The organism is Novosphingobium album (ex Liu et al. 2023), from assembly GCF_029076845.1.
In the GTDB taxonomy this organism is placed as follows: Bacteria; Pseudomonadota; Alphaproteobacteria; order Sphingomonadales; family Sphingomonadaceae; genus Novosphingobium.
The window spans coordinates 1-55,485 of sequence record NZ_JARESE010000076.1 but is presented as its reverse complement, the minus strand read 5'-3'; the positions used below and the strand labels follow the sequence as shown (position 1 = coordinate 55,485).

Below are 55,485 nucleotides of genomic sequence, written 5' to 3'. Positions count from 1 at the left end.
GCTGGCGAAAGGCGAAGATTTTACCCTCGCGCTTCCACTTGTTGGGCTGTGCGCTCGCATTTCGACCGCTGAAGCCAGCAAGTTCCGAAAGCTGCGCGGCGGTCAGCCATTCGGCCGAACTGAGCACCTCGGTCCGTGCCTCGGCATTCATCCGCGCCTCAGCGACAACATGCTGGGGAGGCGGCACCTGTGGCACGAGCGCATCGATGAGCTTGTCGAGCGTCTCCTGGTCGCGTCGGACGAGCCGCGCGAGAATGAGCGGGGTGATAAGCGTGACGGCCTGAGCGAGCGCCTGCCGGAGCTTTGGAGTGCCGTGTTCCAGAGTGAGCGCGACAACCTGGTCATCGCCAGCCGACCCAAGCTTCTTGCGCACCTCGGCGGCCGTGCCAGAGAGGGTTTCGAACGCGACCGCGCCTGCCTCGTCGGGATAAGTCGTTGCCATGAGTCGATCCAATCAGATATGTTGGATATGGATATAGCACGATATCCTAAATAATCCATCTCGATCATGCACGATGGCTGTTGCAGGGGGCGAAAATTGACGATCGAAATCGTACCGGCGACCGAGGCGACGATGGCCGAGGTCGAAGCATGGCTCGATGCCGAGGAGGCCGCTCACGTCGCCGCGAATAAGGCCTGGGAAAGCGATTATTCCGTCGAGGTCCCGCAACGCGGTTTCCGCTGTAATTGGGACGAAACGAAGCGCCGCTGGCGGGACGACGAAGCACCGGTGGCCATTCTGATCGTCGGCGGCGAAGCCGTCGGATTTCAGGGGCAAGGACTGTTCGAAATACGGCCCGACCTGCGCCGCAAGGGGTATGGGCGCATCCTCGCCGAGCACATGATCGCTTCCACAATCAGCGAGGGCGGCTCGGTCATCGAAATCGGTATCGCCCCTATGACCGCGCAGCCCTTCTGGGAGAGCATCGGGTTCACGCGCGTTCCAGGGAAAAGTCATCACGGCTCTGGCGCCTACGCCTATAGGATGCTGCCGCGGACATTCGAGCTGACCAACGGAGTGCGGGTCCCGTACCGGATCTCATTCTTCTCCGCCGAGGAACGATATCGCGATTGTCCCAAGGCCTATGCGGTATGCGAAGGGTCAGCTGAACGCCTTTCGAACGGCAGCCTGCAATTGCCCCAGCGAGCGATTTGCTTCGATCCCGAAGAAAGGCGGCCGAGCGATACCTTTGTCCGGATCGAGGTCGCCGGCGAGGAAGTCCACTTCGACAAGGCCAAGTACGCCAACAGCGAAGCACTGGGGGTGAAGCGCGACCGGGATGGACGATACTACCTCGATCGCATCGAACCTGCGCCCGAGTGAACTCCGGCAGCGTCAGCGCCGATACCGTTTCGCCCCCATAGCTGCGTCCGATAAATGCGATTCTCGGACATAATATACATGTCACCACAGATGTGTATGGAAGTGTCTAAAGCGACATGCTATATCAATCTCGACATCAATCCGGGAGCGTGTCATGACCGCATATAAAGGCCGTGTTGTTTCAGGGGGCCGGCTGCAGATCCCCGCCGACGTCCGCAAGGAACTCGGCCTGGCCGATGGTGATGATGTCCGGCTGGAGGTGGTCGACGGTGAACTGCGAGTGCGTTCATTGAAGTCTGCGCTCACGCGCATCCGGGCGATGGTTCGCGAGCATGTGCCGCCGGGTGTCAGCCTGGCCAAGGAACTGATTGCCGATCGTCGCGCGGAAGCCGCGCGTGACTGACTATGTCCTCGACGCTTCAGCCGTGCTGGCGGTCATTCAGGAAGAGCCAGGCTCTGATCGGGTCGAACCGCATCTACGAACAGGGATAATCAGCGCGGTCAATCTCGCCGAAATCGTCAGCAAGCTCCAGGAGCGCAATTTCAGCGACGCCGAGATCGACGAAGTCCTGCAACTGCTCGTGCTCGACGTCCACTCTTTCGATGAGCAGGCTGCAATCGCGGCGGGAAAGCTACGCACGGCGACGCGCGACGCGGGATTGTCGCTCGGTGACCGGGCCTGCCTGGCGCTTGCGGCCGAGAGCAACGCCACGGCGCTCACCACGGATCGCGCCTGGGAAAAGTTGAAAGTACCGATCGCCATCGAACTTGCACGCTAAACCATGATGACCAGCCCTGTTCCTATTCGTTCGTAGGTCCTGCGGTTTCGGTGATCAGCTGAAGCGGAAGCTGGTCGCCCCTACCCTCCTCTCCCGGCATAAAATTCTTGAAACTTTCATTCTTTGGAAGTATCGGGAATTTTATGAGCGCCCTCGCCTCTGCCCTGTCCGATGGAAAGCTCGCCGGCCGCGTGTTCGATGAACGCCAGCTTGGCGAAGCGGTCGGCGGCGGCGCCGCGCGCCGCTATGCGCTCGTCAACCGCGCGCTCAAGGATGGTTCGCTCGTACGGCTGAAGCGCGGAACCTATCTCCTCGCCCAGCCCTCGCGAGCGGAGGCGATCCATCCTTTCGCCGTGGCGCAGACTCTCGTTCCCGGCAGCTATGTCTCGTTCGAGACCGCCCTCGCCCATCATGGCTGGATCCCCGAGGCGGTCTATACCACCGCGAGCGTGACACCGGGGCGCAAGTCGCTGGAGTTCGACACGCCGGTCATGGGCCGGTTCACCTTCCATCCGCTCGCCATCCACGACTATCAATTCCTGGTTGGCGTCGAGCGGCAAAGGTTCGGCGCCCTCACCGCCTTCGTCGCGAGCCCATTGCGCGCGCTTCTCGATCTGGCCGCGCTGCGCAAGCAGCGCTGGACGGGGCTTGACTGGCTCACGCACGGGCTGCGTATCGACGAGCATCATCTTGTCTCGCTCAAGCGCAAGGCGCTGGCGAAGATGAAACCCGTCTACAAGCACAAGCTGGCCGGTGACTTCCTTCGCGCGCTCGAGCTTGCCGTGCAGGCAGGCGGATCGCCCTCGCCCGCGGGTCGGTCCGATGATTGACATGCTCCAGAAGAAGCTCCGCGACTATGGCGCGACCAATGCGCTCGAGGAGGAGAACGCAATCAAGGAGATCCTTCAGGAGATCGCGCTCTATGCGCTCTGGCGCGCGGATTTCTTCGAGGTCGCCCTGTTCCAGGGCGGCACGAGCCTGCGCATCCTGCATGCCCTTCCCCGGTTCTCCGAGGATCTCGACTTTTTGTTGCGCGTGCCCGATCCTGATTTCCAATGGGCGCGCTACCTTGCCGCGCTCGTCGACATCTTCGGCCAGTTCGGGTTGAAGCTCGATGCCCAGCCCAAAGACAAGATGGACCGGGTCATCCGCGAAGCGATCCTAAAGGACGACTCGATTGCGAACCAGCTCAACCTCAGTTTCGCGGGGTCAGGCCGGGCCAGGACGATCAGAATCAAGCTCGAGATCGACACCAACCCGCCGGCGGGCTCCGGTGAAGCGACGACCTTCCTCGACTTCCCCGCCGACTACGAGGTGCGTCACCAGGATCTCGCGTCCAATTTCGCGCTCAAGATCCATGCCTTGCTTTGCCGACCCTATCTGAAAGGCCGCGACTGGTTCGACTTCTCCTGGTACGTTGCCAATGGCGCCTATCCCAACCTTGAGCTCCTTGCCGCAGCGCTGCTGCAGACGGGTCCATGGCAAGGCCAGCGCGAGTTGCAGGTCGACGGCGCGTGGCTGATCGCCGCGCTGCACGCGAAGATCGCGGCCATCGACTGGAACGCGGCCGCCGCCGATGTGAGCCGCTTCCTGCGACCGGCCGAGGCGAAGTCGCTCAGCCTGTGGAGCGAACGTTTCTTCGGCGCCAAGCTCGACCAACTCGCCAAGGGCGCGGCGCAATGACGTCTGCGCGCACCGCCCTTGCCGGCCCAAGCACCGCGCCGCGTGCCGGCAACAGGGCGGGCAAGGCCGACCGCCCCCGAGATGCTGCAGGAAAGGACGGCTGATGGGCGGTGGACGGCTTGCGGTTTCGACCGATCTGCCCGCCGATCTTCTCGCCGAGATCGAAAGCGCTCGCGATACGCTGGCGGCCGCCAAGGCCGCTTCGACACGCAAAGCCTATCAATCGGACTGGGATCGCTTCTGCGACTTCTGCGACGCGCGCAATATCGAGGCCCTCCCCGCGCATCCGGACATCGTGGCGCTGTTCGCTCACATCGAGGCCGAGACGGGTATCGCGCCGGTGACGATCGGGCGCCGTGTGGCAGCCATCAATCACCATCACAGGGAAGCTGGCCTCGCGTGCCCCACCGCGCGCGACGGCGCCGGCGTCATTGCGCAGATGCTGGCAGGGGTTCGCCGCAAATATGCACGGCAGAAGGAGCAGAAGGCCCCGGCGCAAGCAGAGGTTCTCAAGGCGATGCTGGCGACGATTGCAGGCTCGGGCCTGCGCGCCAGGCGCGACCGGGCAATCCTGGCGATTGGGATGGCCGGAGCGTTTCGCCGATCGGAGATCGCCGGCATGCGGCTGCCGGACCTCCTATTCGTGGCAAACGGTGTGCGGATCACCGTTCCCAAGTCCAAGCGCGATCAGAACGCGGAAGGTCAGACTATCGTCATCCCCGAGGGGCGGTTCATCCGACCCGTGACCCTGCTGAACGACTGGCTCGCGGCCGCCGATCTGAGCGGGCCGGATCCGCTGACCGGCAAAGCCCGCCAAGGCCCGGTGTTCCGCCGTCTGACGCGCGGCGATGCCGTGACCGACGATCCGATCACCGACAAGACGGTGGTGCGTCTGGTGAAGGCCTGCGCGGCCGCGGCAGGCCTAGACCCATCGGTCTATTCGGGCCATTCGCTCCGCGCCGGGTTCCTCACCGAGGCGGCGTCGAAGCGGGCGAACCTGTTCAAGATGAAAGATCATTCGCGGCACAAATCGCTCGACACCGTCGCCGACTATGTGCGGGACGCGGCGATGTTCGATGATCATGCCGGTGATCAATTCCTCTGATATCCCATTGTCATCGGTTCGCTGCGATATTCAGGGGATTTGCGCAACCTGCTGATAGAGCCGCTGGATGTCGCTTGGCCTGGCGAGATCGTGTCCCGGGCCGATGACGGCAGCGGCACCGGCGGCAATTCCGAAACGGAACGCTTCGGACAGATCCCAGCCAATCGTGATCGCAAAGAGCATGGCCGAGAGGAAGCTGTCACCGGCACCAACCGCGCTCCTCGCCTCGATGGGGGCGGCCGGCAGAAAATACTGTCCCGCGGAATTGGCGAGGAGCGCCCCGTCATGCCCCATGGTTACCGCGACATGGGCGGCTTGCCCTGACTGGACGATGGCCATCGCGGCGTCGGCGATCTCGTCGGGGTCGGTGAGGCCCAGTCCGGTGAACTGACGCAGTTCGCCGATGCTCGGTTTGACGAGGAATACTCCGCCCTCGCCGAGACCGCCGTTCAGGCCGGGGCCCGAGCTGTCGAGAACGACCGGAATCCCCCTGCGCCGCATCAAGGCCACGACCCGACCGTAGAAGTCGCCGGGCATGCCCGGCGGCAGCGAACCGCTGAGGACCAGGAATTTGCATTGCACATGTTCGAGTTGGTCGAGGCAGGCCTGCCATTCGGCCGGTTTGATCGTCGGTCCGGGCGGGGTGAAGCGGTACTCTTTACCGGTTTCCAGATCGAGCACGGCGGATGCGACGCGGGTGTGGCCCTCGATCGGGATCCGGTTACGGACGAGTTGGTGAAGGTCAAGCAGCCCGTCGAGCGCATCGCCGGTAGCACCGCCTGCGAGATAATAGCTGCGCGCGTTGCCGCCGAGACGAACGAAGACCCGGGCAACGTTGATACCGCCGCCGCCTGGGCTGTAGAATTCGGATTTCGTGCGCATCTTGCGCGTGTGGTACAGGCGCTCGACCTCGTAGGCGACATCGAGCGTTGGGTTCAGGGTCAGGGTTGCGATATTCGTCATGGCGCCATTGAGCGGCTGCAACACCCATCTGGTCTATCCGCAATATCCCAAATCGCCATGCGGGCGTCAGAAAGCGAATACCGGCGCGGCCGCCGCTTCGCGTGATCAGCCAGCGCGCTGGAAACGATATCCTCGTTCGGCGAGATATTCGGCAAGGACCACTGCTTGATTGGCGTGCTCGTCATGGGCGCCGTAGAGCAGCGTCACATCGCCTTTTCCAGCCAGCGCGCAAATTTCGGCTACCGCGTCCGGCTGTGCTTCAAGCTCCCGGCGGTAGCGATCTCGAAACTCGGCATAACGGGACGGATCGTGACCGAACCATTTCCGCAGCTCGGTGGAGGGCGCGATCTCCTTGAGCCAGAGATCGAGCGCGGCGGCTTCGCGGGTCACGCCCCTGGGCCAGATCCTGTCGACCAGAACACGCTGGCCGTCATTCCTGGCGGGAGGCTCATAGATCCGCTTGATGCGAAGAGCGCCCTTCATCTGCCGTCTCCAATTCTGCCGCCGATCCAGGCCGGTGGATCGCTCGCCGGAAAGGATTCGATCGAGGCTTCGTCGATCTTGTCGATGAGGTCGCCGCTGGCGATCTCTATCCGCACCTGCCGACAGATTTCGAGAATGAGGCTGGAACGGATCGCGCCGTCCAGGCGGCCCGGGTCTCCTTCTGCCAGGCAACTCGAGAAGCGCTGATCGACGACCTCGCCGACAAGATCTTCGAGCGGGCGGTCGTCCGCGTGGAGGCGCCGGGCGATGGAGCGCACCGTATCGAGGAGCTGCTCCGGATCGATGCGATCGTCATAGTCATGGGTCATGAGACGGCTCCGGTTCTGTCAGGAGAAAGGCGATATCGGCGCCGACACGCAGATCGTCCTCGGTTCCGAACGCCTGTTTGCGCAGTCGCCCATGACGGTCGATCAGGATGAGCGAGGGCGTCCCCTGCATCGCATAGGCCGCCATGGTCTGGGGGATGGGGCCGGGAGTGCCTGGGCGATCCACGCCGATCGGAAAGGTCAGGCGATACTCGCGAATAAAGACCGCGAGAGCCTCCGGAGGCATCACCTCATGATGCTCGAACACCGTGTGAAGCCCGATGACGGCGAGGTGTTTCGGATCGAAGGCGCGCGCGATCCGCTGTGCCTGGGGGAGGCCGCTCGCGACGCAGCCCGGACAGAGCATCTGGAAGGCGTGAAGGGCGACGACCTTGCCGCGCAGGGCCTGCAGGGTTGGCGGGGTATCGGCGTTGAACCACCGCTCGACGTGCCAGTCGGGTGCGGGAGAGGCGGTGGTTCCATCCATTCTGACACCTCCTTCGGCGGTGAACGATCATCCTCTAGGCAGCGTGGAACAGCGTGAACATTCCGCCAATGGCAATACCGAATACCATCAGCATGACGCCGGCGATGCGCAGGATATAGGTGATGGGATCGACTTCACCGTCCGCGGGCGCGATCGAGGAAACAGGCGGCGACCGTCCGATCAGGCGTCGAACCGTCGATTGGCGAAACGCCATGGTGAACCCTGCGAAGGCGAGGATCGCGGCGAAGACATCGGCGATCAGCACATATCCTGGCATGCGTTCGCTCCTCTACTGGTCGGTCGGCCCTGCTCGATCAGCTGCGGCATGCCGCGAGCCCTTCTTCGAGACCGGCGATCAGATCCTGTTCCGCCTCGAGGCCCACCGAGAGCCGTAGCAGACTGTCCCTGATGCCCGCCGCGGCGCGGGCCTCCTCGCCCATGTCGGCATGGGTCATCGTCGCTGGATGCGCGACCAGGCTTTCGACACCGCCGAGCGATTCGGCCAAGGTGAAGAAGCGCACCGCGCCGATGAATTGGCGGACGGCGTCAACGCCGCCGAGAAGCTCGAAGCTGAGCATGGCGCCAAAGCCGCGCTGCTGCCGCGCTGCGATGGCGTGGCCGGGATGTGACGACAGCCCCGGGTAGTGGACTTTCGCCACGGCGGGATGACTATCGAGAAATTGGGCGACGCGCATGGCGTTGATCTGCTGTTGCTCCATGCGCGGGAACAGCGTGCGCAGTCCGCGCAAGGTCAGCCAGGAATCGAACGGAGCCCCGGCGCTCCCGACGACGTTTGCCCAGTGGCGCAGTTCCTCGACTTGAGCGGGGTCGGCCGCGACGACAGCGCCGCCGATAACATCGGAATGGCCGTTGAGATATTTGGTGGTCGAATGGACGACATAGTCGGCGCCGAGTTCGATCGGCCGCTGGATCGCGGGCGACAGGAAGGTGTTGTCGACCGCGACGGCGGCGCTTGCGGCTCGCGCCTGCGCGGCGAGTGCGGCGATATCGACGACCCGCATCAAAGGGTTGCTCGGTGTCTCGACCAGGACGAGCGAGGGCTGGTCCTCGAGCGCCGCTGCGAACGCCGGCCCGCTCGATTGGTCGACGAACCGCACGCTGCAATGCCCGCGCTCGGCGCGCGCCTTCAAGAGACGCATGGTCCCGCCGTAGCAGTCGTGCGGCGCGAGGATGAGATCGTCCGGGCGGAGCCGGCTGACGAGGAGGTCGAGGGCGGCCATTCCGCTCGACGTGATGACCCCTCCTGCGCCGCGCTCGAGTTTCGCCAGGGCATCGGCGAGCAGTTCCCGGGTCGGATTGCCCGCCCGGCCATAGTCATAGATCCGCGGTTCGTCGAAACCGGCGAACTCGTAGGTGCTCGACAGGTAAAGCGGCGGCGCGACCGCCCCGAAAGCCGGATCGCTGGCAACCCCGTAAGCGGCCGTGATCGTCTGTGGCCGCGGCAGATCATCGCGTGGATCAGTCATTGAACAAACGCCCTTCGGTCACTTCGCGCACGATGCCGGCGCGAATTGTAAAGTCCCCGAAATGCTCGCCAGGTTCCCGTTCGCGCGCATAGCGGCCGAGAGTGTCCGCCAGGATCTCGAGAATCACGGCTTCGCCGACATTCTCCCTGATCATGCGGTTCAGGCGCTCGCCGTGAAAGCCGCCCCCAAGATAGAGATTATATTTGCCCGGTGCGCGCCCCGTCAGTCCGATTTCGGCGATATAGGGGCGTGAGCAGCCATTCGGGCAACCGCTCATCCTGACCGTGATCGGCTCTTCGGAAAGACCGTTTTCGGCCAGGATCGCCTCGATCCTGTCGAGCAGCGTGGGCAGATAGCGTTCGCTCTCCGCCATGGCGAGGCCGCACGTCGGCAAGGCGACGCAGGCGATCGCGTTGCGCCGCAGGATGGAGAAGTGGTCGATGTCCGGGAAATGCTCGGCGAGGATCGCGTCGATCGCCGGCCGATCCTCCGTCCGGACGCCGGCGACGATCAGGTTCTGATTGGCTGTCAGCCTGAAAGCACCCCGGTGGACGCGGGCGAGGTCGCGCAGGGCATCGAGCAGCTTGAGATCGAGGCGCCCGTTCTCGATGATGAGGGTGCGGTGGTGGCGGCCATCGGGCGTGGTATTCCAGCCATAGCTGTCGCCATTGGACGTGAAGGCGAACGGCCTTGCCTCACCGAGGGGCCCCCCCATCCGCCGCTCGATCTCGGCCTTGATCCAGTCGAGGCCCTTGTCGTCGATCGTGTATTTGAAGCGCGCGTGCTGGCGGTCCTTGCGATCGCCATAGTCGCGCTGGACCGCCATCACCGCTTCGGCGCACGCGATCACCCGATCGACAGGCACGAAACCGATGAGGCTGGCGAGGCGCGGATAGGTTTCGGGGGCCTGGTCGGTGCGGCCCATGCCGCCGCCGATCACGACGTTGAATCCCTCGAGGCCACCCTCCTCGCCGATCGCGATGAAGCCGAGGTCCTGGGCGTAGACATCGATGTCGTTCGATGGCGGCAGTGCGAAGCCGATCTTGAATTTTCGCGGCATGTAGGTGCGGCCATAGAAGGGCTCTTCAGGCTCGGAGCCGCCAACCCGTTCGCTGCCGTACCAGATCTCATGATAGGCGCGGGTCTTCGGGATCACGTGGTCGCTGACCCGCTTCGCCATGGCGGCGACTTCGGCATGGAAACGCGAGCTCTGCGGGTCGACGGTGCACATCACGCCGCGGCTGTCGTCACCGCAAGCCGCCACCGTGTCGAGCAGCGTGTCGTGCAGTCCCTGGATGATGGGACGCAGACTGTCCTTGAGCACCCAGTGGAACTGGAAGGTCTGGCGCGTGGTGATCCGCAGCGTTTCGCCGCCATGCGCGCGTGCCAGCTCGTCGAGTTTCAACCACTGGGCGGGCGTGCAGACGCCGCCGGGCAGGCGTACCCGGATCATGAACTGATATGCAGGCTCCAGCTTCTGGCGCCGGCGTTCATCGCGCAGGTCACGGTCGTCCTGTTGGTAGATGCCGTGAAATTTCATGAGCTTCACGTCGTCCTGGTCCGGAACGGCCCCCGTGATCCGGTCAAGCAGCCCTTCGGAGATCGTGCCGCGCAGATAGTCGCTGCGATCCTTCATGCTTTCATCAGGACCGAGCCGGTCGAGCGGCTGCGACAGATCCCGGCTCCGATCGAGAACAGTGGTTTCGGTCATGTCATGCCCCTTCAATAGACATCGCGCTGATAGCGGTGGTCGGCCTGGAGCGAGCGGACATAGTCCTCCGCCGCCTCGCGGCCGGTTCGGGCTTCGTGGGCAACGATATCGATCAGCGCCTCGTGGACATCGGGCGCCAGATTGGCCGCGTCGCCGCAGACATAGACATGCGCGCCCTCCTCCAGCCAGGCGAAGATGTCGCGCGCCTGCTCCTTCATACGGTGCTGGACGTAGATCTTGTCGGCCCGGTCCCGCGAAAAGGCGACATCCATGCGCGTGAGCGTGCCGTCTTTGAGCCAGCTTTGCCATTCGGTCTGGTAGAGGAAATCGGTGCGGAAGTTGCGTTCGCCGAAGAACAGCCAGCTCCTGGCCGAAATGCCTCTCGCCTCGCGTTCTTGCAGAAACGCGCGATAGGGTGCGATCCCGGTCCCGGCGCCGATCATCAGGATGGGGGCATCGGTGGCGGGCAGCCTGAAGTGCTGGTTGCTCTGGACATAGACCGGCAGAACCGTGTCGATTTCCGCGCGGTCGGCGAGGAGGCCCGAGGCGACCCCGCTGCGCGGGGCACCGTGGAGGCTGTAGCGCACCGGGGCGACCGTGAGATGGGCTTCGCCCGGCGTCGCTGACAGGCTCGAGGCCAGCGAATAGAGGCGCGGCTGGAGCGGCCGCAGCGCCGAGATGAAACCCTGGGGCATCACGTTTTGCACGGGGAAACGGCGCACGATGTCGACGATGTGGTGGGTGCGCAGGAAGACCGAGCGTTCGCCGGCGCGGTCCTCCTCCTGCAATTGCCTGAGGAGAGCTGCTTCGCTGAGCAGCGCCCAGTAATCGAGGAAGCGCGGCGTGGCGGCGGTGATCTCGAAGCGGTGCGCCAGGGCCTCGCCGATCGTGGAGGTCTGGCCCTTGAGCTCGAATGTCGCCTCCGGCGCCAGGTCCAGCGCTGACAGCAGGTCACTGACGACCGTGGGATCGTTCGATGCAGCGATCCCGAGCGCATCGCCCGGCTCGTAGACAAGGCCCGAGCCCGCGAGCGAGAATTCGATGTGGCGGGTTTCTTTGCTGGATCCGCGCCCGACGATCGCGATGTTCTCGATGATGGGCGCCGGGAAGGGATTGCGTTTGTCATATGCGGATTGGGGTGCGGCCAATGCGGCGTGCTGGACAGTGCCGGAAGGCCGCACAGCCGGTGCCTCGCTCGCGAGCTGGTCGGAGATAGCGGCGGTCCAGGCCGCGGCGGGATCCTCATAGTCGACATCGCAATCGACCCGATCGGCGAGGCGTTGCCCCCCGAGTTCCTCGAGGCGCTGGTCGAGGCGCTTGCCGGCCTGGCAATAATATTCGTAAGTGGAATCCCCTAGCGCGAGCACGGCGAAGCGCGTGCCGGCGAGCTTCGGGGCCTTGCGGCTCTCGGTAAATTCAAAGAAGCCGGTGGCGGGTTGCGGTGGATCGCCTTCGCCATAGGTGCTGACAATGATCAGCACATCCTGTTCCTGGCCCAGCTGACGGACCTTGTAGTCGGCCATATCGTACAGGGTGGCGGTCAACCCTTTGTCCGCGAGGGCTGTCGCGAGCGTCCGGGCGAGTTCGGCGGCGTTGCCTGTCTCGGTGCCATAGAGAATGGTCAGGCGGCGCGCCGCAACAAGCGACGCCGGCTGCGACTGGGGCTGTCGCAAACCGGCGTCCAGGCCGGCAAAATAGCCGCTGAGCCAGCGCACCTGCATCGGATCGAGCGACCGGGTCAGTCCTTCGACCTGTCGCCACTGGTCCAGGGTCAGGGGGTTCCCTGGGAGTTCCGGTGCAATCATGCGTTTCGTCCTCGGCGTCCAGCTCCTTCCCGTGCTCCGGCCTGAATGATCAGGATCCTCTCTCCCGGGCACCGCTGTGATGAAGCATCTTTCACTCAGGCGCCGAAATTGCGGGTTCTCGATCCATAAGACAAACGACTATTATTGTTATTTCAGCGCAAATATATTGAACTTAAATTGCGCAGGCCAGACCCGTGCCTCGCCTGCTCGCTATGGGAAATCTCGCATGGCGGTCGCACGGGCTGGAGCTAGGGGTGCGTCCCCGGTCGAAGCAGGCTGGAGGATATGCGCGTCATGCGCTTGCGCTCCTATACCCCCCTGTTCGATCAGCAGGCGCCGCAATGTACCGGGAGAGGTGGGGTAAATGGCAATCCGGTGATATCCCTAGAGACCTGCACGCCGGCGGCCGTTAAGCTCGTATCCCAGGGCGGACATGTGCGTTTCGCTCAGAGTGAGATGATGATATGCATCGCTTCATGAACCGGCTTCCGGCTTTTCGGCGCTACCAGCTCCATGGCGGTTGCCTGATGACACGCCTGAATCCCTCGGAGCGACGCGCCCGCCAATCCGGGATCCCGCATCGCAGCCGAGGATGATCACCGGACCAGGATGAACCCTGGCCCTCCCAATTCCTTGCTGGCAGGCCGTTCGGCAGCGATGCTCATGCTTTCTGCGGCCCCGGAGAGTTAGAATGAACACTTCCTCCCTAAGCGACGTTTCCACCGAACTGCTGCGCGCGCGCCGGCAGGACATAGCGGCGGCCATGGCACGATATCTCGCGGAGCCGGATGCAATCGAGCCATCGGCCGAGGACAACCAGGCTGCCAACTCGCTGGTCGATGCCATGATCGCGTCGTTCAGCGATCCCGACGCGGCGGCCAAGCTCCTGGCGGCTCATCCGGTCTCGCGGCCCTACTACGCGCAGTTCGGGGACGGCCTGACCCCCATCCTGCGGGACGTCATGGGCGAAGCGGCCGACCCGTCTTTCCTTTCCCGGTCCGTGGACGGTTACTGGCGTGCGGTTCGAAGCCTGCCCGCCTAGCGGCAAGCTCGTCTGGGTAACCCGGACTGCTCCCTATAACAGGATGACGGGGCGACATGTCCGCAGCGCGGGCTATAGTCCGCTGCTGGAGCCTGCGTTGCGGATAGTTCCGGCTGCGGTGGCAAAACCCGTTGCCGTTCCGGATGCCTTGGTGTTCACGAGCTTGCATGGGGTCAGGGTGCATCGGTTTTTCCCGTCCCTTGCATCGCTTCCGGTTTTTGCGGTGGGTGACCACACCGCCCGTTTTGCGCGGCTGCGCGGCTATCGAGACGTGTATTCGGCAGCAGGGAACGTGCATGATCCTCGCAAGTTGATAGGGCAGACCATGCGGCCGGGCTCGGACATCCTCCATCTGAGCGCGGCGCAGCCGGCAGGAGACCTGCTCGCGATATTGCGGACCGATGGTTTCGCCGCGCGCCGGCTCTGCGTTTACGAGGCGATCGAAGCCAATCCCCTGGACCTTGAATGGGTCGCGGGAAGCCTCGTCGAGGTCGATGCGATCCTTGTCCACTCGCCACGGGCAGGTCGGCATATTGCGGGCTGGCTTTCCCAGCAGCGGATTGGCTGGAACGGCAACGTTGTCTGCATATCGCCGGCGGCGGCCAAGCCGTTCCACGATCTCGGCTACGGGCGCGTGACGATCGCCGCAAGGCCGACCGAAGCCGCCCTGATCGACGTGCTTCAGGATATTCGCGATGATGATTGCCGCTGAATTCCTCCAATAATCTTGCTGCAATCCAGAGAAAAGATGATCTTTGTTGCTGGCAGTGGGAATGATAGGCCGGTCCTGGAAGAGACGATCCGCCGCCTTGTCGTGACGAAAGGCCGTGGGGGCTTGGTCGTATCGGCGCGGGTAGTTGCATCCGCTACGGTTCCCTGATCTGCATCGTCTCCGCATCGTGCGAGGAGACGACGATGGCTGGTGCCGCCGCAGCAAGCGAGTTCCGTGGGCCAGCTCAAGCGGCGCACGATCGGCACGATGACAAGCCGGCTTTCTTCCAGCGCTGGTTCATGTCCACCAATCACAAGGACATCGGGACTCTTTACCTGATCTTTTCGATCGTCGCGGGCATTCTGGGTGGGGCGATCTCCGGATTGATGCGCCTCGAGCTGGCCGCGCCGGGCATCCAATATCTGCCTCTCTGGCTCGGAAGCGGCGACTTTTCACAGGCGCTGCATCTTTGGAACGTGCTGGTCACGGCCCATGGGCTCATCATGATCTTCTTCGTCATCATGCCGGCGATGGTGGGCGGGTTCGGAAACTGGTTCGTGCCGCTGATGATCGGCGCGCCCGACATGGCCTTTCCGCGGATGAACAATGTCAGTTTCTGGCTTCTGGCCGCGGCCTTCCCGCTTTTTCTCGCCTCGGCCTTCGTTCCCGGCGGCTCAGGCAATGGCGCGGGAACCGGCTGGACGCTCTATGCGCCGCTCGCGACCAGCGGATCTCCCGGACCGGCCGTCGACATGGTCATTTTCTCGATGCATCTGGCGGGCATTTCCTCGATCCTCGGCGCGATCAATTTCATCACGACCATCTTCAACATGCGCGCGCCGGGCATGACGCTGCACAAGATGCCCCTCTTCTGCTGGGCGATGCTGGTAACGGCGTTCATGCTGCTTTTCGCCCTGCCCGTCCTCGCTTCCGCGATCACGATGCTGCTGACCGACCGCAATTTCGGCACGACATTCTTCGATCCGGCCGGCGGGGGCGATCCGCTGCTCTACCAGCATCTGTTCTGGTTTTTCGGACACCCGGAGGTCTACATCATGATCATTCCGGGGTTCGGCATCATCAGCCAGGTCACGTCGACCTTCAGCCGCAAACCGGTCTTCGGCTATCTCGGCATGGCCTATGCGATGGTCGCGATCGCGATCATCGGTTTCGTCGTCTGGGCCCACCACATGTTCACTGTCGGTCTGTCGGTCAACGTGAAGATGTATTTTACGGCGGCATCGATGGTCATCGCCGTGCCGACGGGGATCAAGGTCTTCTCATGGCTGGCGACGCTGTGGGGCGGATCGCTAACGTTCCAAACGCCGCTGCTCTGGGCGCTGGGCTTCATCTTCATGTTCACCATCGGCGGGGTCACGGGGGTGGTGCTGGCCAATGGCGGCATCGACGATGTGCTGCAGGACACCTATTATGTCATCGCCCATTTTCATTATGTTCTGTCACTGGGCGCCGTCTTCTCGCTGTTTGCCGGCTTCTATTACTGGTTCCCTAAGATGACCGGACGGATGTACAGCGAAGTGCTGGGCAAGCTGCACTTCTGGATATTCTTCATCGGCGTCAATATCCTGTTCTTCCCCATGCATTTCCTGGGGCTCGAGGGGATGCCGCGGCGATATCCCGACTATCCCGACGCCTTCGCCTATTGGAACCATATCGCGTCGATCGGCTATATCGTGATGGCCATCGGCATGGTTTTTTTCTTCGTCAATATCGTCTGGTCTTTCATCTGGGGCGAGCGTGCCGCCGACAATCCCTGGGGCGAAGGCGCCAAGACGCTTGAATGGACGCTCTCGAGCCCCCCACCCTATCATCAGTTCGAGACGCTTCCCGTGATCGCCTGACAGGTCCTGCACGGATCCCGCCGCCTGCGCGGCCACGGGCGCCATAGCCTCGCGATCGGGAAGCCCCGGGAGCGGCCGCGCCCGTCCGGTGCGGCATGACAAAGAGAGACAAAAACCACTGCGTCTGTTAATGGCCGCCCGTGGCTTCGATCTTGTCCTGGAAGCGGCCCGAAATCGCGATTGATTTCGGAACCGCGAATGTGCGCGTCATGCGGCGTGAGGAAGGTATCGTCTTCGACGAGCCATCGCTGTGCTGCTTTTCCCGGCGCGATGGCATGTCGGATCTCGTCGCGGTGGGCACCGAAGCACACGCGATGATCGATCGCACGCCGGCCAACCTCAGTGTCAAACGCCCGCTGTGCCGGGGCGTTCTGCAGGATATCGATGCTGCCACCGGTCTCCTGCGCTACGCCTTGTCGCGGTCGATCGGGGGCAAACGGATGCGCGCGCCCAATGCGCTGATCGGCGTCCCGGCCGATGCCACCCAAGCCGAGCGCAGTGCAATGCTGACGGCCGCCAACGATGCTGGGTTCGGCCATGTGACCCTTGTCTCCGAACCCCTGGCCGCGGCCTTTGGCGCGGGTCTCCCGGTCGAGCAGGCGGCAGGGTCGATGGTCATCGAATGCGGAGCCGGAACGACCGAGGTCGCGGTCTTCTCGCTTGGCGGGATATGCGCGACGGGAACTGTCCGCATCGGCGGGGTGGCGCTCGACAAGGCGATCGCCGACCAGCTGCACCTGCGCCATAAATTCCTCGTCGGCGAGCTTTCCGCCGAACGCCTGAAGCTGGAATATGTCGCAAGGCGGCAAGACGGGAACGGTGAGCGGTCGGACGTCATCGCGGTCCGGGGGCGCTGCCTCAGGGAAGGCCTGCCTAAATCCATGGACGTCGCGATCCGGGACGTGGACCAGGTCGTCGAGAAACATGTCGAGCAGATCGTGCAGGTGGTCCGCGACGTGCTCGGACGGACGGCCCCGGAACTGAGCCAGGATATTCATGACCGCGGGGTGACTCTCACGGGTGGCGGCGCTCTGATGCCCTTGATGGGCAGCATGATCGCCGATGCGACGGGTCTTGAGGTCAAGGTTGCCGAAGCGCCGTCGATCTGCGTGGCGAACGGGCTTCACCGGATGCTGTGCGCCTAGCAGGGCTGGCGAGCAGCGCTTCGATACGCTTCAGGACGGATGCCGTATGGGTGCGGGTTGCCCGGGACGGAATCGGACGCCGGCACCGGCCGAGGCATCGCCGATTAGTTCGATTCCGGCCGCGTCGAAGGCGGCGAGCAGGCGTTCCTCGGTGGTGCGCTGCAGCGAATGGATCTCACCTTCGAAATCGCGGATGGTGCTGCGGGAGACCGCGGCGCGATTGGCGAGATCTTCCTGCCGCCAGTTGAGCAAGCCGCGCGCCGCGCGGCACTGTGACGACAACAAACGCATCGATAGTCCTTGCACCTGCTGCTCAATTTCAACCATAAAGGCTGAAAATCCTCAAGAGCCTTTCATCAAGCAGGAGCTGATCACCGCCGATGTTGGAGGCGCGCTACCTTCTCATCATTCTTGCGCTTCCCTTCCTGGGCAGTTTCGTTTCGGCGTTCCTGCCGACCCGGGCCAGGACCTTGGCTGCCGCGCTTTCCGGTGGAGTGACCCTCGCCGCGGCTGGCCTGCTCGTCCGCTTCTATTCCGCGCTCGGCGATGGCGCGGCCGTGCGCCACACGGCACCCTGGCTGCCGTCGCTTGGTCTCGATCTGTCCCTTCGCCTCAACGGCTTCTCCTGGCTCTTTTCGTTGCTCATCCTGGGCATCGGTGCGCTGGTCGTGCTTTACGCGCGCTACTACATGTCGGCCGAGGATCCGGTACCGCGCTTCTTCAGCTTCCTCCTCGCGTTCATGGGGTCGATGCTCGGCCTCGTCCTGTCGGGCAACCTCGTCCAGATCGCCTTCTTCTGGGAGCTGACCAGTCTCTTTTCCTTCCTCCTGATCGGCTACTGGCATCATAATCAGAGCGCCCGCGACGGCGCGCGAATGGCGCTGATCATAACCGCGTCGGGCGGCGTATGCCTGCTGATCGGGTTCCTCCTGATCGGCCACATCGCCGGCAGCTACGATGTCGATCGCGTGCTGGCGGCCGGGGCCGCGATCCGCGCCGATCCCCTCTATCTTCCCGCGCTGATCCTGGTCCTGATCGGAGCCTTCACCAAGAGCGCGCAATTCCCGTTTCATTTCTGGCTGCCGCACGCGATGGCGGCGCCGACCCCGGTTTCGGCCTACCTCCATTCCGCGACCATGGTGAAGGCGGGGATCTACGTCCTGATCCTGCTCTGGCCGGCCCTTTCGGGCACTGAGAGCTGGTATCTGATCGTCTCGACGGCGGGCCTTGCAACATTGCTGATCGGCGCCTGGGCGGCGATCTTCCAACAGGATCTGAAGGGGCTTCTCGCCTATTCGACGATCAGCCATCTCGGACTGATCACCTTGCTGCTGGGACTTGGCAGTCCGCTGGCCGCGGTTGCCGCCATATTCCACACGGTGAACCACGCGACGTTCAAGGCCTCGCTGTTCATGGCGGCGGGCATCATCGACCACGAGACCGGCACGCGCGACCTGCGCAAGCTGAGCGGCCTCGCTCGTTTCATGCCGATCACGGCTACCCTGGCCATGGTCGCGGCCGCCGCGATGGCCGGGGTTCCCCTCCTCAACGGCTTCCTCTCGAAGGAAATGTTCCTCGCCGAAGCGCTCGAGGCGCACAGCGGCACCGTCCTCGATCGCATCCTGCCCGTGCTGGCGACCGTGGCCAGCACGTTCAGCGTGCTCTATTCGCTTCGCTTCATCCACCAGGCGTTCTTCGGGCCACCGCCGGTCGGATTGCCGCGCGAGCCACACGAAGCGCCGCACTGGATGCGGCTGCCGATCGAGATCCTGGTCCTGCTATGCCTGCTGGTGGGGATCATTCCGGCCCTGACGATCGGGCCGCTGCTGGCGACCGCGGTCAGTTCGGTCCTGGGCGAGCGGACGCCTGCCTACAGTCTCGCCATCTGGCACGGCTTCAACCTTCCGCTCCTGATGAGCGCCATCGCGCTCGTCGGCGGCGTGCTGCTCTACCTGATTTTCGGCGACCGGCTGAACGCCATGAAGAGTTCGCCGGTGATTGGACGACTGAAAGGGCGGCGCACGTTTGAACTGGTGCTGTCCGCGATCATCGATGGAGCCAGAGGGCTGCGCCGGCTCGTCGGAACAAGGCGGCAGCAGGTGCAGCTTCGTCTGCTGGTGCTGACCACGTTCCTTGCCGCGGGCCTGCCGCTGGCGAGGCTTGGCTATGCCGCCGGCCCTTCGGCGCGAACGCTGATCGATCCGGTGTTCGCGATCCTCTGGATCGTTGGCGCGGTGAGCGCGATCACCGCGGCCTGGCAGGCCAAGTACCACCGCCTGGCCGCGCTGGTCATGGTGGGCGTGGCGGGACTGTCGACGTGCATCAGCTTCATCTGGCTCTCGGCGCCGGACCTCGGCCTCACCCAGCTGCTCGTGGAGACTGTGACGCTGGTGCTCCTTTTGCTGGGATTGCGCTGGCTGCCCCAGCGTCGTCCGGACTTCTGGCCTGGCTCCGGCACGCCGCTCTCGGTGCGCTACAGGCGCGGTGCGGACCTGCTGATCGCGCTCGTCGGCGGGGCGGGCGTTGCCGCCTTTGCCTACGCGATCATGACCCGGCCGGCGCCGGAAGGGATCTCGCGCTACTTCATGGAGCAGGCATATCCCGGCGGCGGCGGCACGAATGTCGTCAATGTCATTCTCGTCGATTTCCGCGGCTTCGATACGCTCGGCGAGATCACCGTCCTCTCGATCGTCGCCCTGACGGTGTTCACGCTGCTGCGGCGCTTCCGCCCGGCGGCGGAGAGCGTTGAGATGCCCGAGCAACAGCGGACCCAGAACGCTTTCGACGATGCCCGCGAGGGCAGCAAGCGCGGCGATACCGCGCGGCACTATCTCCTGGTGCCACGGGTAACCATGGAATGGTTGTTCCCGGTTGTGTTGACCCTGGCACTCTACCTGCTGGTTCGCGGCCATGATCTGCCTGGCGGCGGCTTCGCGGCGGGGCTGACCGCCTCGATCGGGATCATACTCCTCTACATGGCGAACGGCACCAAAGCCGTCGAGGCACGCCTGCATGTTCAGCCGGTCCGGTGGATCAGTGCGGGGCTTTTGTGCGCGACGGCGACCGGCGGGGCTGCCTGGTTCTTCGGGTATCCCTTCCTCTCGAGCCATTTCAGCTATCTCGACGTTCCGCTGATCGGCCCGGTTCCGATCGCCAGCGCGCTGCTGTTCGATATCGGCGTCTTTGCCGTGGTGGTCGGGACGACGGTGCTCATCCTCATCGCATTGGCCCATCAATCGATCCGGACTCCCCGGGCGAGCCGTTCGGGAGAGCTCGACGCGTCCGAGGCGGCGGCCAGCGAGGGGGAGGGCTGATGGAGGCGGTCCTGGCGCTGGCGATCGGCACATTGACCGCGTCAGGTCTGTGGCTGTTGTTCCGCCCACGAACCTTTCAGGTCGTGCTGGGCCTGTGCCTTCTATCCTATGCGGTCAACCTCTTCATCGTCGCCGCCGGCCGCTTGCGCACCGACGCCCCGCCGATCGTCGGCAAGGTGGCGGTCGACCCGGCCCAATATGTCGATCCGGTGCCGCAGGCCCTCGTCCTGACCGCCATCGTCATCTCCTTTGCAACCACGGCGCTCCTCCTGGTCGTGCTCCTCGCGTCGCGCGGGCTGACCGGAACCGATCATGTCGACGGCGAGGAGGACGATCAGTGAACGGCTGGATCCACCATCTGGTCATAGCGCCGATCGTCCTGCCGATGATGGTCTGCGCGGTGCTGCTGGCGTTCAACGAGCGGCGGCGGACGCTGAAGCGCGTTCTGAGCCTCGGGACGGCGGCGGCGCTTGTCGCCATATCCGTCGCGCTCATCTGGGAGGTCGATAGCGGCCGGCAAACATTGCCCGGCACGCCGCACGTCTACCTGCTGGGCAATTGGCCAGCACCGTTCGGGATCGTGCTCGTCGCCGACCGTCTCTCGATCCTGATGGTGCTTCTCTCGAGCGTGCTCGGCTTCACGGCGCTCTTCTACGCGATTGCCCGGTGGGATCGCTCTGGACCGCGTTTCCACGTGCTCTTCCTGCTTCTCCTGGCCGGCGTCAACGGCGCGTTCCTCACCGGCGACGTCTTCAACCTGTTCGTTTTCTTCGAGGTGCTGCTCGCTGCGTCCTACGGGTTGATCCTGCACGGCGCGGGCGAGGAGCGGACCAAGGCGAGCCTGCAATACATCACGATCAACATCGCGACCTCGCTGCTGTTCCTGATCGGCGTGGCGATGATCTACGCGGTGACGGGTACGCTCAATATGGCGGATCTGGCGACGCGGGTCTCCCGGGTGCCTCAGGAGGATCTGATGCTGCTGGAGGCAGGCGCCGCCATCCTGGGGATTGCCTTCCTCGTGAAAGCGGGAATCTGGCCGCTCAGCTTTTGGCTGCCAAGAACTTACGCCGCCGCTGCGCCCCCCGTCGGCGCAGTCTTCGCGATCATGACAAAGGTCGGCGTCTACGTCATCCTCAGGTTGTCCTCGCTTCTTTTCGGTGCGAATTCTGGGGAGGCGGCCGGTTTTGCGAACAACTGGCTGATCTGGTCGGGCTTCGCGACAATGGCCTATGGCACGCTCGGGATCCTTGCGACGCGCAAGCTGACGGGAGTTGCCGGCCATTATGTGATGGTCTCGTCGGGCACACTGCTCGCTGCGATCGGGATGGGCGGCGGGTCCCTCACGGCGGCGCTGCTCTTCTACCTCGCGAGCTCGACGCTTGCGGTCGGAGCCCTCTACCTCATCATCGAACCCGTCGAGCGCAACGCCGGCGAGGACGACATGATCGCCGGCATCGCAGAGCCCGTGTTCGACGACGAATATACTGGCGCCCTCGCGGAAGAGGAGAACGAGACTGGGGTCGTCATTCCGGGCACCATTGCGGTTCTGGGCGGCGGTTTCATCTTCTGCAGTCTGCTCCTGGCCGGCCTGCCGCCCTTGTCCGGCTTCATCGCCAAATTCGCGATCATCGATGCGCTGTTCGGCGGCGAGGCGATCACGCCGGCCGCCTGGATATTGATCGCGCTGATCATCCTTTCAGGACTTGCGACATTGATTTCCATGACGCGCGCGGGGATCGATCTGCTCTGGACCCCGAGCGAGGATTCGCCGCCAAGCCTCAGCGTGATCGAGGTCGCGCCGATTGGCTTGCTCCTGGCCGCCTGTCTCGCATTGATGATCTTCGCAGGTCCGGCCTATGTCTACATGGAAGGCACAGCCGCGGCGCTATCCGATCGATCGGTCTACATCGAGGCGGTTCGCAGCGTATCCCGGGCTGGTGAGGCGCGGCCATGACGCGGCTCTTCCCCTTTCCGCTCATGTCGGCCGTACTTTTCGCAATGTGGGTGCTGTTGACCGGTTTTTCGCCCGGGCATGTCGTCCTGGCCGGGCTTGTCGCCCTGATCGTTCCGCGTGTCATGCTGGTGCTGGACGTCGAGAAGCCGCGGATCCGCATCGGGTGGTCGATGCTGAAGCTCGTGGGCCTCGTGCTCGCCGATATCGTGCGATCCAACATCGCCGTCGCCAGGATCGTCCTGTTCAGACCGGCCAACCGGCGCTCGGGCTTCATCCGCCTACCGGTCGAGCTCGAAAGCCGCTATGCGCTCGCGGTCCTGGCGGTGATCATTACCGCGACGCCGGGAACGCTGTGGCTCCAGCACGATGCCCGCCGGCATATCATCCTCATCCATGTTCTCGATCTCGTCGATGAGGACGCATGGATCGCGCTCATCAAGGACCGTTACGAGAGATTGCTGATGGACATCTTCGAATGACCATGCTTGTCCTCGCGCTGGCGATCACCACGGCGCAGATCCTGCTGGGGTTGGCGTTGGGCTGCGCTGCCTATCGGGCGCTGCGCGGCCCCCGCGCGCAGGACAGGGTCCTCGGCCTCGATGCTCTTTATCTTGCGGGGATGCTGCTTCTCCTGACCTACGGCATCCAGACGGGTCGGACGATCTTCTTCGAAGCCGCCCTCATCATCGCCGTGCTGGGGTTCGCGGGAACCGTTGCGCTGGCCAAGTTTCTCATGCGCGGCGAGGTGATCGAATGATTCAGGCGCCCGATTTGCCGCTCTGGGCCGCGCTCATCGTCGGGCTCTTCGTCCTGCTCGGCGCTGCGATCACACTTGTCGGGGCCGTTGGGCTCATTCGCATGGAAAGTTTCTACGAGCGCGTCCATCCACCGACGCTCGGGATGACCCTTGGCACCGGTTTCATCCTCATCGCCTCGATCATCTGCTTTTCGGTGATGCAGTCCCGGCCTGTCATGCATGAGGTGCTTATCGCGGTTTTCGTCACAATAACGACCCCGATCACGTTGATGCTGCTGGCGCGGGCCGCCCTATACCGCGACCGCAGCGAGGGAGCACAGGATGTTCCGCGCGATCTGGGCGATGCGGAAAACGGCGGACCCGAAGATTAAGCGGTCCGCCGCCGATACCCTGAACTGATCACGACAGATCAAATCGGACAAACGAATGCACCGCGCTTCCACCTTGCGGTTAGTGCGCACTCCAGATAGATAGTAATAGATTACTTTCTTTTGCGAGTGCGGCTATGAGTGGGCATCCCAAACATCTTCCCGCTGACGAGCGACGCGCGGCAACCGTGGAGGCGGTGGTCGATCTGGCCGCGGAACAGAACCCAAGTGACATCACAACGACGGCCATCGCGCAGAAAATGGGCCTGACCCAGGGGGCGCTGTTCCGCCATTTCCCGACGAAAGACGCCATCCTGGAGGCGGTGATGGCCTGGGTGACCGACCGCTTGCTCGCCCGCGTCGACAAGGCCGCGGAAGGGGCCGCGTCTCCGAAGGCCGCCCTTGAAGCGGTCTTCATGACGCATATCGATTTCGTGTCGGATCACCCCGGTGTCCCGCGAATGCTTTTCGGGGAGATGCAGCGGCCGGGTGAGACTCTTCCAAAGCGCATGGCCCAGACGCTGATCCGGCACTATGGAGTGCGGCTTCGTGGCTTGCTTGAGGCGGGAAAGGCGCGAGGCGAGTTGCGTGTTGACCTCGATCCGGATGCCGCGACCACCCTGTTTATCGGCACGATCCAGGGGCTCGTCATGCAATCGATGCTGGCGGGCGATGTAACCCATATTCGTCGCGATGCTCCCGGCGTGTTCGCGATCTATCTGCGCGGAATCGGAGCAGTGCAATGAAGCGCATCCGCCTGCCCGGCATTCCCAAGCGGGTCTTCATTGTTGTCGCTGTCGTCGCGATAATCGGGGTCGGGTGGATCTGGATGCAACGCGGCGGCCACGACGGCGAAGCACTGCGCCTGTATGGCAATGTCGACATTCGGGAGGTTCAACTGGCCTTCCGGCAACCCGGTCGTGTGGCACAGATGCACTTCGATGAAGGAGATCACGTCGAAGCGGGTGCGCGCATGGCTATCCTCGACGCGCAGCCGTTCGAGGAAGGTCTTGCTGCGGCCGATGCGTCCGTGGGTGTTGCTCAGGCGGACCTCGACAAATTGCTCCGCGGCCTGCGCCCGCAGGAGATCGTCCAGGCGCGCGAGGCACTCAATCAGGCTTCGGCTGTCGCCAGAGATGCGGAGCGCAATTTCGATCGTCAGAGCCAGTTGCTCGCCTCAGGCGCCGCCAGTCAAAAAACGGTCGATGCGGCCCGCGCCGCGCGTGACCAGGCCGTCGCCGGCGCCAATGCGGCCCGGGCCGCCTATTCACAAGCCACAGAAGGTTTCCGCAAGGAAGATGTCGCGGCGGGGCAAGCCCGCTTCGCCGCCGCACAGGCGGCACGAGCACAAGCCGCCACTGCTCTTGCCGATACAGTGCTGCTTGCGCCAGGCACCGGCACGGTGATTGCACGGGTGCGCGAACCCGGCAGCATGGTTGTCAGCCAGAGCCCGATCTATAGTGTCAGCCTTGATACCCCGGTTTATGTGCGCGCCTACATCGGTGAACCGGATCTGGGGCGCATCGCGCCCGGGATGCGGGTACGCGTCCATAGCGACTCATCCGACAAGGCCTATCAAGGCCAGATCGGGTTCATTTCACCGCGCGCCGAGTTCACGCCAAAAACGGTAGAGACCACGGATCTGCGGACGGATCTGGTCTATCGCCTGCGGATCGTGGTCACCAATGCGGATGCCGCGCTGCGTCAGGGCATGCCGGTGACCATCGACGTCGATGCCGGGCAAGTGTCCAGCGCGCAGGCCAAAGGCCGCTGACATGGCGTCCGGTAGCGCAACATCGGACCCGCCAAATCACCCGAACAATGATGTCGCGGTCGTCATCAACGGGGTGAGCAAGCATTTCGGCAGCGTGCAGGCATTGCAGGGCCTGAACGCGCAGATCCGGTTCGGCCGCCTGACCGGGCTGGTTGGACCGGACGGCGCGGGCAAGACCACCCTGATGCGCATTCTGACAGGTCTGCTGGCGCCGAACAGCGGCCACGCCACGGTGGCGGGCTTTGACGTGGTGGACGACAATGACGCCATCCATGCCGCGACAGGCTACATGCCGCAGCGCTTTGGCCTCTACGAAGACTTGTCGGTCATGGAGAATATGCGGCTCTATGCGCAATTGCGCGGCATGGATGCAGACCGGAACGCCGAATTGTTTGCGGAATTGCTCGACTTCACGCGCCTTGCGCCCTTTACCGGGCGTCTGGCGGGCAAGCTGTCCGGCGGCATGAAACAGAAACTGGGTCTGGCCTGCGCCCTGATGGCGCGGCCTGCCGTCCTGCTCCTGGATGAGCCAAGTGTCGGCGTCGATCCCGTCAGCCGTCAGGATTTGTGGCGCATGGTGCAGGCGTTGACCGACGAAGGCATGGCCGTGGTCTGGTCGACCGCCTATCTCGATGAGGCCGAGCGCTGCGACAGCGTGTTGCTGCTTAACGAGGGGCAGCTTGCCTATGACGGACCGCCCGGAGAACTGACGGGACGTCTCACGGGCCGGAGCTTCCGTCTGGAACAGGTTGGCGATCAGCGCCGGGCCGTGCTGGCCGAGGCGCTGGATCTGGACAGTGTCGGCGATGGCGTGATCCAGGGCGCCGGTGTCCGCATGGTGTTGCGCCCCCACGCGGGAACCGAACAGATAAGCGCCCTCGCCGATCGGGTCGATGCGCAGCTAAGGGCGGCGCCCGCCCGTTTCGAGGACGCTTTCATCGATCTGCTTGGCGGCGGCCCGGGCGGAACATCGGCCCTCGCCGAGGGGCTCCCGCCTGTCCAGCTTGAGTCGGACATCGCCGTTTCCTGCCGGGATCTGACCAAACGCTTCGGCGATTTCACGGCCACCGACAATGTCAGCTTCGAGGTACGCAAGGGCGAAATTTTCGGCCTGCTCGGCCCGAACGGCGCCGGTAAATCAACGACCTTCAAGATGCTGTGCGGCCTGCTCAAACCCACCAGCGGCGAAGCGCATGTGGTGGGGCTTGATCTGCGCCGCGCGACCGGCGCGGTCAAAGGCCAGCTTGGCTATATGGCGCAGAAATTCTCGCTCTATGGTTTGCTGTCTGTGCGGCAGAATCTGGAGTTCTCCGCTGGCGTCTATGGCCTGGAAGGCTCTGTGCGGCGGGCGCGGATCGAGGAAATGGTCGAAATCTTCGGCTTGCAGCCCTGGCTGTCGGCCGCGCCGGACTCCCTGCCGCTGGGGTACAAGCAACGTCTGGCGCTGGCCTGCGCGGTGATGCATCGCCCGCCTGTCCTGTTTCTGGATGAGCCGACTTCGGGTGTCGACCCCATCACAAGGCGCGAATTCTGGACCCACATCAACGGCCTTGCCCGCAAGGGCGTGACGGTGATGGTCACCACCCATTTCATGGACGAGGCGGAATATTGCGACCGGGTGGCGATGCTCTATCGCGCCCGGCTGATCGCGCTGGACACGCCGGACGCTCTCAAACGCGGTGCCGCCAGCGATGCGCGGCCGGACCCGACCATGGAAGACGCTTTCATTCATCTGGTCGAAGCCGAAGATCTCGCCGACGAAGCCCGTAGCAAGGCCGCCGCATGAACGGCGCGGATGGATCACGCCGGATGCCGCCGGAGGCCATGCGCCGCTTCGACCCGAAACGCCTTTGGGCGCTGGTGGTCAAGGAAAGCCTGCAAGCGGTCCGCGATCCGTCCACGCTGCTGATCGCCTTTGTCCTTCCGGTGGTCCTGCTGCTTCTGTTTTCCTATGCGGTGTCGCTGGACGTGCGCGCGGTGCGCATCGGCGTCGTGCAGGAATCCGAATCCGCCTCGGCGCAGTCACTGGCCGCCGCATTCGCCGGCACCCGCTATCTGAATGTCACTTTCGCCCATGATCGGCGCGAGGTGTCCGAGCGGGTTGTTTCAGGCGAATTGCGCGGATTTGTGGTCATCCCGCAGGATTTCGAGCAGCGTCTGGCCGATCGCGGCGCGCGGCCTCTCGTGCAGATCATCGCCGATGGCTCGCAGCCCAATACCGCCAACTATGTCACCAACTACGCACAGGGCGTCGTCCAGACCTGGCGGGGCGGCCTCGGTATCGAAGCATCCCCGGCCGGCGTGACACTGGAGCCGCGATACTGGTTCAACGCCGAACTGGAGAGCCGCCGTTCGCTCGTCCCGGGCGCCATCGCCATCGTCATGACCATCATCGGCACCATGCTGACCGCGCTGGTCGTCGCGCGCGAATGGGAACGCGGCACGATGGAGGCGGTGCTCTCCACGCCCGCATCGGTCGCGGAAATCCTGATCGGCAAGCTTCTGCCCTATTTCGCGCTCGGGATGCTGGCCACGCTCGGGGCCACGGCGCTGGCGGTTTTTATATTCGACGTGCCGCTGCGCGGGTCGCTGGCCGCGCTCCTGCTGCTTTCGGCCACCTTCATGGTGCCTGCGCTGGGTCAGGGACTGCTGATTTCCTCTGTCACCCGCAATCAGTTTCTGGCCGCGCAGATTGCCTTGTTCTCAGGCTTTCTGCCCGCATTCATGCTGTCGGGCTTTCTGTATGAAATCGACGCCATGCCGGCGCCGATCCGGGCCATCACCTGGTTTATCCCGGCGCGCTATTTCGTTTCTTCCTTGAAGACCGTGTTTCTGGCCGGGGACATCTGGGCGGTCTTTGTGCCGAACCTGCTGGCGATGGCCGGGATCGGAATCCTGTTTTTCGTCCTGGCGAAACGCGCCACGCGCAAGAATCTGGAGTGAGGAGCCATGGCGCAGCACAATAGCCATTTCGCTTTCACCCGACTGCGAGCGCAGTTCATCAAGGAAGTGCTGAGCATCCTGCGCGACCCGCGCAGCCGCATGGTGGTGCTTGTGCCGCCGCTATTGCAACTGCTGGTGTTCGCCTTCGCCGCGACGCTGGAAGTGCGCAATGTCGATATCGCCGTTCACAATCAGGATTCGGGGCGCTGGTCCTATGAACTGATCACGCGGCTCGACCGGGCCGACTTCATTACGCAGGTCTATCGCGTGAACGACGGCCAGGAAATGCGCGATCTTATCGACCAGGGCAAGGTGATCGCGGCGCTCGATATCCAGCCGGACTTTTCGCGCACCATCGCCGCCGGCGACAATGGTCGCGTTCAGATGCTGATCGATGGCCGGCGCAGCAATTCAGGGCAGATCACCGCTTCTTATCTCTCCGCCATCGCTACCGAGGTTGGCGCGGAAGCAAACGCCGGCAGTGCGCCCGCAGCGGCGGTGGCGGTGCGCAACTGGTTCAATCCCAACCTGACCTATCGCTGGTTCATCGTGCCCGGCCTCTCCGGTATCCTGGCGTTCTTCAGTGCCCTGCTCATCACCTCGCTGTCGATCGCGCGGGAGCGCGAACTGGGAACATTCGACCAGTTGCTGGTGTCACCAACCTCCACGCCGGAAATCATTATATCCAAATCCCTGCCCGCTCTGGTCATCGGCACCACGCTCGGCCTTCTGATGATGGCGGCCGCCGCGGGACCGTTCCAGATTCCGTTCAACGGCTCGTTTGGGCTGCTGTTCGTCAGCCTGGTTCTGTTCATCCTGTCGGTGGTGGGCATCGGCCTGATGATATCCGCGATCAGCGCGACCCAGCAGCAGGCCATCCTTGGCGCCTTCGCCATCGGCGTGCCATCCGTTCTGATGTCGGGCTTCGCTACCCCGGTCGAGAATATGCCCACGCTTCTGCAATGGCTGGCTCAGGCGATCCCCCTCACCCATTTTCTGATCATCGTGGAAGGCAGCTTTCTGAAAGCAATGTCGCCCGGCGATATTATTGCGAGCCTTTGGCCATTGGCGCTGATCGCCCTGGTGTCGCTCACCACGGCCACCATCTTCGTTCGAGGACGTCTGCAATGATATTTCCCCCTCATCGACAGTTGCGTCTTGCGGTGGTGCTATTCAGCTGCATTTCGTTGACCGCCTGTGTCGTCGGCCCCTACTATCACGCGCCGCCTTCCGTGGACACGGGCAGCGGCTGGACCCAGGCAGCGGCGGGGGCGTCCGCCCCTGCCGACCTTGTCCGCTGGTGGTCAACGCTGGGCGACCCTGAACTGGAGAGACTGGTCGATACTGCACTGGCGCAGAATCTCGATATCCGTCAGGCAGCGGCGCGGATCGATGAAGCGCGCGCTCTGCGCGATCGGGCCGCTGGTCAGCAACTGCCCGCTGTTTCCGCAGGCGCCAGCGTGAACCGTCGTCGGCAAAGCGAGAATGGCCCGCTGCCGATCCGCTCCATGCCCGGACTAGAAGCCTCTCAAACAATCTACGATGCCGGCTTCGACGCAGCCTGGGAAGTCGACCTGTTTGGCGCCAATCGCCGGGCGCTGGAAGGCGCCGGCGCGCGGTTGCAGGCGACGCAAGCCGAAGTGCAGGGCGTACGCATGCGGATCGCGGCGGAGGTCGCCCGCACATGGTTCGAGGCAACGGGTGCCAGGGAAGAATTGCTTACGCAGCAGGCGATGGTCGCGACGTTGCAACAGACGCTGGACCTCATGCGCAGCCGTGCCGTTCTCGGCGATGTTTCCCGCGCCGATGTGGACGCAGCCTATGAGCGGTGGGCTGCCGCCAATGCCATGCTACCGGGCATTGCGGCGCGTCAGCGCGGAGCCGTGCTCGGTCTTGGCGTCCTGCTCGGCGCACCCCCGGAACGGGAACTGAAGCTGCTCGATACCGCCGCGCCGACGCGCGTCCTGCCGGCACTGCCCGTAGGGGAACGCGCCGACATATTGCGTCGCCGCCCCGATGTTCTGGCTGCTGAACGGCGCCTCGCTGCCAGCACCGCCGATATCGGCGTCGCCACCGCGGAGCTGTTTCCCAAGCTGTCCATTGGTGCCGGCGGCGGCTTCCAGGCGCTCAGCCCGGGCGACTGGTTCGATTCGTCCAGCACCCGCTACTCCATCCTGCCGCTCATCTCTTGGCGATTGTTCGACGGCGGCCGTGTGCGCGCGGAGATACGTGCCCGGGAGGCTGCCCAGCAGCAGGCCGCGCTGGGTTATGAACAGGCCGTGCTGGCGGCACTGGGAGATGCAGAGCGCGCCTTGGGCGATTATAATGCAGGCTTGGATACACTGACACGTCGTCAAGCGGCGCTGGATGCCTCGCGTCGCAGCTTTGGCCATGCTGAAGCGCGCTTTGCCGCAGGCGATATCACGCGAATTGAGCTGCTTGCGGCCCAGCGCCTCCTGCACGAGGCCGAAACCGCAGATCTGCGCGCGCGGACGACAGCCGCTGTGCAAATGGTCGCGTTATACAAGGCGATCGGAGGGGGTTGGAACCTGGCCGATACAGCTTTCGCTACCCCCGGTTCGTGATCCTGAAACGCCAGCATAGGGAATTTTGGGCGCCCATACCGCGGCCAGGCCAACGAGAAGTAGCTCAAGGCGCAGGGGCGGGTCAGCCGCACGATCGGCATCAAACGCGCCGAGGCCAAGATCACGCTGGCCAATCTGGCCTACAACATGAACCGCCTGATCTTCCACGAACGACGGGGCGCGACAGGATAGCTGTGCCCGGCACTCAGGAAAACGAATGAAATACGGCGATAGCCGCATAGCCACCGCCGGCCTTCAGGCCCTCGACGCCGCTGGCTGCCGCAAATCGCTGAGTCCACCAAGTTGATGGAGGTGCCCAGCTTCGAGATATATCGGATGCAAACCCGTCGCGGCAGGTGAGCAACGTCGGAGGGTCATGATTTCATGACGGGCAGATCGGCGAGAGCCTGTTTCAGGCGCAGCATGTCCCACGGCAAATGCTCGGCGATGGCCAGGCCAACCATATCCGCCGCAGCGCCTGCGTCGTTCAACAGCCGAACGACCTGCTCAAGCCGCATCGTACCCTGCACGATCCCGTCGAAACTCCCCGCTGGCACATCCGGCCTGTTGAACAGCAGCGGTGAAAAATGCGCCGGATCGAGAACGTCGAGATCAAAATGCACGGCAAGATGCGTAATCCCCTCCGTTTCGATCCAGTCGAGGATGGGCTGGCTGTCGCGGGCGAGATCAGCGGCAGGCACATGCCGGAGGCCCAGGCCCTTCAGAATTGCGCCTTCGGCGTCGGTCCATGCGCTCATCCCGGCGATCATTACTCGTGAGACGGTCAGCTTTTTCGGTACTTCGGCCGTGAACGCTTCGTCGCCCCGACCCAGCAACATCCCAAGCACATGGGCATGGGCATGCGAAAACTCCGCAGCGCTCATCACATCGGGATGCGCGTCGATCCAGAGCACGCCCAGCGCGGGATATTTACGATTGAGATAGGCCATGGGGGCCAGATCAACCAGGCAATCACCGCCAAGCGTGACGATACGGTCAGGATCGTGGCGTTCGATGGCCGCGCGTGCTGCACGCGCCTGCGACAGCAGAACAGTCCGTGCCTTGATACCATGGTCAATCTCTGGTGCGCGACCGTTCGGTTCGGGAACGAAGACCGTTTCTTCCGGGCCATCGTGTTCCGGGGCCAGCCAGCGTAGCAATTCGGCGCCAAAGCGATAGGCGGGTTCGTCACCACCCTGCCATTGCGGCATGTTCAGCCTCAGCGTTCTGGAAGCCATCGAAATCATCCTTCATCGAAAATGCAGCATATCGATATGCGTATCGGCTTTTGCCAATGCGTGCATGAATCTTGGCTCTACTACGCCTGAACGAGGCCCGGTTTTGAGTGTCATGACTAGATCGTCACCGGTGCCCTCGCCAATCATGGGTTGGGCTAACTCGGTGAGCGGTGAACATCATCACGGTGTTTTCTCCTCGTCGGCCGCCCAGATGCTGTGCGAGTCGATTTCGAGCCTGAGTAACGCCCGGTTCGCTTCGGAGCGGGCATCGATCTCCATGCGGCGCGCGTCATTGGTCTGCCGCTGCGCATAAAGGAGATCGGCCAGATCGATCTGGCCAAGTTGATAGCCGCGAGCGGTCCTTGCGGCGGCATCGCCGGCGCTGCGGGCGGACGCTTCGGCGTTGGACCAGGCATTGAACCGGGTGCGTGCGTTGGAAAGACCAGCATTGGCCATCGCCTCGACGGTGCGTGTCACGGTCGCCAGTTCCATGCGCGCGGCATTGGCCTCGGCCGAGGCCTGATCGGCCGCCGCACGGCGATAGCCGCCGCCCAACGGGATCGAGGCGACGACCCCCGCCCCTGTTTCCGTACCACCGCGTTCGCTGAACAGGCGGACGCCGAAGGAAGGATCGGCGACACGGTCGGCGCGGACCCGGTGTGCGGTGACATCCAGGCGTTGCGCCTCCTTATCGGCGGCGCCGATTTCGTGGCTGCGTTCGATCACCAGATCGCGCATGGCTTCCAGCCCATCGGCAGGCAGCAGGGGTATCGCGAGTTCCGGCGGCTCGGGCGGAAGTGGAATGTCCGGAAAGGTCGCAGCCAGCGTCAAGCGCGCCTGTTCGCGTGAGGCAAGCGACGAGGCCGCCTGCGCGCGTGCCTGTGCAAGCGCGGCGGCAGCCTGATCGAGGTCAAGCTGCGCGGCATCCCGCAGCGCTACGCGCCGCGCTATGGCCGCCACCGATGCCTCCAGCCCCCGGATGGTATCGAGATCGTTGCGATAATGGCCCCCGGCGGTCAGCCAGTCATGCCACAGGGCGGACAGGATGAGCGCCGTCTGGTGGCGGACATCCTCCATCTGGTTCTGGGCCACCTCAACGCCCAGCGCGCCCGCCTCACGATCGAGCGCCGCCTTGCCGGGCAGGCGGAAGGGACGGCTGATCGTCGTGTCGAACTCATTGAACGCGCCTTCGCGATCGACGGTGCGGCGAACATAGCTGCCGCTGACAGTCACCTCATGCGGTCCTCTGCGCAGCATGTCGCCCCGTGCCCGCGCGGCCTCGACGCGGGCGGCGGCTGCGGCAACGCTGGGATGATTGTCCAACGCCTCGTTCACCCTGTCGGAGGGCGGCAGATCGCTGCGCTGTGCCAGGGCTGGCGATGCGGCGAGCAGCAGGCCGCAGGCGAGGAGCATGGCCCGCATCAGGCGATCCTTCCATGATCGAGCAGGCAGGTGGTTCGCCAGCGGACCGGCAGGTCGCGCCGGGCTTCCTCCACGGCCTGAAGAAGATCGGGCATCCTGTCCGCGCCGACGATCAGTTCGAGCGTAGTCCGCTTGAGCTCGCCGGACACTTTTTCCGCCGTTCCGGCATCGCCATAGTCCTGGCCGCGGACCGATTCCGCGCGGATGTGGATGGGTGCCGGGGATATGGTGCGGATTGCGCCCAGCAACGCTTCGGTGTCGCGGACGGCGCAATGGAGGGTGAACAGAAGGTCAGACATTTGCGATTTCCTCAGCGCTTTCGCCGAAGCGCTCGAACAGGATCGGCAGCAGGATCAGCGTCAGCAAAGTGGAGGTGATGAGGCCGCCGATCACCACGATCGCCAGCGGCTGCTGAATTTCGGATCCCGGTCCGCTGGCGAACAGCAAGGGTACGAGGCCGAAAGCCGTGATGCTCGCGGTCATCAGCACGGGCCGCAGCCGCCGCTGCGCACCCAGCCTTACCGTCTCGGCCATGCTCAGCCCTTCGGCGCGGAGCTGACGAAAATAAGAGACCAGCACCAGCCCGTTGAGCACGGCGATGCCGAGCAGCGCGATGAACCCCACCGATGCGGGAACGGAGAGATATTGACCCGACAGCCAGAGCGAGAGCAGCCCGCCGACCATCGCGAACGGGATATTCGCGAGGATCAGGAGCGATGCCCTGAGCGAGCGGAGCGTTGCCAGCAGGACGAGGAAGATCAGCGCCAACGCGATCGGGATCACCAGCATCAGCCGCGCCGACGCGCGCTGCTGGTTCTCGAACTGGCCGCCCCAGACGATGCTGTAACCCGCCGGGAGCCTGACCTTGGCGGCGACGGCCGCCTTCGCCTCATCGACATAGCCGACCAGGTCGCGTCCCGAGACGAACGCCTGCACCAGAGCGAAGCGCGAGCCGTTCTCATGGTCGAGTTTCACCGGCCCCTGCGTCCGCTCCACCCGCGCCATGTCACTGACGCGCGCCAGCGTGCCGCCCGGCGTGCGCAGTTGCAGATCGGCGAAGCGGGCCGGGTCATTGCGGATGCTGTCATCGCCGCGGATCACGATAGGCACGCGCTTCTGCCCATCGGCGACGATCCCTGCGTGAACACCCTCGACCTGCGCACGCAGCGCATCCTGCATCTGGTCGACCGGCATTCCGAACCGTCCCGCCGCCGCGCGATCGATTTCGAGCTGGAGATAATCCACGCTGTCATTGGCGACCGTCAGCACTTCCGATGCGCCCTGGATGCCGGACAGCGTGTGCTGGACCTGGCCCGCCAGATCGGCGAGCATCTGCGAATCGGGACCAAATATCTTCACCGCGAGATCGCCGCGCGCGCCGGTCAGCATCTCCGAGACGCGCATTTCGATCGGTTGGGTGAAGCTGGCCTCGATGCCGGGCAATCCCTCGAGCGCCTTACGGATTTCCTCGACTACGAAGTCCTTGTTGCCCCGCCACTCAGATCGCGGCTTCAACTGGACGAAGCTGTCGGTCTCATTAAGGCCCATGGGGTCGAGACCGATCTCGTCGGAACCAACGCGGGCGATCACATCCTCGACTTCCGGCACGGTGAGGAGCGCGCGCTGCACGGCCATGTCACCGGCGACCGACCGATCGAGGTTGATCGACGGCAGCTTGGTGAGCTGGACGATCACCGAACCCTCGTCCATCGTCGGCATGAACGTCTTGCCGACCGCGCCATAAGCCAGACCCGCCAGCACCAGCCCGGCGGCGGACAGGCCATAGACCAGACGCTTGCGCGCAAACGCGCCGTCCAGCAGCGCGCGATAGCGCGGGCCAAGCTGGCGCATGATCCACGGATTGCCATGATGGCCGCTCCTGAGGCCGAAAGTGGCGAGCACCGGCACAAGCGTCAGCGCGAGCAGCAAAGAGCCGAGCAGGGCAAAGACGATAGTGAGCGCGACCGGCGCGAACAGCTTGCCCTCCAGCCCCTGCAACGACAGCAGCGGCAGGAACACCAGCGCGATGATCACGATGCCCGCCGACACCGGCACGATCACCTCGCTGGTCGCGCGGAACACAAGGTGCAGCCGGGGCGTATCCTCGCCATGCGCGTGCCCCAGCCGCTCGACGACATTCTCGACCACGACCACCGCGCCATCGACCAGCAGGCCGATCGCGATGGCGAGGCCGCCCAGGCTCATCAGATTGGCGGACAGCCCCATGCCGCGCATGAACAGGAAGGTGATGAGCGCCGCCATCGGCAAGGTCACCGCGACGATCGCGGCGGCGCGCCAGTCGCCGAGGAACAGGATCAGCAGCACGACGACCAGCACGGTCGCCTCCAGCAACGCCTTCTCGACCGTGCCGACCGCGCGCTCGATCAGATCGGAGCGATCGTAGAAAACGTGGATTTCTGTGCCTTCGGGCAGGCCACTCTGCATCTCGGCGAGCCGTGCCCGCACGCCATCGACCACCTGGCGGGCATCCGCGCCGCGCAGCGCGATGACGAGGCCCTGCACGGCTTCGGCCTTGCCGCCGCGCGTGACCGCGCCATAGCGGGTGAGACTGCCTGTGCCGACGGTGGCGACATCGCCGAGCCGGACGATCCGTCCGTCGCGGCTGGCGATGACGAGCGACCCCAGATCCTCGACGGTGCGGATCGCGCCCACCGCGCGGACGATCAGGGCTTCCTCGCCGCTCGCGAGGCGGCCCGCGCCGTCATTGCGGTTGCCGCTTTCGATTGCGGCGCTCAGGTCGGCCACGGAGAGTTTCGCGCTCGCCAGCGCGACCGGATCGGGCCTGACCTCGAACGTGCGGACATAGCCGCCCAGCGCGTTGACATCGGCGACGCCGGGCACCGTGCGCAGCGCGGGCCGGATCGTCCAGTCGAGCAGTTCGCGCTTCTGCTGGAGCGATAGCGGCCCTTCGATGGTGAACATGTAAACGTCGGAGAGCGGTGTCGAGATCGGGGCGAGGCCGCCGCTCACCGATACCGGCAGATCGTCCATGACGCCCGAGAGGCGTTCGGTGACCTGCTGGCGCGCCCAATAGATGTCGGTACCGTCGGTGAAGTCGATCGTGATGTCGGCGATGGCATATTTGGCGGTCGAGCGCAGGATTGCCTGGTGGGGGATGCCGAGCATCTCCGTCTCGATCGGTGTGATGACGCGGCTTTCGACCTCCTCGGGCGTCATGCCGGGGGCCTTGAGGATCAGCTTCACCTGCGTCTGCGCGATGTTGGGATAGGCATCGACGGGCAAGGTGGTGAAGGCCCAGACGCCAAGCCCCGCCGTGATTGTAGCGAGCACGAGAACAAGCAGGCGGTAGGAAAGCGCCGTGGCGACGAGCGAACGCAGCATGGGGCGGACCTATTGCGCGGTGGCGAGCGCTTTCAGCGCGCTCGTGCCGGAAACGACGATCTGTTCGCCCGGCCTGACGCCGGAGAGCAGTACGGTGCGACCATTGCTGGTCCCGCCGCTGGTAACGGGCCGGATCGCGAAGCCGCCGCGCTCGGCGACAAATATCATGGACTTGCCGTCGATCATGGTGATGGCCGCATCGGGCACGCTCACCGCACCCGCTGGCGCCGGGCCGGCGATCACGATGCTGGTGGCGCGGCCCGCAACGACGCCTGGACCGGCGGGGATCTCCGCCTTCAGGCTCGCCGAGCGGGTCGCCGGGTCGATGGTAGAGCCTACCGCAACGATGCGTCCTGTAAGATCGGGAAGGAGCCGCACGCTCATGCCGGGGCGGACCTGGCCGATCAGCCGCTCGGGCAATTGCCCGACCACTTCATAGCGATCCGCTGCGTCGATCACGTAAGGCGCGGTGGTGCCGTCGACCGGATTGCCCGCCTGGATCGCAGCGCTGGTGATCCGGCCGGCGATGGGAGCGGTGAGCTTGTAGGAGCCGCTGCCGCCATGGCCATTGACCATCGCCAAAATGCGGGATTTCTCGGAGACGTCGGCGCGCGCTTCGGCGGCGATCGCGTTCGCTTCATCCGCACGCGCGCCGGCGATAATGCCTTCCCGGCTGAGCTGTGATAATCGCGCCGCATTGGCCTGCGCCACCCCGCTGCGCGCATGTGCGCGGCTGAGATCGGCGCCGATCGTCAGCACGTCACGGCTCGCGATGACAGCCAGCGGCTGACCGCGCCGCACGCTGTCGCCTTCAACCACCAGGGTCCGCAAGACCGTGCCGGGAAACGTCGCCGCCACCGCCACGCGGGCATTGGCGGGAGGCTGTATCATCGCGGGGATAGTAGCAAGCGGCGCTTCCTCAGCCGCTCCCGCTGGTGCGAGACGGATGCCCATTTGCGCCGCACGGCGAGCATCTACCGCCAGAACCCCGCTTTCCGGTCCCGCAGCGCCCTGTGCCGCCGGAATGCTGGATCCGCCCGGCGGCGCGGAAAGCCACCACAAACCGGCGAGGAGCAAGACAAGCGCGGCGGCGCCCGAAAACAGCATAGTTCGTCTGGACATGACGTCCGGCTAGGGTGCGTCCCTGACCAAAGCCTGACGACATGCCGACCGGAAGATCAGGGTTCGGGGAAGCGTAGAGCGAGTTCGCGGGTGGCCGGATCTGTTGTGAGCCTGCCGCCGTGGGCGGCCATGATCCGCTCGACGATGGCAAGGCCAAGGCCCGCGCCGGTCTTGCTCGCATGGTCGGCGCGGCGGTGACGTTGCACCAGGTCGCGTAGCCGGTCCGGCGTCAGCCCCGGTCCTTCGTCGCGCACCGCCAAAGTTGCGTCCGGGCCGACCCGGACCTGGATCGTCCCGCCGACGGGGGTGACGCGCGTCGCATTTTCGATGAGGTTGCGCAGCGCTGCCGCGACCGCCTCACGCCGGGCATTCACGATCAGCGCGGGCTCATCGGTATCGAGCGAGATCATCTTTCCCTCCGCGATGATCACCGGTGCGATCGAGCCGACCACGTCGCTCGCCACATCGGCAAGCGATGTCGGCTCTGGCGCAATCTGTGCCGCCGCATCGGCGTCGATTTGCGCCAGCAGCATGAGTTGGTCGATCAGTCGGCGCATCGCGGCGACATCTTTCTTGAGCCGGACGGCATCGTCATGATCGAGCCGGTCGAGTTCGAGTGACAAGAGCGCAAGTGGCGTGCGTAGTTCGTGCGCGACATCGGCCGCGAACGCCTCCTGCCGCATTGCGGACTCATCGAGACGGGTGAGCAGGTCGTTGACCGCTTCGGTGAAGGGCACTGCCTCAGCGGGCATCTGCGAGGCGTCGATGCGAAAGCCCCGTTCGTGTCCGCGTGCCGCCTCGATCTCGGCGGCGGCTTCTGCCAGTGGCACGAAAGCCTGACGGATCACCCGCAGCACCATGATCGTCACCGGCACCAGCAACACGATCAGCGGCAGCGCGACATGCTCCAGCATCTCCTTGATCGCCCGCATCATCGCGGCTTGCGGATCGAGATGGGTGAAGGTGAAGCTGTAGAAGAAGGCGACCGCCGCCAGCAACAGGACGGTGCCGATCAGGCCTATGATGCCCAGTCCGCGCCGCAAACGCCGGGAAACCGATCGGCGCTGCGTCATGCCGGAATGTCCTTCAGCATATAGCCGACGCCGCGGACGGTATGGAGCATATCGGGCAGCGCCGCCTCGTCCAGCTTGCGGCGCAGCCGCGAAATCGCAGCTTCCACCGCGTTGGGGGTGACGGGATCGTTGAAGCTGTAGAGGGCGTTTTCAATGACGTCGCGGTGGACCACTGTTCCCGCCCGGCGCATCAACAGTTCCAGCAGATCGGCCTCACGGCGGGAGAGGTCGACGTTACGATCCGCGATGCTCGCGGATCGGTTCGCCGTGTCGAAGCGAAGCGTGCCCACCTCGATGATCGGCTGCGTCCGGACGCCGGGGCGCCGCAGCAGGGCGCGGATGCGCGCGGCGAGTTCGTCGACCTCGACCGGTTTGACGACATAATCGTCCGCGCCCGCATCAAGCCCGGTGATACGATCTTCCAATGCCCCGCGTGCCGTCTGGATGATGGCGGGTGGCATCTGGTGATATTTGCGGTGATCGGCGAGCCAGTCGATCCCGTCACCATCGGGCAGACCGAGATCGAGCACGATCGCGTCATATTGCGCGCCGGCCATGGCATCGTCAGCTTGTGCAAGGTTCAATGCCACATCGCAGACGAAGCCCCGGCGCTGGAGGCCATCGGCGATCAGCGCCGCCATCCGGTCATTATCTTCGACGACGAGAAGGCGCATGTCTTTTGCGGGCTTTCAAGGACGGATGATCAGGATCAGGCATGACGTCTTCTATCAAGTCATGACCATAAGTCGTTAGTCCCGTTCGTCATGGGCGCCGTGATGCGCCTCGCGGTGCTGGTGTGAGAATGCGGTCGGCTCTGCCCGAAGGATCGCAAGACTTGTCAGGACGATCGCCACGAGGCCGAGCAGCATTGCGAAGACGCCCGGTGCTCGCGCATCCCGTGCGCCGGGATGGAGGTCGCGTTTCTTGCGACCACCGATCATGGCGCGAACCAGGTTTTCGCGGGTAAGCAGCGACATGAGCAGCACCGCGCCAACATGGATGCCGATGAGGACGAGCAGGCCATAGGCAAGGACCTCGTGGAGATCCTCATCCATGCGGTCTGCCGCGACGGTGATCCCGCTCCACAGAACGACCCCGGTAAGCCCAAGGAGAGCGATCACCGCGATCCCGCCCAAGGGATTATGCCCGATGGCTCGCTCGGTTCGGCCCACCAGCAGTTCGCGGAGGTGCGAGGCGATTGCCGAGGGCCTGACGAAGTCCGCGAAGCGGGCATGCTCGCCGCCGATCAATCCCCAGACCAGGCGAAACGCGATCAGCACGGCCGCGCTCCATCCCGCGACCATGTGCCAGGTGGCGATCGGGCTATCGCCTTCGGACGACAGGAAGGCGATCGTGATCGCCGCAACCAGCAGCCAATGGAACAGCCGCAACGGCGCGTCCCAAACCTTGAATGTCTCTGCGCGATCAGGATGTGCCATGATGTTCGCCTTTCCAGGCGAAGGGCTAGGAACATAGGCTGACCGAAACCTGACGAAATCCGGTGCGATCCCTAAACCACCGTTCCGAACAGCCGCCCGATCCCCGCGGTCGCCGCCAGCGCCAGCGCACCCCAGAAGGTGACCCGCAGCACTGATCGCACAGGCGGGGCACCACCGGCCCAGGCCCCAAGCGCGCCAAGAATGGCCAGAAACAGCAATGTGGCTGCAACCTCGATCGGTACAAGGCTGGCTGACGGCGCGATGGTGACGAGAAGCAGCGGCATGAGCGCGCCGGCGCTGAAGGTCAGCGCCGAGGTCAAGGCGGCCTGGAGCGGGCGAGCGCTCACCACTTCGGAAATGCCCAGCTCATCGCGCGCGTGCGCACCCAGCGCGTCGTGGGCCATGAGTTGATCCGCAACCTGCCCGGCCAGATGTTCGTCCAGTCCGCGCGCGATATAGATGTCGGCCAGCTCCTGCCGCTCGAAATCGGGCTGACCAGCAAGTTCACCCGTCTCCCGCGCGATATCGGCTTTTTCCGTGTCGGCCTGAGAGCTGACCGAGACATATTCGCCGGCGGCCATCGACATGGCCCCTGCGACCAGCGCCGCAGCGCCAGCGACATAGATGCTGGTCTTGTCGGCCCCGGAAGCCGCGACGCCGACGATCAGGCTCGCGGTCGAGACGATCCCGTCATTGGCGCCCAGCACCGCCGCGCGCAGCCAGCCGATGCGAGAGACCGCATGGCGCTCGGGATGGGCTCTCAATCGGCTCATATGCCCCTCATGGAAAGCAGCAAGCGCACCAGCCTTTGCTGACAAGACCCTGACGACGAATATATTGCATCGCTCTTACAAATCTCCGCCTATATCGCTCAGCTATTTGTCAATTTGGATGATTATGACGTCCTGCCTCATCCTGTTTCTGGTTGTTCTGGGTATCAATCTCTTGCCCGCGTTCGGCCCTCCGACCTGGTCGATCATCGTCTTTTATGGCCTCAACAGCGATCTGCCCTTAGCCTTGATCGTCGTCGTCAGCGCGTTTGCCGCAGCAGCCGGACGCTTGCTACTCGCTTACGGGTTCCGGTTTCTCGGGCGGTGGTTACCCGAGAAGCAAAAGCGCAATCTTGCCGCTGCGGGCGAGGCTCTGGAGGCGCGGCAGAGCAACGTGATCCTTGGTCTGGGACTGTTCGCACTTTCGCCGCTGCCTTCTGCGCAATTGTTTGCTGCGGCGGGGCTGGCGCGTGTGCGCCTGCTGCATTTTACCGCAGCCTTCTTTGCGGGACGCCTCGTCTCCTATTCCCTCTACGCGGCGAGCGCCAAGGGGCTGCGTGGAACGAGCCTCGGCGACGCCTTTGCGGACACGCTGAAAAGCCCATGGGGCATCGCCCTTCAGATCGGGATGATCCTCCTTCTGATTCCCCTCATGCAAATTGATTGGAGCCGGTTCCTTCCCAGGACTGACGATAAGCCCACGTCGGAAACGTAGGCTTGGGCAATCCTCGCTGTTCGGTGCACAAGGACGTAGGTTCTGCCCGCCGCTCTCAGGTTCGATCTTCAGCAAGTTGACCGAAGGTTTCAGTGGCCTGCGCGGAATATATGAGGCTGGGGCCAGCAGGCCTTTGCCCATCGGAACACCGATGTCGCTCGAAAGGCCGCACCAGCCACCGGCCGTAGCGATCGACATTGCCGCATTCTGCAAAAATGTTGAAGTCAAATGACAATAGCATTCGTTTGTCTGCGCTCAATATGGCGCCATTATAGACCTACGTCCTTGAGGTGCCCTGGTTATCCGACTGTGCGGGATGCCGACGTAGTCGAATGCCGGACCTCTAGCTTGGGAGCGCGGTGTGATGGTTTGGACCAATATTCTAGTCCCGGTGCTGGGCGGCGACAAAGACGCGCAGATCTTGACCATCGCCAAAGCCCTCGCCGAACCGTTCGATGCAGCGATCACCGCGGTTTACGGCTCACCGTCGGCAGTCAGCCTCTTCAACTGGGGCGGCGAAGGGAGCTTCGGCCCGACCGATATCGCCATCGCGACCCTGCAGAAGAGCACCGAAAGAGGGCAAGCGCGCTGCCGTGAGCTTCTTGCGGACATCGGCTATGCGAAAACCAGGTTCCTGGCCGTCACCGCAGATGATTGGACCGGCTTGCGCTTCGCAACGAGGCTCGCCGATGTCGTGATTTGGGAGCGGTCCGTGACGCGCGGCCACGGCTTCTTTGCCAGTGCATTTCAACAAATCCTGCTCGACGAACGCCGCCCGGCCTTTATCGCCGACAAGCCGCTTTCACCGGGTGGGACTGTCGGCATCGCCTGGGATGGCGGCCGCGAGGCCTCGCGTGCGCTCCGACGCGCGGTCCCGTTGCTACGCGATGCCGCAAGGATAATCATCTTCAGCGTCCCCCACGCCATGGCCCATCCTTGCGACGGTTCGCTGGCGATCGACTATCTGGCGGATCGCGGGATCAAGGCCGAGGCGAAGATTCTCCACACGACTGGCGACGCCGGCCCAGCGATCCTCGACGCCATACGGGAGGTCGGCGTCGATCTCCTGGTCGCTGGCGCCTTTGGCCATCCACGGCTGCAAAGGTTCATTTTTGGCGGTACGACGCAATATCTGCTGGAGAACCAATCTGGCGCAGCCTTGTTTCTCTCCCATTGAGGCTGTTGTCATGAGCGATATCACCCACCGGCAGACCCGCGGATCGGAACGTTCCGCATTCGACGGGGCGCAAGAAGAAGACGTGCTTCATGCCTTCCTCTTTCGGCTGGCGGAAAGCCGCCAATATGGGCTTTCAAGCGACGCGAAAGGGCGATCCTTGCCGCGGGGTTCCCCGGAGGTCTCGGCGTGGGTTTTCATACGGCCGATCGATCTTGTCGCCGGGGAGAGCCGCGTGGAATTTGACAGCGAGGAGGCTGCGCGTTCGCTGCGCCGGGACGGCTATGCGCTGGTAGGATGTATGGTCGCCCGTTGATAAGCGTTCGTGCGACGGGTCCGAGTGTTGCAAACATCCACAACAGTGTCCGCTTTGGCTGGTCTAATAGAGGTATAAACAATACTTGCTTCATGCTAGGAGGGGCCGCCTGCCGCAGGGAGGGAATCGGGCGTGGTTTCAGGACTCACCATAAGCGAGCGTCAGCGGAGCATGGCGGTGCTGATCGTGCTTGCCGTCATCGGTCTGGTGATGGCGGCGGCGGGCGCGAACCGCGCGGATCCCATGCAGGCGCACGGTTTTCTCGTGCTGCTGTTCAGCCTCGGCGTGCTGTGCTTCGTGCTGAACGGCTATTTCGAACCGGAGCCGTCCGCGACCAGGTTGACCAGCTATTACGACGATCCCAGCAAGGCAGGCATCGTCATCGCCATGCTGTGGGCGGTCTTCGGCATGTTTATCGGCGACTGGGTCGCCTGGCTCCTCGCCTTTCCGGACATGACTTTCGATGCCGCCTGGTCGAGCTTCGGACGGCTGCGTCCCGCGCACACCACGGGCGTGATCTTCGGCTTCGGCGGCAATGCTCTCATTGCCACGTCTTTCCACGTGATGCAGCGGACATCCCGGGCACGCTTGCCGGACCAGTTCAGTCCCTGGTTCGTGCTCATCGGCTACAACCTGTTCTGCCTCCTGGCGGTCTCGGGCTATTTCCTGGGGATCACGCAGTCCAAGGAATATGCCGAGCCCGAATGGTACGCCGATATCTGGCTCGTTATCGTCTGGGTGACCTATCTGGTGCTCTATCTGCGCACGCTCGCGCGGCGCAAGGAGCCCCATATCTATGTCGCCAACTGGTATTACCTAGCCTTCATCCTGGTGGTGGCGATCCTGCATGTTGTGAACAACCTCGCGGTCCCGGCCTCGTTCGCCGGCGCGAAGAGCTATTCGCTGTTCTCGGGTGTACAGGATGCGATGACGCAGTGGTGGTATGGGCACAATGCGGTCGCGTTCTTCCTGACCGCGGGCTTTCTGGGCATGATGTACTATTATCTGCCCAAGCGTGCCGGCCGCCCGATCTACTCCTATCGGATGTCGATCATCGGCTTCTGGGGCATCACCTTCTTCTACATGTGGGCGGGCTCGCACCACCTCCACTACACGGCGCTGCCGCAATGGGTGCAAACGCTGGGCATGACCTTCTCGGTGATGCTGCTCGTGCCGTCCTGGATTGCCGCCGCCAATGCGCTGCTCACGCTCAACGGTGCCTGGGACAAGGTCCGCGACGACGCGACGCTGCGCTTCATGATGATGGCCGCGATCTTCTACGGCCTCTCCACGTTCGAGGGTTCGTTCATGGCGATCCGTTCGGTCAACGCGCTGTCGCATTACACCGACTGGACGATCGGGCACGTCCATGCCGGCGCGATGGGCTGGGTCGCGCTCATTACCTTCGGGTCGATCTACGCCGTCGTGCCCTGGCTGTGGAAGCGCGAGCGCATGTACTCGCCTGTCCTCGTTGAGGCCCACTTCTGGCTCGCGCTGGCCGGAACGCTCATTTACGTCTTCGCGATGTGGAACTCGGGCATCATCCAGGGCCTGATGTGGCGGACCTACAATGATAGCGGCACGCTGACCTACTCGTTCCTCGACAGCATGGTCGCGATGCATCCCTATTATGTCGCGCGCGCGATCGGCGGGCTGCTCTTCCTGATCGGCGCGATCGTCGGCTGCTACAATATCTGGATGACGATCCGCCGGCCATCGGGCGCGTCCGCTCTCACCGACGACGCCCTCCTCCCCGCCAACCTCCAGCCAGCGGAATAAGCGCCGATGTTTGGAACCCATTACCGCATCGAGCGCAAGTCCATCATGCTGGCGGTGGCGATCATGGTCGTCGCGAGTATCGGCGGGCTGATCGAGATCGCGCCGCTGTTCACGATCGACGACACGGTCGAGAGCGATCCCAAGATGCGGGTCTATACCCCCCTCGAGCTTGCGGGCCGGAATATCTACATCCGTGAAGGTTGCTATGCCTGTCATTCGCAGATGATCCGCACGCTGCAGGACGAGGTCGAGCGCTATGGCCCCTATTCGCTCGCGGTCGAATCCAAATACGACCATCCGATGCTTTGGGGCTCCAAGCGAACGGGTCCGGACCTCGCACGGCTCGGCGGCAAATATTCCGACCAATGGCACACGGCGCATCTCAAAAATCCGCGCGACGTCGTCCCCCAGTCGATCATGCCGCGCTACAATTGGTTGAGCGAGAGCCAGCTGCAGACCAAATATCTGGGCGACGATCTGCGCGCGCTGCGCGCCGTGGGCGTACCCTATACCGATGCGATGATCGAGAACGCGACCGCCGACGCGGTCGCACAGGCCTCGCCCGATGACGACACCGCCGGTCTCGTGAAGCGCTACGGCGAGGCGACGCAGATCCGATCGTTCGACGGCGACAAGGGTACGGTCTCGGAAATGGATGCGCTCGTCGCCTATCTCCAGGTTCTCGGCAAGCTCAGCGACGCCGCGCATCAGCCCCCGGCGCCGACGAAGTAGCGCCGGCATGGATATCGCGCATCATACGCTGGTCGCTTTCGCCAAGTCGTTCGGGCTCTTCTATCTGCTCGCCATGGCGGCTGTGGCCCTTCTCTATGCCTGCTGGCCGGGGAACAGGAGCCGGTTCGACAAGGCGGCACGCGACATCATCGAAGACGAGGACAAGCCGTGGCGATAGGCGAGCGCGATCCCCATAGCGGGCACATGACGACCGGCCATGAGTGGAACGGCATCAAGGAGCTCAACACGCCGGTTCCCAAGGCAGTCTGGCTCTTTCTCATCGTCACCGTCATCTTTTCGATCGGCTACTGGCTCCTCATGCCGGCATGGCCGCTGGGCAGGACCTATACACGCGGCCTGCTCGACAACGATCAGAAGGAAATCGTCGCGAAGCGGGTGAGTGCCGCTGCACAAGGCCGATCGGCCTGGACCCAGCGGATCGCGGCGATGAGCTACGACCAGATCCGCGCCGATCCCGCGCTCATGGCCTATGTGCGCGAGGACGGCCATCGCCTGTTCGGAGACAATTGCGCGGCCTGCCATGGCATGAACGCGACGGGCAATGCCGGATTCCCCAACCTCACCGATCGAGACTGGCTGTGGGGCGGAACACCCGAGGCCATCGCCCACACGATCGCGGTCGGCGTCAACAGCCCGGCGAGCAAGGACACCCGCGTCAGCCAGATGATGGCGTTCGGCAAGGATGGCATTCTCGACAACGATGCGGTCCTTGCCGTCGCCGACTATGTGAAAACCTTGTCCGAACCTTCCTGGGCCAAGGGCAAGGCTGCATCCGTCGCCAAGGGCCGTGAGGTCTTCGCGGCAAATTGCGCCGTCTGTCATGGCGACCAGGGGCGCGGCAACCCACAGGTTGGTGCGCCCGATCTGACCGACAGGACCTGGCTCTATGGGGGCGATATCGACGCGATCTACACGACGATCTACACCGGCCGGCAGGGCGAGATGCCGGCGTGGGAACATCGTCTTGATCCGGTCGACCGGAAGATCCTGACCGTCTTCCTGCTCGACAAGGGTGGCAAGCCATGAGGCTCCCCCGATCGCGCGGCTTCTATGTGACGCTGGCGATCGCGGCGCTGGGTGCGATCCTGCTCGCCAATGCCCATCTGGTCTATGTCGCCTCGATGTCGCAACCCAGGTGCGTCGAGCATAACAGGGCTGATGGCACGGCGAAGGCTCCCGGCGTATTCGGCGCCGCCAAGTCGTCATGCTGAGATGATCGGGAGAAGACGATGACCACGATCCCGCCAGTCGTTCCGCCCCTTGCGACCGAGCAACCATATGCTCGCAACCTTGCCCCGGCAGCCGCCTTTGGTTGGCTGCGCGACGGATGGCGTGACCTCGTCACCAATCCGGGTCCGAGCCTGCTCTACGGCCTGTTCGTCTTTCTGCTTTCGGCCGGCATCGTCGCCGGGTTGATCTGGCTTGCCTGGGACTATGCGCTCTTTCCTGCCATCGCGGGCTTCCTCGTCTTCGCGCCGGCGCTCGCGGTTGGCCTCTATGACAAGAGCCGCGCGCTCGAACAGGATGAGCCGGTCTCGCTGCGGCACATGCTGCTGCCCCATGCGCGTGCCGGCGGCCAGGTGCTGTTCACCGGGGCGCTGCTGTGCGGCGTCATGCTGCTGTGGATGCGCGCAGCCGTGATCATCTACGCGCTGTTCTTCGGCGTTCGCCCCTTTCCCGGTCTCGATCACATCGCTCCGATGCTGTTCACCACGTCGACGGGCATCGCGATGCTGATCGTCGGGACGCTGATCGGCGGGTTATTCGCGGCCTTCTCCTTCGCGATCTCGGCCTTCTCCATTCCGATGATGCTCGACCAGCGCGTCGATACCCTGACCGCGATGGGCACGAGCTGGGCGCTGGTCTGGAACAACCTGGGCGCCATGCTCGTCTGGGGGGCGCTTGTCCTCGCCCTTTTTCTGCTCTCGGTCGCAACCGGCTTCGTGGCGCTGATCGTCGTTTTCCCCTGGCTCGGCCATGCCACCTGGCACGCCTATCGAGCGGTGCGGTAATGCGGTGACGCAGGCATCCGCCCTCACCCGGCTCTCGGCCGACGAGCTCCTGCTTGCGAGCCGGCAGGTCGATGCGGGTCTGCGGCACACCGATCTTTCCGTTCCCGGGATCAGTTGTGGCGGCTGCATCCGCAAGATCGAGGATGCACTCGTGCGCCTGCCCGGCGTGACCCGGGCGCGCGTCAATCTCTCGACCCGGCGCGTGGGTGTCGATTGGCGGGAAAGCGAGGGACCGCCGCCGCTCGGAGAAGCGCTCACCGGGCTCGGGTACGAGGTCCATCTTCACGAAGCCTACGAGGACGCGAAGGATCCAGAGCTCGGCCGGATGGTGCGCGCGCTGGCCGTGGCCGGTTTCGCCTCGATGAACATCATGGGCCTCTCGATCTCGATATGGTCGGGTGCCGCCGGCGAGACCCGCGACCTGTTCCATTGGCTATCAGCGGCGATCGCGTTGCCGACGCTGGCCTATTCCGGGCGGGTATTTTTCCAGTCGGCCTGGCGGGCGCTGCGGCGGGGTCAGACCAACATGGACGTGCCGATCTCGCTCGGCGTGCTGCTCGCTTTCGCGATGAGCCTCTACGATACGATCCATCGCCAGCCCCATGCCTATTTCGATGCCTCGGTCTCGCTCCTGTTCTTTCTGCTGATCGGCCGAACGCTCGACTATGTCATGCGCGACAAGGCGCGGACCGCCGTGAAAGGCCTTGGCCGCCTCGCCGCCTACGGGGCGACCGTGGTGGCGGAGGATGGCGGCCGAACCTATCTTGCGACCGAAGAGCTCGAACCCGGCATGACCATAACCCTTCGTCCGGGCGATCGTATTCCGGTTGATGCGGTCGTGCTCGAAGGCAGCTCAGAGATCGATGCCGCACTGGCGACCGGCGAGAGCCTGCCGGAGCAGGTAGCACCGGGAAGCGCACTTCGCGCCGGAACGCTCAACCTCACGGGACCGCTTACCATTCGCGCCACGGCCGCGCCAAAGGACAGCTTCCTTGCCGAGATGATGCGGCTCATGGAGGCGGCGGAGGGCGGACGCTCGCAGTTCCGGCGCATCGCCGACCGCGCAGCCCGTCTCTATGTCCCCGTCGTCCACAGCGCGGCGCTGCTCAGCTTCCTGGGGTGGGTGATCGCGACCGGCGACTGGCATCGTTCGCTGACCATTGCCGTGGCAGTATTGATCGTCACTTGCCCCTGCGCTCTTGGGCTTGCCGTGCCGATGGTGCAGGTCGTCGCGGCGCGGGCGCTGTTCGACCATGGCATCATGGTCAAGGATGGCTCCGCCATGGAACGGCTCGTCGAGGTCGATACGGTGGTGCTCGACAAGACCGGCACGCTGACCCTGGGGCGTCCGGCGCTGCGGCGCGACGGCGCGATCGATCCCGCTCACCTCGCCATCGCGGCCCGGATCGGCTCCAGTTCGCACCATCCCTATGCCCAGGCCCTTGCGGCGGCGGCCCTGCCCGCGGATATCGCGTTCGATCATATTGCCGAACGTCCCGGGCTCGGTCTTGAGGCCCGGATTGGTGATGATGTCTGGCGGCTCGGTCGCCGTGAATGGGCGCTGGGCGAGAGCGTGCTCGTCGAGGCCGGTGGTACCGTGCTGGCCTGCAACGGAAAGCTGGTCCAGGCCTTTGCCTTCGAGGACGAGATGCGTCCCGGAGCAGCGGCGGCCGTCACCGCGCTGCGTGCTCGTGGCTACACGCTCGAGATCATGTCCGGAGACACCCGGGCAGCGGTCGTGCCGGTCGCGGCGGAACTCGGGATTGCAGCGGTCCAGGCGGGACTGCTGCCTGCGGAGAAGACTGCACACCTCGCGGCACTGGCCAGAGCCGGGCGCAAGACGCTGATGGTCGGCGACGGTCTCAACGACGCACCCGCGCTCGTTGCGGCGCATGTCTCGATCGCGCCGGGCAGCGCCGCGGATGTCGGGCGGCAGGCCGCGGATTTCGTATTCCTGCACGCCAATCTGGAGAGCGTGCCATATGCAATGGCCATCGCCCGGGTTGCAGATCGGCTGATCCGGCAGAATTTCGCATTTGCCGCCCTGTACAATCTGGTGGCCCTGCCGGTCGCCATCGCGGGCTTTGTAACGCCGCTGATCGCGGCGCTGGCGATGTCGGGGTCGTCGATCCTTGTCGTCGCCAACGCCCTGCGGCTGAGCCCGCGTTTTCTGCGCGCGTCGTAATCGGGCCCGGGCGCCATGAACGTGCTTTGGTATCTGATCCCGATTTCGCTCGCATTGGGTGGGTTGGGCCTGGGCCTGTTCTTCTGGGCACTGAAGAGCGGGCAATATGACGATGTCGCCGGCGCGGCGGAGCGCATCCTGGACGACGAGGATCAGCCGCTCTGAGCGGGGCGCGGCGCTGGCAAGCAGACGGATTGGAAGGAGTAGCTCGCGTCATGTCCTCGCTGTCCGCCACGAATTTGGGAAGGGCGCCGCACCGGCTGATGTTCTTCGTGGGCGGGCTCAATCTCCTGCTCGCGATGGCCTGGTGGGCGTGCTGGCTGGCTTCCGCGCGGTGGAATCTCTTCGTCATGCCGCAGCCCGAACCCTATGCGGGCCGTCTTCACGCGTTCCTGATGCAGTATCAGGTCCTGCCAAGCTTCTTCTTCGGTTTCCTGCTGACTGTCTTTCCCCGCTGGATCGGTGAGCCGGATCTCGACCGGCGCAAGGCCTGGCCGGTGGCGGCGGGCCTTCTGGGCGGCCAGATCCTGACGCTCGTCGGCGCGATCGGCTGGTCGCCCGGCCTCATCCTCGGAACGGCGGCGGCGTTGGCCGGCTGGATCCTCGGGCTGCTGCCGCTCGCACGCCTTGTCTGGCACGATGCCGGCAAGACCTGGCATGCGGCGGGATGTTTCGCGGCGCTTTGTCTGGGGGCGATCGGCCTCTTGCTCTGGCTCGGCTATCTCCTGACCGGCGATGAAGCGCTAGCCAACGTCGTGGCCCGGATTGGCACGTTCGGATTGCTCGCGCCGGTCTATTTTACCGTCGCCCACAGGATGATCCCGTTCTTCTCCGCGAGCGCACTGCCCGGATATGAGCCATGGCGGCCGCTATGGGTTCTCGCCTTGGGCTGGGCTCTGCTTGTGCTTCGTCTGGGCTTGCCGGCAGACGGCCTCTGGCTCTCCGATCTGCCGCTGTTCCTCCTCTCACTGCTGGTCTTCTTTCGCTGGGTTCCACGGCGGCGGATGCCGCCTTTGCTGCTGGTTCTCTATGGCGGTCTCGCTTGGCTCCCGATCGCCTTGGCCCTTTTCACAGTGCAGGATATTGCCTTCGCGCTGGATGGCGCGGCGATCCTCGGCAAGGCGCCCGCCCATGCTCTGTTTATCGGCTTCTTCGGCAGCATCCTGGTCGCGATGGTGACGCGCGTTACCCAGGGGCACTCCGGGCGCCCTCTCCTCCTCCCACCTGTCGCCGGCTATGCCTTCGCAGCAATACAGCTTGTCTGCGTGGCGCGAATCTGGGCTGAGCTCGCAGACGATTGGCTGGGATGGCAGGCTGCAGCAGCCATTGGATGGCTCATCGCTTTTCTGCCCTGGGTCCTCTGGGCTGCGTGGATCTACGCCACGCCAAGGATCGATGGCCAGCCTGGCTGAGGCGTGTCGTGGGCCTGATAAGCCCCGGCATCGCGCTGGAAGGCGCGTACCGATCGTCCGAGGTGGCGATGCGGAAAAAACTCGGAGCACACCGCGCTATGCGGGTATTGTGCGGCCTGCTCTAGAAACGTGCGCGAATGCCCGCGTAGACCGCCCTCTGCTCTATCGGATAATAGATTTCCGAGGTCGGCAAGGCCTTGATCGCGGCGGATATGTCGCCGATCGCCTTCTTGCCTAACAGGTTGCGGGCATCGAGAAAAACGTCGATGCCATTCGTAAGCGTGGCGCCGGCGGTGAGCCCGATCAGCGCATAACCTGGTACCCGAACCGTGTTGGCATAGTCGGCCCAGGCGCCTTCAGGCACCCATTCGACGTTGGGCGCGATGTGCAGGGCTTCCGTTCCGAGCCGGATTTCGGTTCGCAGGACGTGGCGCGGGACGACAGGCAGGCGGTTATTCCCAAACTGGGCATCGTCTTGGAAGCGAAAATCAGAATATTGCCAGATCTGCCGGAGACGGAGCCAGTCGGTCGGCTCGAGGCTCAGACCAGCCTCTATGCCCTGATGCAATGTTCGGCCGGCGTTGAAGGTCGGGGCTGGAATGTCCGGGCCAACGGTGAACTGCAGCATCTCCCCGCGCACCTGAGCCCGGTAGAGCGATATGTCCCAGCTCATCCAGCCCCTTTTGCCGCGCGTCCCGATCTCGGCAGTCCAGGCATGCTGTTCTCGCACTGGAACAAAGGCGGCCACTTGCGCGAGTTCGACGAAGGTCGGAAACTCGGCCGAACGACTGAAATTGGCGTAGACTTGGATCGAATGTGCTGGCTCCCACAGGAGACCGACGCGGGGCGAGAAGCTGTCGTAGGCAGCGCTGCCTACGACAGGGGCAGGCACCGACTGCTCCTGTCGTCGGTAGCCTTCGGCATAAATTGCGCCGACAAGGAGTTGAACCTCGGGGACGGGCCGGAACCTGAGTTCGGTATAGAGCGTGCTGGTACGGGCCGTCTGGCGAGCATCGAAAGTAAGTGCGCCGCGCTGTCCCTGGACGTTGAGAAAGCGCTTCGCCTTGATTGTACCCCAGCGCGATTCACCACCGAGCGTCATTTCGAACGGACCCGCTACATAATCGAAGCGTGCAAAAACACCCCGATCGGCCGAGTTCTGATCGATCACCTGATAGATGGGGTGAAAAAGCTGTTTGAGATTGAGGAAGGCACCGATGTTGAGCATCGCGCTGCCCAACTCGAGCGTGGTCCGGTTCTGGAGACGGAGGGAATCTATATCGCGGGCCTGATTCCCAACAAAATTGCCGGTCCGCGGCGCGGTAAGTGCCTTCACCTGGGTCAGTGCGCCAGGCAGCTGCTGGTCGATGCTGTTGGCGCCGATGTAGAAGCGGGTTTGAGCGCCGTCGGCAATATGAAAAGCGGCATTGCCGTGGAGACGCAGGGAATGCCGCTTCGCGTGATTGCGATCGCCGCGCTGTGTGTCGGCACTCGCCGCCAGCCACCCGTTCGTGTCGCTGTCTCCGAAACCAAACGACGCTAGACCCCGGATCATGTCGAACGAGCCGAAATCAAGCCGGGCATAGAGCCCATGAGCGCGATCGCCGCTCGGCGTGACACCGTTGATCGCGCCGCCAAGCGTGCCCGACCCCATGCGCAGAGCGTTGGCTCCGCGGTAAACCTCAAGATGATCGAAGAAGGTCGGTTCGAGTTCCTGGAAGTCCCCGTTGTCATCGGCAAGATTGATCGGAACGCCATCCTGCAGCAGTGTCAGCCCACGCATATGGTAGCCGCGCGACACACCGGAGCCGCGAATGGATATCCGGATTTCCTGGCCAAAACGCGGCTGCGTGTAGACCCCCGGCGAGTAGGCCAAGGTATCTCGAAGCGAGACAAGCGATTTGTCCGCATAGTCCTCGTAAGTCACGACATCGGCACCGCCAGGCGTAGCCTGAACCCGGCGCTCGGCGTCATTCGCGGCAAGCCGGCCAATCACGATGATGGTGACACCCTCGTCTGTTGCCGGTATTCTGGCAGTTTGTGCAAGAGCCGGTGCCGGCAGAATCAAACAGAACGTTAGCACAAGTCCCAGATTGTAGGTTCGCCTGGCACGAGCCCGAGGGGTGCGTGCATCGGTCGAGCTCTGGCTGGAATTGGGAGCACATTTGGACACGTCAGACCTGCATGGAGGTGCGCCGCGGCTTCGCGCGAGGACCCGGCCGTTTGGGGCGCTAGGTGGCCGGCAAGGTTCTTGGCAAGGCCGCGGCGCTGGGCGCGCATGGCGCCCGGAGCTACGGAAATGGGATCAGCCTCAGGGCACGAGGATGAGATTTCCTCGCCCCATCTTGGGGTCGGCATCGTTTGAGAACATCACCACGGCCATGGCGCCGGTGTGGGCGTGAGACATGGAGTGGTCGACGATCACGTTGGCGCCTTCGACAGGTGAGATGAGATCAAAGGTCGCTCCATCGCCCGGACCAACAACCAGGCTCTGCATACCGACCTTCTTGTTCTTGGGGTTGCCGCTCGGATAGACGGCATCCCAGATGCCGGCGATCGGATGGAGCGTCGAATATTCGTTGGGGCCAGCGTTCACAAAATAGACCCGCACACGTTCGCCGGGTTTGGCGACGAGCATCTTCGTCGAAGCCGGATCGTGAACCGGATCGTACTTGAACGCTACGCCATTGAAAACAACGTGCTGCCAATCACTCTTCATGATCGAGTGGAGGTCATCCGGATTCGAATAGACCTCAGATTGCACGAGAATATATTCGCGATCGGCTGGTGGCAGTGCCTTGGCATCCTTCGGGTCGACCAGGATAACACCGAACATTCCGCGTGCGATGTGCTGATACATCGGGTCGGAACCGCAATGATAGTAGAATGCGCCGGGATAGGTCGCCGTGAAGCTGAATGTCTTCGTCTCACCCGGCTTGATCGCCTCGAAATCCTTGACCACGTCGACACGCGCGGCGTGCAGATCGATCGAGTGCGAGTTCTTGTTGGCAGCGTCGTTGGTCAGCACGATAGTAACGCGGTCGCCTTCGGTGACACGAAGGACCGGGCCGGGAACCTGTCCTTCATAGGTCCAGGACGCCTGCATCGTCCCCTTGTTGTCGACCGGCAGGGACACTTCCTTCGCGGTGAGGCGGAGTTGGACATCCTTGGCGAGCGCGGGCTGGGAGACCAGGCCCATGAGTGCCGACGCGGCTACGAGTAGAGACTTTCGCATGATTTCACCCCTGCTTGCTGATTATGGTCACTTTTTCTGGTCACATTTGCAGACGTAGATCAGGTAGTCGGCCATATCCTCGATCTGATCCTTCGTAAGAACGCCGGACCAGGAGGGCATGAGAGCCGATTTGTTGACCGAAGCGCCGCCATCGGTGATCGCCTTGATCATCTGTTCGCGCGGCAGCGAGGACATCGCGACAGTGTCACTGTGGTCCCTCGGCTGGACGGACAGGCCGATGGTGTTGACGCCCTTCCCGTTTCGCTGGACCCCGTGGCACTGTGCGCAATAGGTGTCATAGAGGTGGGCGGTGGCCTGGATCTTCGGACTTTCGGTTCCTGCAGTCGCCGGTTGGTGCAGGGTGATCCCAGCGCCGAGAATGGCCAGGCCGAGTGCGGCTAGCGCGTAGCGCAGCATCATTTGTTCTCCTTGCCCAGTGAGGCGATATAGCCCGTGAGACGCTGGAGATCGGGCTCCGACAGCGTCTGGGTCGGCATCCAGACATGAGGATCGAACTGCTGGGGGTTCTTGGCGTAGGCTATGACATAGTCGGGACGCAGGCGTCTGCCGGCGTCGTAGAGCTCCGGCCCTGAAAGACCGCCTTGGCCCTGCACGTCCTGATGACAGGCGACGCAGCCCCGCAGCTTGCTGAACGCCAGTTTGCCCATCGTCATGTTGGCCGATTCCGGCTTGTAGGTGCCGTCAGGAGCCAGGCCGCTCTTCAGTTGCAGCAATGCGTCGGCCAGTCGCTCGGCAGCTGGTGCATCGACCTTGGGATGCTTTTCGACGGCGGCAGTGTCGATTGCGGATTCCGAGGTGATCGCGCGCGGTGTTCCGATTTGATGGCGCGCGGGATTCCGAGGTG

Annotated in this window: 57 protein-coding genes (1 of these 57 only partly in view); 34 read left to right on the top strand and 23 right to left on the bottom strand. The window is 63.9% G+C overall.

Annotation, left to right across the window (positions count from 1 at the left end):
* Positions 1-442: the 5' portion of a hypothetical protein gene (locus PYV00_RS21515; protein WP_275230389.1), read on the bottom strand. The gene continues 242 nt to the left of window position 1, outside the view; only the first 442 of its 684 coding nucleotides appear in the window; its start codon is at positions 440-442; its stop codon lies off the left edge, out of view.
* Positions 443-538: 96 nt separating this feature from the next.
* Here PYV00_RS21515 and PYV00_RS21510 point away from each other — a divergent pair, with 96 nt between their 5' ends.
* The 6 genes from PYV00_RS21510 to PYV00_RS21485 all read left to right on the top strand — a co-directional run bounded on the left by PYV00_RS21510 (position 539) and on the right by PYV00_RS21485 (position 4,891).
* The gene (locus tag PYV00_RS21510; RefSeq protein WP_275230387.1) at positions 539-1,324 is read left to right on the top strand and encodes a GNAT family N-acetyltransferase; all 786 of its coding nucleotides are present in this window, start codon (positions 539-541) and stop codon (positions 1,322-1,324) included.
* Positions 1,325-1,478: 154 nt separating this feature from the next.
* Entirely contained in the window at positions 1,479-1,727 is a 249-nt protein-coding gene (locus PYV00_RS21505) for an AbrB/MazE/SpoVT family DNA-binding domain-containing protein (RefSeq protein ID WP_275230386.1), read from the top strand.
* On the top strand, positions 1,720-2,103 hold the full coding sequence (locus PYV00_RS21500) for a type II toxin-antitoxin system VapC family toxin (RefSeq protein WP_275230385.1): 384 nt from the start codon (positions 1,720-1,722) through the stop codon (positions 2,101-2,103). The genes PYV00_RS21505 and PYV00_RS21500 overlap by 8 nt, the downstream gene beginning before the upstream one ends.
* 143 nt (positions 2,104-2,246) lie before the next feature.
* Positions 2,247-2,933 (top strand): type IV toxin-antitoxin system AbiEi family antitoxin domain-containing protein, encoded by a 687-nt coding sequence (locus tag PYV00_RS21495; RefSeq protein WP_275230384.1) that lies wholly within the window; start codon positions 2,247-2,249, stop codon positions 2,931-2,933.
* Positions 2,926-3,786 (top strand): nucleotidyl transferase AbiEii/AbiGii toxin family protein, encoded by an 861-nt coding sequence (locus PYV00_RS21490; RefSeq protein WP_275230383.1) that lies wholly within the window; start codon positions 2,926-2,928, stop codon positions 3,784-3,786. The genes PYV00_RS21495 and PYV00_RS21490 overlap by 8 nt, the downstream gene beginning before the upstream one ends.
* A gap of 103 nt (positions 3,787-3,889) precedes the next feature.
* Positions 3,890-4,891, top strand: coding sequence for a site-specific integrase (locus PYV00_RS21485; protein WP_275230382.1), 1,002 nt, complete (start codon positions 3,890-3,892; stop codon positions 4,889-4,891).
* Between the two features lie 30 nt (positions 4,892-4,921).
* On the opposite strand, the gene PYV00_RS21480 is transcribed toward PYV00_RS21485, so the two are convergent.
* From PYV00_RS21480 to PYV00_RS21445, 8 genes are all read right to left on the bottom strand, one after another.
* Positions 4,922-5,854: a 1-phosphofructokinase family hexose kinase gene (locus PYV00_RS21480; RefSeq protein ID WP_275230411.1), complete on the bottom strand. Its 933-nt coding sequence runs from the start codon at positions 5,852-5,854 to the stop codon at positions 4,922-4,924.
* A gap of 105 nt (positions 5,855-5,959) precedes the next feature.
* Positions 5,960-6,337 (bottom strand): DUF488 domain-containing protein, encoded by a 378-nt coding sequence (locus PYV00_RS21475; RefSeq protein ID WP_275230381.1) that lies wholly within the window; start codon positions 6,335-6,337, stop codon positions 5,960-5,962.
* Complete coding sequence (locus tag PYV00_RS21470; protein ID WP_275230380.1) at positions 6,334-6,666, bottom strand: hypothetical protein; 333 nt, start codon at positions 6,664-6,666, stop codon at positions 6,334-6,336. Before PYV00_RS21470 ends, PYV00_RS21475 begins: the two co-directional genes overlap by 4 nt.
* Positions 6,656-7,150: a TlpA disulfide reductase family protein gene (locus PYV00_RS21465; RefSeq protein WP_275230379.1), complete on the bottom strand. Its 495-nt coding sequence runs from the start codon at positions 7,148-7,150 to the stop codon at positions 6,656-6,658. The genes PYV00_RS21470 and PYV00_RS21465 overlap by 11 nt, the downstream gene beginning before the upstream one ends.
* A gap of 34 nt (positions 7,151-7,184) precedes the next feature.
* Entirely contained in the window at positions 7,185-7,427 is a 243-nt protein-coding gene (locus PYV00_RS21460) for a hypothetical protein (RefSeq protein WP_275230378.1), read from the bottom strand.
* A gap of 37 nt (positions 7,428-7,464) precedes the next feature.
* Complete coding sequence (gene metB, locus PYV00_RS21455) at positions 7,465-8,637, bottom strand: cystathionine gamma-synthase (protein ID WP_275230377.1); 1,173 nt, start codon at positions 8,635-8,637, stop codon at positions 7,465-7,467.
* Positions 8,630-10,348: an NADPH-dependent assimilatory sulfite reductase hemoprotein subunit gene (locus PYV00_RS21450; protein WP_275230375.1), complete on the bottom strand. Its 1,719-nt coding sequence runs from the start codon at positions 10,346-10,348 to the stop codon at positions 8,630-8,632. Before PYV00_RS21450 ends, metB begins: the two co-directional genes overlap by 8 nt.
* Before the next feature lie 11 nt (positions 10,349-10,359).
* A complete protein-coding gene (locus tag PYV00_RS21445) occupies positions 10,360-12,153 on the bottom strand; it encodes an assimilatory sulfite reductase (NADPH) flavoprotein subunit (protein WP_275230374.1) in 1,794 nt (597 codons plus the stop codon).
* A gap of 691 nt (positions 12,154-12,844) precedes the next feature.
* Here PYV00_RS21445 and PYV00_RS21440 point away from each other — a divergent pair.
* The 4 genes from PYV00_RS21440 (at position 12,845) to PYV00_RS21425 (ending at position 16,914) form a co-directional block, all read left to right on the top strand.
* A complete protein-coding gene (locus tag PYV00_RS21440) occupies positions 12,845-13,195 on the top strand; it encodes a hypothetical protein (protein ID WP_275230373.1) in 351 nt (116 codons plus the stop codon).
* Positions 13,196-13,238: 43 nt separating this feature from the next.
* Complete coding sequence (locus PYV00_RS21435; RefSeq protein WP_275230410.1) at positions 13,239-13,907, top strand: uroporphyrinogen-III synthase; 669 nt, start codon at positions 13,239-13,241, stop codon at positions 13,905-13,907.
* Between the two features lie 203 nt (positions 13,908-14,110).
* Positions 14,111-15,769 carry a cytochrome c oxidase subunit I gene (gene ctaD, locus PYV00_RS21430; RefSeq protein WP_275230372.1) on the top strand — a complete coding sequence of 553 codons (1,659 nt, stop codon included), beginning with the start codon at positions 14,111-14,113 and terminating at the stop codon, positions 15,767-15,769.
* 152 nt (positions 15,770-15,921) lie between these two features.
* Complete coding sequence (locus tag PYV00_RS21425) at positions 15,922-16,914, top strand: rod shape-determining protein (RefSeq protein WP_275230370.1); 993 nt, start codon at positions 15,922-15,924, stop codon at positions 16,912-16,914.
* Between the two features lie 30 nt (positions 16,915-16,944).
* Here PYV00_RS21425 and PYV00_RS21420 read toward each other — a convergent pair whose 3' ends face one another.
* Positions 16,945-17,241 (bottom strand): XRE family transcriptional regulator, encoded by a 297-nt coding sequence (locus PYV00_RS21420; RefSeq protein ID WP_275230369.1) that lies wholly within the window; start codon positions 17,239-17,241, stop codon positions 16,945-16,947.
* 53 nt (positions 17,242-17,294) lie between these two features.
* On the opposite strand from PYV00_RS21420, the gene PYV00_RS21415 reads away from it, so the two are divergent.
* The 12 genes from PYV00_RS21415 (at position 17,295) to PYV00_RS21360 (ending at position 30,612) form a co-directional block, all read left to right on the top strand.
* Positions 17,295-20,228: a monovalent cation/H+ antiporter subunit A gene (locus tag PYV00_RS21415; RefSeq protein WP_275230368.1), complete on the top strand. Its 2,934-nt coding sequence runs from the start codon at positions 17,295-17,297 to the stop codon at positions 20,226-20,228.
* Positions 20,228-20,569, top strand: coding sequence for a Na+/H+ antiporter subunit C (locus PYV00_RS21410; RefSeq protein WP_275230367.1), 342 nt, complete (start codon positions 20,228-20,230; stop codon positions 20,567-20,569). Before PYV00_RS21415 ends, PYV00_RS21410 begins: the two co-directional genes overlap by 1 nt.
* Positions 20,566-22,185 (top strand): monovalent cation/H+ antiporter subunit D, encoded by a 1,620-nt coding sequence (locus PYV00_RS21405; protein WP_275230366.1) that lies wholly within the window; start codon positions 20,566-20,568, stop codon positions 22,183-22,185. The genes PYV00_RS21410 and PYV00_RS21405 overlap by 4 nt, the downstream gene beginning before the upstream one ends.
* On the top strand, positions 22,182-22,664 hold the full coding sequence (locus tag PYV00_RS21400) for a Na+/H+ antiporter subunit E (RefSeq protein ID WP_275230364.1): 483 nt from the start codon (positions 22,182-22,184) through the stop codon (positions 22,662-22,664). The genes PYV00_RS21405 and PYV00_RS21400 overlap by 4 nt, the downstream gene beginning before the upstream one ends.
* Positions 22,661-22,942, top strand: a complete 282-nt coding sequence (locus tag PYV00_RS21395; protein WP_275230363.1) for a K+/H+ antiporter subunit F — start codon at positions 22,661-22,663, stop codon at positions 22,940-22,942. The genes PYV00_RS21400 and PYV00_RS21395 overlap by 4 nt, the downstream gene beginning before the upstream one ends.
* The gene (mnhG, locus tag PYV00_RS21390) at positions 22,939-23,313 is read left to right on the top strand and encodes a monovalent cation/H(+) antiporter subunit G (protein WP_275230362.1); all 375 of its coding nucleotides are present in this window, start codon (positions 22,939-22,941) and stop codon (positions 23,311-23,313) included. Before PYV00_RS21395 ends, mnhG begins: the two co-directional genes overlap by 4 nt.
* Positions 23,314-23,447: 134 nt before the next feature.
* Positions 23,448-24,056, top strand: a complete 609-nt coding sequence (locus PYV00_RS21385) for a TetR/AcrR family transcriptional regulator (protein WP_275230361.1) — start codon at positions 23,448-23,450, stop codon at positions 24,054-24,056.
* Positions 24,053-25,084, top strand: coding sequence for a secretion protein HlyD (gene hlyD, locus PYV00_RS21380; protein WP_275230360.1), 1,032 nt, complete (start codon positions 24,053-24,055; stop codon positions 25,082-25,084). Before PYV00_RS21385 ends, hlyD begins: the two co-directional genes overlap by 4 nt.
* A 1-nt stretch (position 25,085) precedes the next feature.
* On the top strand, positions 25,086-26,870 hold the full coding sequence (locus PYV00_RS21375) for an ATP-binding cassette domain-containing protein (RefSeq protein WP_275230359.1): 1,785 nt from the start codon (positions 25,086-25,088) through the stop codon (positions 26,868-26,870).
* Complete coding sequence (locus tag PYV00_RS21370; RefSeq protein WP_275230358.1) at positions 26,867-28,027, top strand: ABC transporter permease; 1,161 nt, start codon at positions 26,867-26,869, stop codon at positions 28,025-28,027. Before PYV00_RS21375 ends, PYV00_RS21370 begins: the two co-directional genes overlap by 4 nt.
* A 6-nt stretch (positions 28,028-28,033) precedes the next feature.
* Entirely contained in the window at positions 28,034-29,158 is a 1,125-nt protein-coding gene (locus PYV00_RS21365) for an ABC transporter permease (protein WP_275230357.1), read from the top strand.
* Positions 29,155-30,612, top strand: coding sequence for an efflux transporter outer membrane subunit (locus tag PYV00_RS21360; protein ID WP_275230356.1), 1,458 nt, complete (start codon positions 29,155-29,157; stop codon positions 30,610-30,612). The genes PYV00_RS21365 and PYV00_RS21360 overlap by 4 nt, the downstream gene beginning before the upstream one ends.
* A 374-nt stretch (positions 30,613-30,986) precedes the next feature.
* On the opposite strand, the gene PYV00_RS21355 is transcribed toward PYV00_RS21360, so the two are convergent.
* The 9 genes from PYV00_RS21355 to PYV00_RS21315 form a co-directional block, all read right to left on the bottom strand.
* The gene (locus tag PYV00_RS21355; protein ID WP_275230355.1) at positions 30,987-31,850 is read right to left on the bottom strand and encodes an arginase family protein; all 864 of its coding nucleotides are present in this window, start codon (positions 31,848-31,850) and stop codon (positions 30,987-30,989) included.
* Positions 31,851-32,030: 180 nt separating this feature from the next.
* Entirely contained in the window at positions 32,031-33,272 is a 1,242-nt protein-coding gene (locus PYV00_RS21350; protein WP_275230354.1) for a TolC family protein, read from the bottom strand.
* Positions 33,272-33,571, bottom strand: a complete 300-nt coding sequence (locus tag PYV00_RS21345) for a DUF3240 family protein (protein WP_275230353.1) — start codon at positions 33,569-33,571, stop codon at positions 33,272-33,274. The genes PYV00_RS21350 and PYV00_RS21345 overlap by 1 nt, the downstream gene beginning before the upstream one ends.
* Positions 33,564-36,635 carry an efflux RND transporter permease subunit gene (locus PYV00_RS21340; protein WP_275230352.1) on the bottom strand — a complete coding sequence of 1,024 codons (3,072 nt, stop codon included), beginning with the start codon at positions 36,633-36,635 and terminating at the stop codon, positions 33,564-33,566. Before PYV00_RS21340 ends, PYV00_RS21345 begins: the two co-directional genes overlap by 8 nt.
* A 9-nt stretch (positions 36,636-36,644) precedes the next feature.
* On the bottom strand, positions 36,645-37,757 hold the full coding sequence (locus tag PYV00_RS21335; protein ID WP_275230351.1) for an efflux RND transporter periplasmic adaptor subunit: 1,113 nt from the start codon (positions 37,755-37,757) through the stop codon (positions 36,645-36,647).
* Positions 37,758-37,813: 56 nt separating this feature from the next.
* Positions 37,814-38,830 carry a sensor histidine kinase gene (locus tag PYV00_RS21330; RefSeq protein ID WP_275230350.1) on the bottom strand — a complete coding sequence of 339 codons (1,017 nt, stop codon included), beginning with the start codon at positions 38,828-38,830 and terminating at the stop codon, positions 37,814-37,816.
* Positions 38,827-39,504, bottom strand: coding sequence for a winged helix-turn-helix domain-containing protein (locus tag PYV00_RS21325; RefSeq protein ID WP_275230349.1), 678 nt, complete (start codon positions 39,502-39,504; stop codon positions 38,827-38,829). Before PYV00_RS21325 ends, PYV00_RS21330 begins: the two co-directional genes overlap by 4 nt.
* Positions 39,505-39,579: 75 nt before the next feature.
* Entirely contained in the window at positions 39,580-40,269 is a 690-nt protein-coding gene (locus PYV00_RS21320) for a cytochrome b/b6 domain-containing protein (RefSeq protein WP_275230348.1), read from the bottom strand.
* 71 nt (positions 40,270-40,340) lie between these two features.
* Positions 40,341-41,042, bottom strand: a complete 702-nt coding sequence (locus PYV00_RS21315; protein WP_275230347.1) for a VIT1/CCC1 transporter family protein — start codon at positions 41,040-41,042, stop codon at positions 40,341-40,343.
* A 118-nt stretch (positions 41,043-41,160) separates the two neighbouring features.
* Between PYV00_RS21315 and PYV00_RS21310 the strand changes: the two genes are divergently transcribed.
* The 12 genes from PYV00_RS21310 (at position 41,161) to PYV00_RS21255 (ending at position 51,385) form a co-directional block, all read left to right on the top strand.
* Positions 41,161-41,754 (top strand): hypothetical protein, encoded by a 594-nt coding sequence (locus PYV00_RS21310; protein WP_275230346.1) that lies wholly within the window; start codon positions 41,161-41,163, stop codon positions 41,752-41,754.
* A 364-nt stretch (positions 41,755-42,118) separates the two neighbouring features.
* Positions 42,119-42,931 (top strand): universal stress protein, encoded by an 813-nt coding sequence (locus tag PYV00_RS21305; protein ID WP_275230345.1) that lies wholly within the window; start codon positions 42,119-42,121, stop codon positions 42,929-42,931.
* 10 nt (positions 42,932-42,941) lie between these two features.
* Positions 42,942-43,244 (top strand): hypothetical protein, encoded by a 303-nt coding sequence (locus PYV00_RS21300; protein WP_275230343.1) that lies wholly within the window; start codon positions 42,942-42,944, stop codon positions 43,242-43,244.
* Between the two features lie 171 nt (positions 43,245-43,415).
* Positions 43,416-45,023, top strand: a complete 1,608-nt coding sequence (ccoN, locus tag PYV00_RS21295) for a cytochrome-c oxidase, cbb3-type subunit I (protein WP_275230342.1) — start codon at positions 43,416-43,418, stop codon at positions 45,021-45,023.
* A gap of 6 nt (positions 45,024-45,029) precedes the next feature.
* Complete coding sequence (gene ccoO / locus PYV00_RS21290; protein ID WP_275230341.1) at positions 45,030-45,755, top strand: cytochrome-c oxidase, cbb3-type subunit II; 726 nt, start codon at positions 45,030-45,032, stop codon at positions 45,753-45,755.
* A gap of 7 nt (positions 45,756-45,762) precedes the next feature.
* Positions 45,763-45,933, top strand: coding sequence for a cbb3-type cytochrome c oxidase subunit 3 (locus tag PYV00_RS21285; RefSeq protein ID WP_275230340.1), 171 nt, complete (start codon positions 45,763-45,765; stop codon positions 45,931-45,933).
* A gap of 26 nt (positions 45,934-45,959) precedes the next feature.
* Entirely contained in the window at positions 45,960-46,802 is an 843-nt protein-coding gene (gene ccoP, locus PYV00_RS21280) for a cytochrome-c oxidase, cbb3-type subunit III (RefSeq protein WP_275230339.1), read from the top strand.
* Entirely contained in the window at positions 46,799-46,987 is a 189-nt protein-coding gene (locus PYV00_RS21275) for a hypothetical protein (RefSeq protein WP_275230338.1), read from the top strand. Before ccoP ends, PYV00_RS21275 begins: the two co-directional genes overlap by 4 nt.
* A gap of 18 nt (positions 46,988-47,005) precedes the next feature.
* Positions 47,006-47,788, top strand: a complete 783-nt coding sequence (locus tag PYV00_RS21270) for a DUF2189 domain-containing protein (protein ID WP_275230337.1) — start codon at positions 47,006-47,008, stop codon at positions 47,786-47,788.
* A 4-nt stretch (positions 47,789-47,792) separates the two neighbouring features.
* Complete coding sequence (locus PYV00_RS21265; RefSeq protein ID WP_275230336.1) at positions 47,793-49,973, top strand: heavy metal translocating P-type ATPase; 2,181 nt, start codon at positions 47,793-47,795, stop codon at positions 49,971-49,973.
* A gap of 15 nt (positions 49,974-49,988) precedes the next feature.
* Positions 49,989-50,138, top strand: coding sequence for a cbb3-type cytochrome oxidase assembly protein CcoS (gene ccoS / locus PYV00_RS21260; RefSeq protein WP_275230335.1), 150 nt, complete (start codon positions 49,989-49,991; stop codon positions 50,136-50,138).
* A gap of 50 nt (positions 50,139-50,188) precedes the next feature.
* A complete protein-coding gene (locus tag PYV00_RS21255) occupies positions 50,189-51,385 on the top strand; it encodes an NnrS family protein (protein WP_275230334.1) in 1,197 nt (398 codons plus the stop codon).
* Between the two features lie 121 nt (positions 51,386-51,506).
* Here PYV00_RS21255 and PYV00_RS21250 read toward each other — a convergent pair whose 3' ends face one another.
* The 4 genes from PYV00_RS21250 to PYV00_RS21235 all read right to left on the bottom strand — a co-directional run.
* Positions 51,507-53,453: a TonB-dependent receptor family protein gene (locus tag PYV00_RS21250; protein WP_275230333.1), complete on the bottom strand. Its 1,947-nt coding sequence runs from the start codon at positions 53,451-53,453 to the stop codon at positions 51,507-51,509.
* Between the two features lie 243 nt (positions 53,454-53,696).
* Positions 53,697-54,584: a multicopper oxidase domain-containing protein gene (locus tag PYV00_RS21245; protein ID WP_275230332.1), complete on the bottom strand. Its 888-nt coding sequence runs from the start codon at positions 54,582-54,584 to the stop codon at positions 53,697-53,699.
* Positions 54,585-54,647: 63 nt separating this feature from the next.
* Entirely contained in the window at positions 54,648-55,040 is a 393-nt protein-coding gene (locus PYV00_RS21240; protein ID WP_275230331.1) for a c-type cytochrome, read from the bottom strand.
* A partial coding sequence (locus tag PYV00_RS21235; RefSeq protein ID WP_275230330.1) for a c-type cytochrome occupies positions 55,037-55,485 on the bottom strand: 449 nt, incomplete at its 5' end. The genes PYV00_RS21240 and PYV00_RS21235, both read right to left, overlap by 4 nt.

What these genes read in the sequence shown, in the direction of transcription:
- mnhG (WP_275230362.1), top strand. Translation starts at nt 22,939, where the DNA reads ATGATTCAGGCGCCCGATTTGCCGCTCTGGGCCGCGCTCATCGTCGGG.
- PYV00_RS21325 (WP_275230349.1), bottom strand. Translation starts at nt 39,504, where the DNA reads ATGCGCCTTCTCGTCGTCGAAGATAATGACCGGATGGCGGCGCTGATC.
- PYV00_RS21275 (WP_275230338.1), top strand. Translation starts at nt 46,799, where the DNA reads ATGAGGCTCCCCCGATCGCGCGGCTTCTATGTGACGCTGGCGATCGCG.
- PYV00_RS21365 (WP_275230357.1), top strand. Translation starts at nt 28,034, where the DNA reads ATGGCGCAGCACAATAGCCATTTCGCTTTCACCCGACTGCGAGCGCAG.
- PYV00_RS21485 (WP_275230382.1), top strand. Translation starts at nt 3,890, where the DNA reads ATGGGCGGTGGACGGCTTGCGGTTTCGACCGATCTGCCCGCCGATCTT.
- PYV00_RS21345 (WP_275230353.1), bottom strand. Translation starts at nt 33,571, where the DNA reads ATGTCTGACCTTCTGTTCACCCTCCATTGCGCCGTCCGCGACACCGAA.
- metB (WP_275230377.1), bottom strand. Translation starts at nt 8,637, where the DNA reads ATGACTGATCCACGCGATGATCTGCCGCGGCCACAGACGATCACGGCC.
- PYV00_RS21285 (WP_275230340.1), top strand. Translation starts at nt 45,763, where the DNA reads ATGGATATCGCGCATCATACGCTGGTCGCTTTCGCCAAGTCGTTCGGG.
- PYV00_RS21420 (WP_275230369.1), bottom strand. Translation starts at nt 17,241, where the DNA reads ATGGTTGAAATTGAGCAGCAGGTGCAAGGACTATCGATGCGTTTGTTG.
- PYV00_RS21445 (WP_275230374.1), bottom strand. Translation starts at nt 12,153, where the DNA reads ATGATTGCACCGGAACTCCCAGGGAACCCCCTGACCCTGGACCAGTGG.
- PYV00_RS21315 (WP_275230347.1), bottom strand. Translation starts at nt 41,042, where the DNA reads ATGAGCCGATTGAGAGCCCATCCCGAGCGCCATGCGGTCTCTCGCATC.
- PYV00_RS21490 (WP_275230383.1), top strand. Translation starts at nt 2,926, where the DNA reads ATGATTGACATGCTCCAGAAGAAGCTCCGCGACTATGGCGCGACCAAT.
- PYV00_RS21435 (WP_275230410.1), top strand. Translation starts at nt 13,239, where the DNA reads ATGACGGGGCGACATGTCCGCAGCGCGGGCTATAGTCCGCTGCTGGAG.
- PYV00_RS21460 (WP_275230378.1), bottom strand. Translation starts at nt 7,427, where the DNA reads ATGCCAGGATATGTGCTGATCGCCGATGTCTTCGCCGCGATCCTCGCC.
- PYV00_RS21370 (WP_275230358.1), top strand. Translation starts at nt 26,867, where the DNA reads ATGAACGGCGCGGATGGATCACGCCGGATGCCGCCGGAGGCCATGCGC.
- ccoN (WP_275230342.1), top strand. Translation starts at nt 43,416, where the DNA reads ATGGCGGTGCTGATCGTGCTTGCCGTCATCGGTCTGGTGATGGCGGCG.
- PYV00_RS21375 (WP_275230359.1), top strand. Translation starts at nt 25,086, where the DNA reads ATGGCGTCCGGTAGCGCAACATCGGACCCGCCAAATCACCCGAACAAT.
- PYV00_RS21475 (WP_275230381.1), bottom strand. Translation starts at nt 6,337, where the DNA reads ATGAAGGGCGCTCTTCGCATCAAGCGGATCTATGAGCCTCCCGCCAGG.
- PYV00_RS21255 (WP_275230334.1), top strand. Translation starts at nt 50,189, where the DNA reads ATGTCCTCGCTGTCCGCCACGAATTTGGGAAGGGCGCCGCACCGGCTG.
- PYV00_RS21245 (WP_275230332.1), bottom strand. Translation starts at nt 54,584, where the DNA reads ATGGGCCTGGTCTCCCAGCCCGCGCTCGCCAAGGATGTCCAACTCCGC.
- PYV00_RS21305 (WP_275230345.1), top strand. Translation starts at nt 42,119, where the DNA reads ATGGTTTGGACCAATATTCTAGTCCCGGTGCTGGGCGGCGACAAAGAC.
- PYV00_RS21415 (WP_275230368.1), top strand. Translation starts at nt 17,295, where the DNA reads ATGTTGGAGGCGCGCTACCTTCTCATCATTCTTGCGCTTCCCTTCCTG.
- PYV00_RS21440 (WP_275230373.1), top strand. Translation starts at nt 12,845, where the DNA reads ATGAACACTTCCTCCCTAAGCGACGTTTCCACCGAACTGCTGCGCGCG.
- PYV00_RS21470 (WP_275230380.1), bottom strand. Translation starts at nt 6,666, where the DNA reads ATGACCCATGACTATGACGATCGCATCGATCCGGAGCAGCTCCTCGAT.
- PYV00_RS21330 (WP_275230350.1), bottom strand. Translation starts at nt 38,830, where the DNA reads ATGACGCAGCGCCGATCGGTTTCCCGGCGTTTGCGGCGCGGACTGGGC.
- hlyD (WP_275230360.1), top strand. Translation starts at nt 24,053, where the DNA reads ATGAAGCGCATCCGCCTGCCCGGCATTCCCAAGCGGGTCTTCATTGTT.
- ctaD (WP_275230372.1), top strand. Translation starts at nt 14,111, where the DNA reads ATGGCTGGTGCCGCCGCAGCAAGCGAGTTCCGTGGGCCAGCTCAAGCG.
- PYV00_RS21495 (WP_275230384.1), top strand. Translation starts at nt 2,247, where the DNA reads ATGAGCGCCCTCGCCTCTGCCCTGTCCGATGGAAAGCTCGCCGGCCGC.
- PYV00_RS21335 (WP_275230351.1), bottom strand. Translation starts at nt 37,757, where the DNA reads ATGTCCAGACGAACTATGCTGTTTTCGGGCGCCGCCGCGCTTGTCTTG.
- PYV00_RS21270 (WP_275230337.1), top strand. Translation starts at nt 47,006, where the DNA reads ATGACCACGATCCCGCCAGTCGTTCCGCCCCTTGCGACCGAGCAACCA.
- PYV00_RS21505 (WP_275230386.1), top strand. Translation starts at nt 1,479, where the DNA reads ATGACCGCATATAAAGGCCGTGTTGTTTCAGGGGGCCGGCTGCAGATC.
- ccoS (WP_275230335.1), top strand. Translation starts at nt 49,989, where the DNA reads ATGAACGTGCTTTGGTATCTGATCCCGATTTCGCTCGCATTGGGTGGG.
- PYV00_RS21465 (WP_275230379.1), bottom strand. Translation starts at nt 7,150, where the DNA reads ATGGATGGAACCACCGCCTCTCCCGCACCCGACTGGCACGTCGAGCGG.
- PYV00_RS21410 (WP_275230367.1), top strand. Translation starts at nt 20,228, where the DNA reads ATGGAGGCGGTCCTGGCGCTGGCGATCGGCACATTGACCGCGTCAGGT.
- ccoP (WP_275230339.1), top strand. Translation starts at nt 45,960, where the DNA reads ATGACGACCGGCCATGAGTGGAACGGCATCAAGGAGCTCAACACGCCG.
- PYV00_RS21480 (WP_275230411.1), bottom strand. Translation starts at nt 5,854, where the DNA reads ATGACGAATATCGCAACCCTGACCCTGAACCCAACGCTCGATGTCGCC.
- PYV00_RS21340 (WP_275230352.1), bottom strand. Translation starts at nt 36,635, where the DNA reads ATGCTGCGTTCGCTCGTCGCCACGGCGCTTTCCTACCGCCTGCTTGTT.
- PYV00_RS21300 (WP_275230343.1), top strand. Translation starts at nt 42,942, where the DNA reads ATGAGCGATATCACCCACCGGCAGACCCGCGGATCGGAACGTTCCGCA.
- PYV00_RS21395 (WP_275230363.1), top strand. Translation starts at nt 22,661, where the DNA reads ATGACCATGCTTGTCCTCGCGCTGGCGATCACCACGGCGCAGATCCTG.
- PYV00_RS21385 (WP_275230361.1), top strand. Translation starts at nt 23,448, where the DNA reads ATGAGTGGGCATCCCAAACATCTTCCCGCTGACGAGCGACGCGCGGCA.
- ccoO (WP_275230341.1), top strand. Translation starts at nt 45,030, where the DNA reads ATGTTTGGAACCCATTACCGCATCGAGCGCAAGTCCATCATGCTGGCG.
- PYV00_RS21360 (WP_275230356.1), top strand. Translation starts at nt 29,155, where the DNA reads ATGATATTTCCCCCTCATCGACAGTTGCGTCTTGCGGTGGTGCTATTC.
- PYV00_RS21310 (WP_275230346.1), top strand. Translation starts at nt 41,161, where the DNA reads ATGATTATGACGTCCTGCCTCATCCTGTTTCTGGTTGTTCTGGGTATC.
- PYV00_RS21400 (WP_275230364.1), top strand. Translation starts at nt 22,182, where the DNA reads ATGACGCGGCTCTTCCCCTTTCCGCTCATGTCGGCCGTACTTTTCGCA.
- PYV00_RS21350 (WP_275230354.1), bottom strand. Translation starts at nt 33,272, where the DNA reads ATGCGGGCCATGCTCCTCGCCTGCGGCCTGCTGCTCGCCGCATCGCCA.
- PYV00_RS21450 (WP_275230375.1), bottom strand. Translation starts at nt 10,348, where the DNA reads ATGACCGAAACCACTGTTCTCGATCGGAGCCGGGATCTGTCGCAGCCG.
- PYV00_RS21240 (WP_275230331.1), bottom strand. Translation starts at nt 55,040, where the DNA reads ATGATGCTGCGCTACGCGCTAGCCGCACTCGGCCTGGCCATTCTCGGC.
- PYV00_RS21355 (WP_275230355.1), bottom strand. Translation starts at nt 31,850, where the DNA reads ATGGCTTCCAGAACGCTGAGGCTGAACATGCCGCAATGGCAGGGTGGT.
- PYV00_RS21320 (WP_275230348.1), bottom strand. Translation starts at nt 40,269, where the DNA reads ATGGCACATCCTGATCGCGCAGAGACATTCAAGGTTTGGGACGCGCCG.